Source organism: Ferrovum sp. PN-J185, from assembly GCF_001581925.1.
Taxonomy (GTDB): Bacteria; Pseudomonadota; Gammaproteobacteria; order Burkholderiales; family Ferrovaceae; genus PN-J185.
Genome location: NZ_LQZA01000001.1, coordinates 115,343 through 173,013, shown reverse-complemented (window position 1 = coordinate 173,013; position 57,671 = coordinate 115,343). Strand labels below are relative to the sequence as shown.

Sequence of the window (57,671 nt, the reverse complement as noted above, 5' to 3'; positions counted from 1 at the left end):
AAACTAACACGATTAAATAGAGAGTTTATGTCTCTTGCGACATCACATCATACATTGATTGAATTATTACGTCGCCTCACAGAGCAACAAGCACACACCACTATCACTATTCTGAACAAGATTTATCAACGCTTAGTACAGAGTATCCATATCAATGGCCAAGCTATTGTCAATGAGAGTCAAGCCCAATTAGCAATTCAACAATTAAATCACTTAGAAAACAATCTAGCTGAATCTACTCACTCAAACCATCAATCACCCTCACTAAACTCACCAGAGTTATCTACTGGTTTAGTGTTAATACGTCGCCTGCTATCTGAAATCAAACTCTATTTAACCACTTACTCAGCATTAAGTAACAACCAACCATCATTTGACCCTCCACCATTAGGCATTCATTTTGAACCGCTTAGCGCTCTATTGGGAGGGATACGTGGTGCATTGGTATTGGTGATTATGGCCAGTGTATGGTTATTAAGTGCCTGGCCATCAGGCATTGAAGCAATCACTATGGCTGTGGTTGCAACCACCTTATTTGCAACGAGCCCTGCCCCCTCAAAAACGGTTAAACAATTTGTTATTGGGGGATTTATTGGTGCTCTATTGGGATACTGGGTTAATTTTAATTTACTCGTTGAAGCCAATGACTTTACTACTCTCATCATCGCTATTTTGCCAGGTATAGTAATAGCTAGCGCATTCACAGCCAAACCAGATAAAGCTGTGATTGGTGCTGGTATGTTTATTATTTATTTAAGCCATTTGGGTTTTAGCAAAACATATCAAGATAATCAGCTGGCTTTTTTTAACGATGTCATCGCTGATTTTATAGGCCTGTTCTGTTCAGCTATCATGTATCAGCTGATGGATTTACAAAGTAATAGTTGGCTACAAAAAAGAACCATTCGTTCCTTACAACAATTGGTGGTAGATGCTTGCCTCACCACACAGACGTTACGTCGTGAAAAATTTGAACTCGCAGCAAGAGAGTTAATTTATCGCTCTGGTAGCACTCATAAAGTGAGCGAAAAAACAGATCAACAGGTTATCACTTGGTTTTTTATTTGTCTGGAAATGGGGTACTTAATTATTAATATCCAGAAAGAAATAATCACTCTCAATAACACGATATTACATAATCTATTCAATTCGATGAGTCAAACACTGGCACAACTTTTTAAGCAATGTGAAGAATCATCCTTTCAAGAATGTATAACAAGTCTTGATAAACTACTTACCTATTTAGATCACGAAGAAGGTTCTAAGTATTACTCTATTAACAGTGAGCTTAGGTTATTAAAAGAAGCCCTTATTGATAATCAACGCTTCTTTGTATTACAAGGGGAATCATCATGATCAATCAGGATATGATTATTTTTGGCGCACAACTCCCCACACTGGTTCCTGTTTTTGTTGTCACCTTAGTCGTCATGTGGCTACTCGATAAACAATTTGTAAACCGAGAGATCTACAATAGAGTATGGCATCCTGCTTTATTTAGAACCTCTCTGTTCATTGTAATTTTTACATTAATGGCACTACTCATCTACTAGTCTATGAAAAACGTTATTCAACAATACAGTAAATATCTAATTACACTTTTTTTTGTGATTTGCGCAGCATTTCTTACTCGAGCTCTATGGGTTCATTATATGGATGCCCCTTGGACTCGTGATGGTCGTGTGCGAGCAGATATTGTGAATATTGCGCCTGATGTCAATGGATTGGTAACACACGTTCATGTTAAAGATAATCAACATGTGAAGCGTGGCGAGCTGTTGTTTGAAATTGATTCTGAGCACTATCACAACACAGTGTTAGAAGCTGAGGCCATTGCCGCAGAAAGAAAAACCGATCTATTACTAAAACAATCACAAGCCAGCCGCCGTCAATTGGTTGATAACAAAGTGGTGTCAGGTGAAGAGAAAGAAATTGCGCAGCTTGCCCTCCACATCGCGCAGTCTCGTTACCAAGCTGCCGTAGCAGAGCTACAGCAAGCGCAACTCAATTTAGAACGAACTCAAGTACGCTCACCCGTAGATGGATGGATTACTAACTTATTACTTCGTCCAGGTGACTTTGCTCATATTGGGAACCCTGCAATGGCCGTCATTGATGAGCATTCATTTTGGGTATACGGGTATTTTGAGGAAAACAAAGTTCATCGTATTGCCTTAGGTGACTCTGCCCTAATCACTTTATTAGGCTCTAACCAACAACTAACAGGGCAAGTTGACAGTATTGCCCATGGTATCGATGATCGTGACAATCCCACTGGATCAAGACTATTAGCAAATGTTAACCCAAGCTTTAATTGGGTAAGATTAGCGCAGCGTATCCCTGTGCGTATTCATCTTGACCCTCCTCCCAATAATATTCATCTTGTTGCAGGGATGACTTGTACCGTGACAATCCGTAAATAAGAAAATACACAAATCATCAAGGAAGACTGCAAGGCTTGGTTGTGTTGTGATAGTATTAAATAATTAGCGCTTATCATCATTGCATTTAACTTATTAAAATCCTTATGGTTCAAAGTACTTCGCCTGTTATAGAAACACCGTTAACTCAACATCCTTTGCGTATCATGTTAAGTAGTGCATTACGTCAGAATACCGTTCTGCATTCTTTAAATGATGAGCAACTGAATGAATTAGAGACGCTACTCGTTATTTCTGAAGTCAAGAAAGAAGACCTTCTCTTAGCTCAAGGTTCCGTTGAAATGGAGCAGTACTTTATTCTTGAGGGGCTACTAAAACGGGTAGTCTCTAACCCAGAGGGTAAAGAAATGATTTTGCGCTTTGCAGGAGAAAAGGATATTGAAACAAGTTACGCAGCATGGCGTCTTGACACCCCTGCACCTTACAGCATCCGTGCTGTGACCAAAGTTCGTGTCGCTAAATGTCCACTTCCTCAATGGGCACAATTCATGAATAAGTACCCTGAACTAAAACATGATTTTGAGTATGAGGTGATGCGTCTCATGAGTGAGATTATGGCCCACACCATCACGCTTCATCTACTGGACGCCACAGGTAGAATGAAGCGTTTTCAGAGAAAGCATCCTGAGCTCTCCAACCTTATTCCTAAAAAAGATTTGGCGTTACACTTAAACATTTCTCCAGAAACCTTAAGTCGTCTACTGCACCAAGACTAGTACTACTTATTTTTTAGCGTGGCTGTTGGGTTCAATTTGGCAATGCGCCCACTTTCTGTACCCGCAGCCTCATCAATAATGGCATTAATTAAAGTAGGCCGTTTAGATTGAATAGCCTGTTTCATGGCCTGCATTAATTGCTCTGGTGTAGTGACATAATACCCCGCGCCGCCAAAGGCCTCCATCAACTTTTCATAGCGAGCATCTTTGACAAAAACAGTAGGGGCCACATCCTCTCCGCCACTCTGATTCACGTCAGTTCCTCGATACACGCCATTATTATTGAGTACCACAACGCATACTGGTAGGTGATAACGACAAATAGTCTCAATCTCCATACCACTAAAACCAAACGCACTGTCTCCCTCTACGGCGATCACTTGCTGGCCTGTTTCTATGGCTGCTGCCACAGAAAAACCCATTCCCACTCCCATCACACCCCATGTCCCCACATCCAATCTTTTTCTCGGTTGGTACATGTTGACAATGGATCGAGTGAAATCTAAGGCATTGGCTCCTTCGTTGACTAATATTGCCTCAGGGTTATCTTGAATCACATCACGAACCACTCTTAATGCACTATGAAAACTCATCGGTGAAGGATTGTTAGCAAGAGCCTCTGCCATTTTCTGGCTATTTTTATTTTTCTTATCTTGTATTGCTTTCAACCAAGCAAGAGACGGTTTGGGCCAGGAGGCGTCAATAAACTTTTGTAATCCATTGACACAGGAATGAATATCGCCAACCAATGGCGCATTAATGGCAACATTACTGTCCATTTCTGTGGCCGCAATATCTATTTGAATAAATTGTTGTCCTCCCCATTGCTTGGCTGAACTCCCCCCCCAGGTTTTTCCTTTGCCATGTGCCAACAGCCAATTCAAACGCGCCCCTATTAGCAGCACCACATCGGCTTGTGGTAATACATAAGAGCGCGCTGCTTGAGCTGATTGCGGATGATCATCAGGTAACAACCCCTTTGCCATTGACATGGGCAAATAGGGAATACCTGTACTCTCAATCAATTGTTTTATGGCTTGATCACAGCGCGCATAAGCTGCTCCCTTACCTAAAATAATGAGTGGTTTTTGTGCCGTTTTTAATAATTCAATAGCACGCTCTAACGCCTCTTGATCAGGATGCTGCTTGGGTGCTGGATCCACCACCTTAACCAAAGAGCGTTGCCCCCATGCTTTATCGATGGTTTGCACAAATAACTTACCTGGCAAATCCAAATACACACCACCAGGGCGACCAGATACTGCCGCTCTAATGGCTCGCGCGATACCAATACCAATGTCCTCGACATGTAAGACCCGAAAAGCAGCTTTGCATAATGGTTTGGCAATAGCCAATTGATCCATCTCTTCATAATCCCCCTGCTGTAAATCCACCACCTCACGCTCAGAGGATCCTGAGATTAGAATCATTGGAAAACAGTTAGTAGTAGCATTAGCAAGTGCCGTTAAACCGTTCAAAAAACCGGGAGCAGAAACAGTCAAACAGACTCCCGGCTTTGCATTAAGATAGCCTGCTATCGCTGCTGCATTCCCTGCGTGTTGTTCGTGACGAAATGAAATAACGCGCATACCTTGCCCTTGAGCAAGACGCGCGAGATCAGTGATTGGAATCCCTGGCACTCCATAAATCGTATGAATATCGTTGAGTTGTAAGGCTTTAATAACCAGATGAAAGCCATCAATGAGTTCTTCTTCTGTGGCTTCATGAGATCCATTAATATTGCTTACGCTAGCAGCTTGAGCATTAGACATGATGGCTTTCTCTCTGACAATAAACACTAAAATAATGATTCATGATTAGTATTATTGATTGAGAGATGATTGCCATTGATTAAAGTCAATTTTTTACAGCTATCAAATAGAGCAATTGATTTTGATCAAGAATTCAATAAAGTACCTAAAGTAATTTGATAACTTTGCACAAATTCGCTTGCATTCATTTTTTTAGCGTCTTGATGTTTTAACTTAAACACTTCAATTTGCCCTCCTTGTGCAGTAACGCTAAAACTCTCCTCAGTAATTTGACTCACCTCACCAATTTTTCCTTGTACTTGACCAAAGGTCCTAAAAACATGTTTTTTTACATCAAATAATTGAATTTTTTTACCAGATAATGTTGTCCAGGCTCCTGGTGCAGGATTACAGCCGCGTATCAAGTTATAAATATCATTTACATGATTATGCCAGTTGATACGCGCCTCTTCACTACGACACCATCCTTCATAACTGGCTTGGTTTTCATCTTGCACCACTTCACGATGCAGGCCTTTTACAACAAGATCTGCTGCATCAAGCATCGCTTGTACACCCAGAGGAAAAAGATGATTGAAATACACTGAACCCAATGTATCATCCTCTTGAATAGCAACGCGTTGTTGTAAGATGATAGGCCCTTCATCTAAACCATCGGTTGGCCTAAAAATGGTTAGTCCCGTTTCTTTTTCTCCACGAATAATGGGCCAATTAATTGAGCTCGGCCCTCGATACTTAGGTAATAAAGAGGGATGATATTGAATCGTACCGTATCGTGGTATGTTAACAAAATCCTGAGGAGCAAATTGTAGAACGTAGGCCATAATACCAATGTCTGGTCGTAATTGACGCATCGCTTCATGCGCCTCAGGGCTTTTTAGAGAAGAGAACTGATAGGTTGTTATCTGTTTTTCTTGTGCGGCAACTCTCAGGGGGTCGGCTTTTGCACCGTCTTTTTCAGGGGCACAAAATACTGCCAATACGTCATCACCACGAGCTAAAAAAGCATCTAGTACCGCTTTACCAAAGTCTTGCTGACCGATGATAACAAGCCTCATAAAGGTCTCCTCACTGTGATTATGATTATTTAAAAAACAGATTAAAGTGAGGGAGACCTGTCGTCATTGACACATATCAATTAACGATAATTAACTTAATTAAGTTATTCTTTTTCTTGATTGGCATCATGAATAAAGCGGGTACGAATTGGCGATAAAATAAATCGTGCTGACAACCCTGCCAAGATAGAGATGATTGCGGATAACATAAATACGCGATGCCAATTGCCACCTGCGGATAACACTGAGGCGATGGGAACAATGAGAGAGGCCGTGCCTTTAGCCGTGTAGAGTGTGCCCGCATTTGCAGCAGCGTGTTTAATACCAAAGGTATCAGCACAGGTTGCTGGAAAAATAGAAAAAATCTCCCCCCAAAATAAAAACACCATGGGAGCAAACACCATAAACCACACAGGATCATGTCCAAATTGCATTAAGCCCAGTAAAGCCAATCCTTCACCGACAAACACTAACATCATGGTGTTTTCTCGACCAATACGGTCTGATATGAACCCACATAGTGGTCTGGTAAAACCATTACATAAGTTATCAATAGCTAAGGTCATGGTTAACAAGGGCAAGGTATTACCAAGCCAGGTCGTAACAGGTAATTTAGCAATACCATAATCCTTCGCGATCGGTCCAATTTGTGCTGTGGCCATTAATCCACCAGCAGCGACTGCCACAAACAAAATATAAATCACCCAAAAAACAGGGGTTTTAATCATTTGGGCAGAAGTAAAATCTTTTTTAACTGATACGATACGAGTTGGGATAATAATGCCTTGCGGTGCATGTGGGCGAATCATGAACAAAGACAAGATAAAAATAATAACGCCTTGTGCTACCCCAAAAAACTGAAAGGTATATTCATAACCCGCGGTTTGTATCATATTCGCAATAGGAATAACGGTGAGCGCAGCCCCAGCGCCAAAGCCTGCAGCAGTTAATCCTGCTGCAAGACCTCTCTTATCGGGAAACCATTTCAATGCATTACCCACTGCCGTACCATACACACACCCTGCTCCTACACCAGAGACCACTGCTGCGATGTATAGCATAGTTAAATTATCAGCATGGGCATTCATCACCCAGCCAAGAGCTGCAAGAATAGCGCCCAAGGCAATGACAGGGCGTGGGCCAAAGCGATCCACAAGCCAACCCTCAACAGGTACTAACCAGGTTTCTACCAAAACGAAAATAGAAAACGAAATCTGAATAGCAGCTTTACCCCAATGGTATTTAGTATTAATGGGATTAACAAACAAAGTCCAACCATATTGCAAATTGGCAATCATGGCCATACAAATAATGCCAAAAAATAACTGCATCCAACGATTATAAAACGCACTCTCTCCAGTGTTACTGGCAACAGACTGGTAATTCGTCATACCCCAATTTCTCCTCTAAGACGTTCTTATAGTTATTATTAGGTGTAGATCGTTAATAGAATGATTATTGCTTTTATTTAAAATAGCATGACTTTTTACAAAAAAGAAATCCTTAATCTAGATCAAGGATAAAGAGAGGAAAATAATTGATAAGAACGAAAAGAGAAAAAGACCGAGGACAAAAGAGGGAGAAGGGATCCCCGGCCTTGTTAAAACATTAACCGTGATAGGCGCCTAATTCCTCATCCATGAAAGTCAAAGCACGTTTCATGATGGGTTTTAATTCACCATCACCATTGGCTTTTATATAATCAAAAAATGATTTTTGCATGCGCTTTTCCCAAAAACGCTTAAGATGACTTGCTGCGTCACGAGCGGCTTGCTCCTGATCTGGCATTGCTGAAAAAAAATCGCCAATGGCATTGGCCATCTTAATCAAATGTTGTGGATTCATCATGACTACTTCACTCCTTATTGCTCTATCACACGCTCAGGGTGTGTGTATATAACTTGTGATTGACTACGGGTAAAACCCATTAACGTTAATTTGTATTCATCAGCCATACGAATCGCTAGCGCGGTAGGCCCTGATACAGCAACCAAAATCCCCACCCCCATCTGAATGGTTTTTTGAACCATTTCATAACTGGCACGACTGGTAACAAGTACAGCCCCATTCTCAAAATCGTAAGCATGTGAAGCCATGGCACCGTAAAGCTTATCTAGTGCATTATGACGACCCACGTCTTCTCGAGCTAACATGATTTGACCACGCGCGTTCACCCAAAATGCCGCGTGAGTTGCACCGGTAATCTGTTGTAAGGCTGAAAATGTTTCATCTCCTCAAGAGCTCTGTGTAAATGCTCAAGAGATAAAGTAAAACCACTCTTCACTTCAGACATGGGTTTAAATACTTGGGCAATGCGCTCCGTGCCACATAAACCACAACCCGTTCTACCGGCTAAGTTTTGGCGACGCCCATCAAGAATAGCAAAACGCTTTTCATCAATAGTTACTGCTACACGAATACCAGCATCAAGCTCTTCAATAACAATTGATTTTATTTGGTCAGCACTTTTAACTATACCTTCTGTAAGAGAAAACCCCACCGCAAAATCCTCAAGATCCTGCGGTGTTGCAAGCATCACCACAAAAGGCACACCATTGTATTCAATACCAATGGGTGTCTCTTGAGCTACGGTATCATCGGTTTTATCAACCGATGTACCACGCAAGCGTATTACTTCTACCGGTTCGGTAGTATGCGTTTGCTCAAGAAGTGGTGACAGGTTATCCATTACTTAACGCCCACTAAACTGTCTGCAATTTTACGTTCACGCAATAAACGTAGTTGATTATCGTTAAACTCTTTGTACTGTTGCTGCCATTCTGAAGGCTGTTTTACCTTCATCACTTGCACGGCGGTCACTTTATACTCTGGACAGTTAGTTGCCCAGTCAGAGTTATCGGTTGTAATCACATTAGCCCCTGATTCAGGGAAGTGGAATGTGGTATATATAACACCAGGTTGCATTCTTTCCGATACAAGAGCGCGCAGTACAGTCTCACCTGAGCGTGAGGCAATACCTACCCAATCACCTGAACTAATACCACGTTCTTTCGCATCATCTGGATGAATCTCTAAGCGGTCTTCATCATGGAAATGAACGTTTTCGGTACGTCTTGTTTGAGCGCCAACATTGTACTGAGACAAGATACGGCCCGTGGTTAAAATCAAGGGGAAACGTTTAGTAACACGCTCCTCAGTTGGTACATACTGACTAATAATGAAACGACCCTTGCCACGCACAAAGTGATCAACGTGCATAAGCGGTGTACCTTCAGGATGCTCATCATTGCAAGGCCACTGTAGACTACCAAGCTTATCTAATTTCTCGTAATTCACACCGGCAAAGGTAGGGGTTAAACGAGCAATCTCAGCCATGATTTCACCAGGATGACTGTAATTCATTTCGTAGCCCAACGCTTTGGCAAGGGCAACAGTTACTTGCCAGTCAGCCATACCTGCTTTGGGTTCCATCACTTGACGTACGCGAGAAATACGACGCTCAGCGTTAGTGAAAGTACCATCTTTTTCTAAGAAGCTTGAACCAGGTAAGAACACATGGGCGTATTTGGCTGTTTCGTTCAAGAAAATATCCTGAACTACCACACATTCCATGGCTTCTAAGGCGGCTGTAACATGCTGGGTATCAGGATCTGATTGAACAATATCCTCACCTTGGCAATATAGTCCTTTGAAAGACCCCTCAAGAGCTGCATCAAACATATTAGGAATACGTAAACCAGGATCTCCTCTTAAGGAAACACCCCAGTCTTGTTCAAATAGACCACGTGTTTTACTATCAGAAACGTGACGATAACCTGGGAACTCGTGTGGGAATGAACCCATGTCGCAAGAGCCTTGAACATTGTTTTGACCGCGAAGTGGGTTAACACCTACTCCTTCACGACCAATATTACCTGTGGCCATAGCAAGGTTGGCAATACCAATCACAGCGGTTGAACCTTGAGCGTGCTCTGTGACACCAAGACCGTAATAAATGGCAGCGTTACCGCCAGTTGCGTAGAGTCTTGCAGCCTCACGTACTAATTGAGCCGGTACACCAGTTGTGAGTTCTAACGCTTCAGGACTGTTTTCTTCTTTAGTAACCCAATCACGCCATAAATTAAATGACTCTAAATCACAGCGCTCATTAACAAAGTCTTCTTTAACTAGTCCTTCGGTTACAATCACATGAGCAAGGGCAGAAACCATAGCCACGTTAGTACCAGGTCTTAGTTGCAAATGATAGTCAGCTTTAATGTGAGCGGTACTGACCAACTCAATAGCGCGTGGATCAATAACAATAAGTTTTGCGCCTTCACGTAAGCGTTTTTTCATACGTGAACCAAATACAGGATGAGCATCAGTTGGGTTAGCACCCATTACTAATACAACGTCTGACTGTTCAATGGATTTAAAGGTTTGTGTACCAGCAGAGGTACCATAAGTTTGTCCTAAACCAAAACCCGTTGGCGAGTGACATACCCTAGCGCAGGTATCAACGTTGTTATTGTGAAATACTGCTCTTACTAATTTCTGGACTAAATAGGTTTCTTCATTGGTACAACGTGATGAGGTAATACCACCAATTGAATCAACACCGTATTTGTCTTGAATGCCACGTAATTTTTTAGCAGCAAAATTAATTGCCTCATCGAAGCTCACTTCTTGCCATGGATCAGTAATATTTTCACGAACCATAGGTTTTAACATACGATCTTTGTGAGTTGCATAACCCCAGGCAAAACGACCCTTGATACAAGCGTGACCCTCATTGGCTTTACCCTCTTTCCAAGGAGTCATACGTACAACTTCTGATCCTTTCATATCAGCTTTAAAGCCACACCCAACGCCACAGTAAGCGCAGGTGGTAATTACGCTATGTTCTGGCTGACCTTGAGCAACAATGCTTTTCTCTACCAATGTAGCTGTTGGGCAGGCATCAACACAGGCGCCACAGGATACACATTCTGAATCCATAAATGATTGGCTTTCACCTGGAGACACGCGTGAGTTAAATCCTCTACCAGAGATGGTTAGAGCAAAGGTACCTTGAGTTTCCTCACACGCACGTACGCAACGATTACAGACGATACATTTTGAAGGATCGTATTGGAAATAAGGATTCGATGTATCTTTGTCGGAATGAATATGGTTTTTACCTTCATAGCCATAGCGAACTTCACGTAATCCCACTGCACCAGACATATCCTGTAGTTCGCAATCTCCATTGCTGGCACAGGTTAAACAATCAAGAGGGTGATCCGAAATATAAAGCTCCATCACACCACGACGCAAATCAGCAAGCTTAGGTGACTGAGTACGTACTACCATGCCACTTTCCGCTGGAGTAGTACAAGAGGCGGGGAAGCCACGACGCCCTTCAATCTCAACCAAACACAAACGACAGGAACCAAAGGGTTCAAGACTGTCTGTGGCACATAGCTTAGGAATTTGCGTACCTAACTCAACAGCAGCACGCATAATCGATGTGCCTTTCGCTACGGTGACCGGAAACCCATCAATAGTCAAAGTAACTTGTTCTGTAGAACTTACCTCTGGGGTGCCATAATCAATATCATGTACTGAAACTGTATCCATCATTCCTCCAACTTAAGCTGCGTGCTGTTCGGTTTTGGTTATATTAAAATCCTCTGGGAAATGATCCAGAGCAGACAATACTGGGTAGGGAGTCATCCCACCCATGGCACAGAGCGAACCATTGAGCATGGTGTCGCATAAATCTCTTAATAAGGCAGTTTGCGCCACGGCCTGTTGTGGTTGTGACTGAATTTTAGCAATCACTTCAACACCACGCGTAGAACCAATACGGCAAGGTGTGCATTTACCACATGACTCTAAGGCACAGAACTCCATGGCATATTTTGCTTGCTCAGCCATATCAACCGTGTCGTCAAAGACAACAACGCCACCGTGACCTAATACTGCTCCTTTTTGTGCAAGCGCTTCATAATCCATGGGAATATCTAATTTATCTGCCGGAATATAAGCACCTAAAGGACCACCGATTTGTACTGCCTTAATGGGACGTTGGGTAAATGTACCGCCACCATATACTTCAATTAATTCTCTAGCAGTCACTCCAAAGGCTTTTTCCACTAAACCGCCACGAGCGATATTGCCTGCCAATTGGAAAGGCAATGTACCGCGTGAGCGTCCCATACCAAAATCAGCATAAGCCTTCGCCCCTTGGGCTAATACATAAGGTACCGCAGCCATAGTCAATACGTTATTGATAACGGTTGGACGACCAAACAACCCTTCAAGCGCTGGAAGTGGTGGTTTTGCGCGCACAATACCGCGTTTACCTTCCAAACTCTCCAACAGTGCGGTTTCTTCACCACACACGTATGAACCGGCTGCTTTACGAATTTCAATATCAAAGGTAAAAGATGAACCTAAGATGTTATGACCTAAATAGTTAGCCTCACGAGAAAGACGAACTGCTTCATTCATGGTATCAACAGCATGGGGGTACTCTGAACGAATGTATACATAACCCTTCGTTGCTCCTACAGCGATACCTGCAATAATCATCCCCTCAATCAACATATAGGGATCATCTTCCATAACCATACGATCGGCGAAGGTACCTGAATCACCCTCATCAGCATTAATAACGATGTATTTTTGATCTGCCTGAGCTTGCATGACAGTACGCCATTTAATCCCCGCAGGAAAACCAGCGCCACCGCGGCCACGTAAACCTGAATCTAATACCTCTTGAACAATATCAGCTGGTTGTAGTGAGATCGCTTTTTTCAAGCCTTGCCAGCCATCGTGCTTTTCATAGTCTTGGAGTGATAATGGTTCAGTGATACCAATACGTGCAAAGGTAAGTCTTTCTTGGTTTTTGAGGTATTCAATTTCCTCGGTCACACCTTGATAAAGCTCATGTGTTCCAGCGTTTAAAAAGTCAGCAGCAAATAAATCAGCCACCTGCTCAACGCTCACTGGACCATAAGCATGGCGTATACCATCAACTTCTACCTCTACCAAAGGCTCCAACCAAAATAGGCCTCTTGACCCATTACGCTTAATATTAATTTCAACACCAGCCTCTTTGGCAAGACGAGCAATTTCTTGCGCTACTTCTTCTGCTCCTGCAGCCAATGCAGCTGAATCACAGGGAATAAAAACGGTATGTTTCATGCGTTCTCCTTAGCGTCTTTTATCCACTTTTGTAGCTTCTCACTGGTAACGTGAGCTTTGAGTTGACCATTAATTTCAATAGCAGGCCCTGTGGCACATAAACCCAAACAATAAGCGTGCTCAATGTGCCAATCATGATCACCAGCTAACATGGCTGTAGCGTCTTTAGTTAAAGAACGACAGCCTCTAGCTTGGCAGGCTTCAGCCTGACATATGGCAACAGTATGCTTAGCAGGAGCAGTTTGTTTGAAATGATGGTAATAAGTAATAACACCATGAATCTCAGCGCGCGATAAGTTAAGAATGGGTGAGAGTTCTGATGCTGTTTGATTTGGAATGAATCCTATTGTGTCCTGAATATGATGCAGGATAGGTAGTAATGCGCCCGGCACATCGCGGTAGCGTTCTGCCGCTTGGCGTATAACAGATTCATGATGAAACTCAACTGTATCCAAGGATTCCTCCTTTAATAATTTGTTAGTTGTTGCACTTAATTGCAAATAGTTCTTGACACTCTGTGCAACAATCCCGTAATGTTTTCCTAGGTTATCCCCATTAACACAAGAAGTCAATCGAATTAAAAGAAAAACTTATAGCGACTATAATTGCAATTTATTTCACTTAAATAAGAGACTAATTACTCTAAGGGGAGTATCACTTTGAAAATCAATATCCTGCCTGAGTTCCATTTATTTGATCCTACCGAGGGAGAAAATTTCCCTCTATCAAGAACTCTCAAATTATTAAGAGCCATTGAAGAGCAACATAATATGAAAGAGGCGAGCCAATTAATCGGTTTATCTTATCGTCATGCTTGGAATCTCATTGAGCAAGCCCAAGCAATTTTTGGCGGCGCCATCCTTGAAAGCGTACCAGGACGCGGGTCAAGATTAACTGAGCTGGGTAAAAAACTGGTATGGGCAGATAAACTCACCGAAGCGAGGCTCGGTCCTCTCTTAGAGAGTATCAGCTCAGAAATCAGTGAAGACATTGAGGCCCTAACACGTCGTACAAGACGGGTATTACGTTTATTTGCAAGTCACGGCTTCGCTGTAGCCCTGCTCAATGAATTTCTCAATCAACGCCATATTGAACTGGATTTTAATTATCGTGGCAGCAAAGAATCTATTGATGCATTTAACCGCCAAATTTGTGACATTGCAGGTTTTCACGTCCCATTAGGTGAACTTGAGCAACCTTATCTTAAGCTCATTAACGCTAATTTTCCTGAAGATATACGTTTTATTGAGTTAGCCAAACGTCATCAAGGCCTTATTGTTGCTAAAAACAACCCTAAGAATATTCATACTATTAATGATCTTGTTAGACCAGATATTATGTTTGTTAACCGCCAACCAAGTGCGGGAACGAGAGTTATTCTTGATATGTTGTTAAAAAAACACAATCTATCTATCAACGCCATCAGGGGGTATGGCAACACCGAGTATACCCATGCCGCCATTGGTGCTTACATTGCAAGCGGGAAAGCAGATGTTGGCTTAGGTGTGGAGACGGCAGCCAAGCTCTTTGATCTTGATTTTATTCCCTTGTTTACTGAACGTTATTTTTACGTATGTAATGAATCGCTATTAAATGACAACCGTTTTATTCCCATCTTATCTATTTTGCATGATGCGGAGTTTCTCAAAGCCATGGATCAGTTAAACGGTTACAGCGCTAAAGACACAGGACGCATTACGAATTTTCACGATACATTCACCTATGACAACCATTAAATATGACATCACTCAGTCTTTGGATCGTATTAGCAAGGAAGACTGGCAAACTATTACAGAGAATAATCCCACTCTTAATTATGATTTTCTGAAAGCCATGCACGACAGCGGCAGCGTGCACGCTAAGACAGGTTGGGGCATGTTATATTTAACCGCTTGGGATAATCAGCATTGCGTGGGAGCTATCCCCTGTTACTTAAAGGGACACTCTTATGGCGAATATGTATTTGATTGGGCGTGGGCTGAGGCTTACGAACAACTAGGTCAACCCTACTATCCTAAATTATTAGTAGCCATCCCCTTCACGCCTGTTATGGGTCCTCGCATTCTATCTCAAGATGAGAGCATTCGTGAACAACTGGTGGTTCGTTTACTTGAACTCGAAGAAGACTCTCAGCTCTCATCCATCCATTGCCTATTCCCCAACGAAAGAGATGGCGAACTACTGTCTCGATCAGGTTTTCTTGCGCGAGAGGGAGTGCAATTTCATTGGCAGAACAATAATTATGAAAGCTTTGATGAGTTTCTAGGATCAATGAATCATGACAAACGAAAAAAAATTAAACAAGAAAGAAAGAAAATTCAAGATCAAGGTATTACTTTTTCTTGGTTAACAGGTTCTAACATTACTAGCGAGCACTGGTACTTTTTTGAACAGTGTTATCAAAACACCTATCAACAACATGGTTCTACCCCCTATTTAAACCACCGTTTTTTCGAGCATTTTTTAGCAACTGGGCTCATTCATTGTTGCTTAATCGTGGCGTATCACAACAACCAAATGATTGCCTGCGCACTGAATTTATTTAATCAAGAACGGGCTTATGGGCGCTATTGGGGTGCTGTGACATATATCCCTGGTCTACACTTTGAAACCTGCTATTACCAAAGCATTGCCTTTTGTATTCAACAAAAAATAGCCGTTTTTGAGGGTGGGGCACAAGGCGAACACAAGCTAGCGCGTGGCCTGTCTCCCATAAGAACACGCTCTTTTCATCATTTACGAGACCAACGCTTTGCACAAGCCGTGGAAGATTTTCTCCAACGGGAGGGGCGTCATATTGAACATTACCACTCCGAACTCAATGAACACGCCCCGTTTAAAAAAGTAAATGATTAAGTTGCACGTTGCCCGAATAAGATTTTCTTGGCCTCTTCAGTGACTGTAGGTGTTGTATTAACTTCCTTTGCTCTGTCATAGGCTTTAATCGTTGCAGGGCGTTGTGCGATGCTTTCAAACCATCTTTTTAAATGAGGGAACTCGTTAATGTCTTGCTGTTGTCTCTCATAGGGCACAATCCAAGGATAAATGGCCATATCGGCAATTGAGTAGTCATTACCGGCCACAAATTGGCGATCTGCCAAACGTTTATTCAATACCCCATAAAGACGATTGGTCTCGTTGATGTAGCGTGTCATCGCATAGGGTATTTTCTCAGGAGCATATTGAACAAAATGATGATTCTGTCCAGCCATAGGGCCTAACCCTGCCATCTGCCAAAATAACCATTGCAATACTTCGGTTCGCTGACGTATTTCTTTTGAAAGGAAATAACCTGTTTTTTCTGCGAGATAGAGAAGGATTGCACCGGACTCAAAAATAGAAATGGCTTGCCCTCCCCCTTGTGGATCATGGTCTACTAATGCGGGGATGCGATTGTTGGGGGCGATTTTCAAGAAATCAGGTTGAAATTGATCACCTATACTTATGTTAATTGGAATTAAACGATAATTTAACCCTGTTTCTTCCAAAAATAGGGTGACTTTATGTCCATTCGGCGTAGTCCAATAATAAAGATCGTAACTCATTCATTCCTCAACATTTTTATTTAAAAAAGAGATGCTGTAGCTATTCTATCAAATACTCAATACAAAATTATTCTTGAGTCAGTCTAAAAACTCGGGTAGTCTGTTCAGTTAATTTAACCTTGGAGCACAAAATGAATCATTTTGGACTGGCCCAAGAGGCTCTAGATCAATTATTCGTTAAGGCACGAACAGCACATGCTTTCAAGAGAGAACCTGTACCAGAGGGTATTCTTGAAAAATTGGTTAACTTAACTCAATGGGCACCTACCGCCTTCAATTCTTGCCCGGCACGTTATGTGTTTTTAACAACAGACGAGGCGCGCTCAAAACTCATACCGGCTCTGTCACCGGGTAACGTTGCTCAAGTGCAATCAGCCCCTGTAACCGTGATATTGGCTTATGACACTCACTTTTTTGAGCATTTGCCTGAATTATTTCCAGCTTATGATGCCAAATCACTATATGACAAGAACACTATTCTTGCCGACCAAGTTGCTTTCCGTAATAGCAGTCTGCAAGGAGCCTATTTTATGCTTGCAGCCAGGGCTCTAGGTTTAGACGTTGGCCCCATGTCAGGATTTAATGCTGACGTTGTTAATGGCACTTTTTTCCCGGACGGCCGTCTTAAAGCTAACTTTTTAATAAATTTGGGTATTGCTGATCATTCAGCAACCCATCCACGTGGCCCAAGGCTCTCATTTAGCCAAGTGTCACAAATTTTGTAATCGCTGTTTGTTAAAAAACTTGTAAAAAATTTAGGAGGTAGAAGATGAATTGGAGCGCCCTAGATAGAGCAAGGACTATCGCAGGTCCAAAATTTAATCGTTGGCTGGTGCCCCCGGCTGCTTTAGCCATTCACCTCTGTATTGGCATGTCTTATGGTTTCTCCGTATTTTGGAAACCAATGGTCAATCTATTGCCCAATGCAGATGCACTAGCATGTAAAAACTTAAGTACGTGGGATATGTTATTTACCACAACCTGTAACTGGACCATCCCTATGGTCACACCCATTTTTGAGTTATTTATTGCAGTATTGGGTATTGCTGCTTTTATTTGGGGTGGCTGGTTAGAACATGCAGGCCCACGTAAGGCTGGTTTTATTGCTGCTATAACCTGGGGTGGTGGTCTTGTATTAGGCGGAATTGGTGTCATTTACCATCAACTATGGCTACTGTGGTTAAGCGGTATTGTCGGTGGCGTTGGCCAAGGTTTAGGCTATATCAGCCCTGTATCTACCTTGATCAAATGGTTCCCTGACCGTCGCGGCTTGGCTACCGGTTTTGCTATTATGGGCTACGGTGGTGGAGCCATGGTTGGCGCACCCTTAGCTGTGGCTTTAATGAAACATTATGGCGCAACACCTGGCATTAACAGCGTAGGAGTGACGTTAATCACCATGGGTGCTCTTTACTTTGTGGTTATGTCATTAGGTGCTTTTGGTTTTAGAATTGCCCCAACCGGCTGGAAGCCTCTTGGCTGGACACCAAAAGATGACGGTGGTAAAAAATACATGATTACCCAAAACCATGTTCACTTAGATAAAGCATGGAAAACCCCACAATTTTGGTTAGTATGGGGTGTATTATGCTTAAATGTGACCGCAGGTATTGGTGTTATTGCTATGGCAAGCCCAATGTTGCAAGATGTGTTTGGTCCCCATTTATTAGGATTAGATATTTCTTTTGACGCGGTAACCCCTGCACAAAAAGCCGCTATTGCAGCCTCTGCAGCAGGCTTAGTTGGACTGATTAGTTTGTTTAATAGCTTAGGTCGCTTATTCTGGGCATCCATGTCAGACTTCTTAGGTCGTAAATCAACTTATGCTGTATTCTTTATTTTAGGTATCGCATTATATATTGCTATGCCTTCAATGGGACATCATGGCAGCGCTGGACTATTTATTGTTGCTGTATGTGTAATCTTGTCCATGTATGGTGGTGGTTTCTCTACTGTTCCAGCTTATCTGGCTGATTTATTTGGTACACAGATGGTTGGCGCCATTCACGGCCGTTTACTCACCGCCTGGTCAGTGGCTGGTGTTGTAGGTCCTTCATTGATTGCTTCTGTCCGTCAGGCACAGATTGATGCAGGAGTACCACATAACCTAGTATATGATCGTACACTCTACATCCTTGCTTTACTGTTGTTAGGCGGTATGGTTTGTAACTTATTAGTTCGTCCTGTTGATCCTAAATATCACATGACTGAAGAAGAGTTAAAAGCTGAACGCTCTAAAGCGCATGAGCAAACTGTTGGTAAAGTGGCAGTGGAAGATACAGCCAGAGGCTCATTAGGTTTTGGTGGTATCCTAGCTTGGGCTGCAGTTGGTATTCCTTTCTTGATCGGTGTATCTATTGCGATTCAAAAAGCAGCTAAGTTATTCTAAGTAACAAGTTGTTCATATATAAACCCGGCAAGCACATTGACTTGTCGGGTTTTTTTATTGGTATGTATTCTCTCAAAATATACTATTAAGCTTCTGTAAGCTCTTTTCAATAGCTTCCAAGTCTTTTTCTGATAGCTTGGAAAATACTTGAGACAAATAATCTAAATGTGGTTGAAAGGTCTCTTGGAAAGTTTTTTCTCCCAAGGCCGTTAACTTAATCAAGGTGCTACGTTTGTCTTTGGGATTATCAACCCGCACAATCATCGCCTTTGCCTCTAGTCGATCTAATACTCCAGTAAGCGTGCCTTTTACCATGAGTGTTTTATCACCGATTTCACCACAAGTCATACCCTGTGTATTGCCTAATGTGGCAATCACATCAAACTGACCCGTGGTTAGTCCTAAGCTTTTGATATGGTGCGATGAGAAGTTATCAAAGGCTTGATACGTTCTGACAAGAGCGCGTAATGTAGGTAAAAAATTAGTCATAGCAAAAAAGTATATTTTTAGTTAAAATAGTACGAACACGTACATTATAAGGAGTTTATCATGCCCTATGCAATTGAAGTTAAAGCCGGACAAGAATATTGGTTTTGTACCTGCGGTAAAAGCGGCACAGGTTTATGTAACGGTGCTCACAAAGTGACAGACCGTACACCTTATCATTATGTCGCAGACAACGATGAAACGCTATATATCTGCGGTTGTGGCGAAAGCTTTGATAGCCCATTTTGTGATGGTACACACAAAACTTTATAATTGTTTTATTAACTAGGATAGCCTTTGTATGAGAATCTTACATACCATGCTGCGCGTTGGTAACTTAGAGCGTTCAATTCAGTTTTATTGCGACGTGTTAGAAATGCATGTATTACGTCGTAAAGACTATCCTGAAGGACGCTTTACCCTAGCCTTTGTAGGCTACCAACCCGAATCACATGGTGCTGTTATTGAACTCACCTATAACTGGGACACATCTTCATATGACATTGGTAACGGTTATGGCCATATTGCCGTAGAAGTTGATAACGCTAAGAAAGCCTGTGATATGGCTCGCGAACGCGGCGGCAAAGTCACGCGCGAAGCAGGTCCCATGAAACATGGCACCACAGTGATTGCTTTTGTAGAGGATCCTGATGGCTACAAAATTGAGTTTATTGAGAAGCAACCACGTTACAGCGACTGAGCGCAGACATAGGCGCTAGACCAAGCCCATTGAAAATTATGTCCACCTAAATGCCCGGTGACATCCACACATTCACCAATAAAATAACATTGCGGAATTACGGTGGATGCCATGGTGCGGCTGTCCATTAAATTGGTATCAACCCCGCCTAACATTACCTCAGCTTTATTCCAGCCAAGGGTTTTATCTGGATGAAAGACATAGTTTAAGACACTATTTTTTAAACGCTCTTTTTCCGTACGATTTAACTCTGCAAAACGACGTTGCTCTAAAGCGGTTACTTGAGCAATATGTTTAGCTAAACGCTGTGGCAAAAAAAGTGTGAGAATATTTTCAACTAATTTACCCCCCGCTGAGTTATCCATCTCTTGCCATTGACTGGATGACAAAAAAGCCACGCTAACACTCTCACCTTCTCGCCAATAACTACTGGCCTGAAGTATGGCGGGACCAGACAATCCGCGATGCGTAAATAGTAAATCCTCATCAAAGTGGGCCTGTCCATAATGCTCACCTTTATTGCCAGAGTGAATCACAACGGGAACACTTAAACCAGATAACTGAGTGAACGAACTCTCCTCTTTCTCAGTCAGAGATAAAGGAACCAATGCCGGGCGCGGTAAGATAACTGAATGATCTCGTTGTTGGGCAAATTGCAGTGCTTTATCACTGGCACCAATTTTAGGTACAGGTAACCCCCCTGTCGCCCAAACCAGAGTGAGACTGTTGACAACGCCTTGATTGGTATAAATATGCCATACCTTATCGATTAATTGACAATCATGGACCGTCACTGGGAAGCGAATGGTGACAGAGGTTTGCTGACAAAGTTGTAATAACATATTGATAACATCTTGGGCCGATCGATCACAGAACAATTGACCTCGATGTTTTTCATGATAAGCAATATGATTATGTTGTAACCAACCTTCAAAATCTGAAGGCCGATAACGTGCAAGCGCACTTTTAACAAAATGAGGATTACGCGATAAAAAATGCTGTGCACTGGAATAACGGTTAGTGAAATTACAAAATCCACCACCACTTATGCGAATTTTTTCACCAATTTTTTTAGCGTGATCCAGCACCAATATCTTTTTTTGGCGCAGTCCCGCTTGTCCCGCACAAAACAATCCTGCGGCACCCGCACCAATGACTACTGCATCCCACAGGGTATTGCTATCGTCCACTCATCCACTCCTCGTAAACGAGATAGAATAAGCTATGAACGCACCAACTGAAACACTTTTTTTGTCCCATGAGACCCCCTTTGTTGGTCTCGCACACCCTTTTATCGAACAAGTTAATACCAAACCATTACCACAACCCTACTGGATTGATTGGAATAACACGCTCGCCCAGTCTCTTAATTTACCTATTGAACGCTCAAAACCATGGCTTGATATATGCTCAGGGTTAGTTGATAAAGCCTGGTGTAGTGTTTACTCTGGCCATCAGTTTGGCGTTTGGGCAGGACAACTGGGTGATGGTAGAGCCCATTTATTAGGCTCGATAAACACCATTGATAAGCATTACGAGGTACAACTCAAAGGGGCTGGCGTGACCCCTTTTTCACGCATGGCAGATGGACGAGCGGTGCTACGCTCAAGTATCCGTGAATATTTAGCCAGTGAAGCCATGGCGGCATTACATATTCCCACCACTCGTGCGCTGGCTTTGGTGGGGTCTAATTTGCCAGTGAGACGAGAGACAATAGAAACCGCGGCTGTTGTGACTCGAGTGTCTCCTTCTTTTGTTCGCTTTGGCCATATCGAGCATTATGCTCATCGTAACCAACTACCCCAGCTAATAACCTTATTAGACTTTATTATTAATCAGTATTACCCTCAATTATTAGAAAGTGATACACCCTATATTGATTTATTTGAACTTATTGTCAGTCATACAGCGCGACTCATGGCGCAGTGGCAGGCGGTGGGGTTTTGTCATGGAGTAATGAATACAGACAATATGTCAGTACTAGGGATCACCTTAGACTACGGCCCTTATGGGTTTCTTGACCATTTTGATTGGCAACATATTTGCAACCATACCGATCAACAAGGTCGCTACTCCTACGCCAATCAACCTCATGCAGGTTACTGGAATTGTGCGGCTTTAGCCTCTGCATTCTGGCCGTTGATTAATGATGAAGCCCTCCTCTCAGAGAGACTGGAGCGCTTTCATGAACGTTATGAATGGAGCTACTTACAATTATTCAGAAAAAAATTAGGCTTCAAAAAACAAGAGGAAAGTGATGCAGCACTCATAAAAGACTTACTGGATATGTTGCATCACCATCAAGTGGACTTCACACTTTTTTTCCGTCAATTATGTGAGTTAAGCCTCACCAATTCATCTCAAGATGAATTGATTTTTGCACCACTTGAGCGATCGCTGTCTTTATTTAATTCATGGTTGTCACGTTACCGCCAACGTTTAATGCTCGAACACTCCGAAGACCGTGAACGTCAGAGTGACATGCGCCGCACTAATCCACGTTTTATTTTACGTAATTATTTAGCACAAGAGGCCATCAAACTGGCTGAAGAAGGTGATTTTAGTATGGTGCGGCAACTAAAAACTGTACTAGATAAACCCTTTGATGAGCAGCCCACTCATCAGCATTGGGCGCAACTCCCACCACAATGGGCAAAAGAGATTTCCGTTAGCTGCTCTTCATAACATCATGAATAAAAACATACCCACCCACCACACAAAACACTACCGCTTCTATGATCTCATCATGGCGGCGTTTGTCTGTATTTTACTATGCTCTAATTTAATTGGTGCTGCCAAACAAACCTATATTACTTTACCTGTGATAGGAACTCTAACTGTGGGAGCGGGAGTATTATTCTTTCCTATCTCCTATTTTTTTGGTGATATTCTCACCGAAGTGTACGGCTATGCACGTGATCGACGGGTGGTATGGGCAGGGTTTGTAGCCCTACTGTTTGCCTCAATAATGGCCTTTATTGTTGTCCATTTACCCGCCGCTCACAATGAATTTATGGCTACCTTTCAAGGGCAATTAGAAGGCGTTTTTGATAATGCATGGCGAATTGCAGTGGCCTCTGTAATTGCCTATTGGTGTGGTAGCTTCTCCAACAGTATTGTTCTTGCCAAAATGAAGGTGGCGACTAACGGTAAATGGTTGTGGATGAGAACAATCGGTTCCACTGCCGTAGGAGAATTAATTGACTCCCTCCTCTTCTATGGCATGGCTTTTTACGGCATTTGGGCGACCCATGATCTAGTACAAATTGCCTTACTAGAATATGGACTCAAAACCCTATGGGAAATTCTTGCTACTCCGTTAACTTATTGGTTAGTTAATAAACTCAAAAAAGCAGAGCATGAAGACTTTTATGACCGTGATACTGAATTCACCCCTTTTTCTTTGGATGTATGACCATGCCAGAATTACCTGAAGTTGAGGTAACGCGCTTATCTTTGCTACCGTATCTCATTAATTATAAAGTTGACAAGGCGACAATCCTTACTCCCAAACTGCGTTATCCTATCGATTCACAATTAAGTAAAAAAATCTGTGGCGCTACTATTACAGCGATTAATCGGCGCTCCAAATACTTAATTATTAGTACCACCCAAGGTAGTCTGATGGTTCATCTGGGCATGACGGGAACACTAACTATCAAACCACGTAATGCCCCTTTGACTAAACATGATCACGCCTCCTTTAGTATTGGGGACTATAGTCTAATTTATAATGATCCCCGTCGTTTTGGTGCTCTGATTTGGGCTGACCCTCATGATGAGTCTTGTTTTCTGCCTTTTTTTAAAAAACTAGGTATTGAACCCTTTGATCCATTATTTAATGGTCACTATTTATGGCAACACGCTCATACCAGAGTACAGGCAATTAAACCGTTACTATTAGGTGGTGAGATTGTTGTTGGGGTGGGCAATATTTATGCAAGTGAAGCCTTATTTAAGGCAGGAATACTACCTCAACGCAGTGCTAAGCGTATTTCCAAACAACGCTACCAAACCCTAGCAGAAAGCATTCTAAACACCCTTCATCATGCTATAGAGTTAGGAGGAAGTACGTTAAAAGACTTTCAGCATGGCACAGAAAAAAATGGTTATTTCCAAATTCATCATCAAGTATATGATCGTGAACATCAACCCTGCTATCGCTGCCAGATACCGATCAAACGTATCCGGCAAGGACAACGCTCAACTTTCTTTTGTCCACACTGCCAACGATAGATTTAAATAAGGCTCGCTAACTATGACTCAATTACTACCTTTGACTGATCAAGATATCGCTCAAGCATTATCACAGACACTCAACAATTGGAGTTATGTGTCTCAGCGCCTAATACGTAAATGGCACACGAAAAACTGGTTAGAGTCGATGGCCGTAGTCAATCAAATTAGTATTATTGCTGAAAAAGAACAGCATCACCCCAATCTCACTATTAAATATAGTGAAGTCATCGTTGAACTCTACACACATGATATTAATGCAATCACGAGGCTTGATGTGATACTTGCCGATGCTATTGAAAAAGATATTCAGGGAATAATTAATTAGTCACTATTAACAATAAATAGAAGCGATGGTTTTAGGATAGATATCGTTTAACTCGTCATTACTGGCAACACTAAAACCCAAGTCCCGAATTAATCCGTCTTTTATACCATATACCCAGGCATGAACATTGAGCTCTTGGCCACTACTCCAAGCATCCTGCACCATGGTTGTTTGACACACATTAAGCGCTTGTTCAATGGCGTTAAACTCACATAACTTATCATAGCGGTCATGTTCGCAGCTGACAGAGTCAATTAGTTGACGATGTTTATCATGTACATCACGCACATGACGTAGCCAATTATCAGCAATACCAATACGATTACCATGCAAAGCAGCATGTACCCCAGAACAACCATAATGCCCTACCACAATAATATGTTTTACTTTTAAGACATCAACTGCAAACTGGATTACTGATAAAGAATTTAAATCTGTATGCACAACCACATTAGCAACATTACGATGAACAAAGACTTCCCCTGGTTCAAGTCCAGTGATTTGATTTGCGGGCACCCTAGAGTCAGAGCAACCAATCCATAAATATTCAGGGGCTTGCTGAGTTGCGAGATGGCTAAAAAAGTGAGGATTGTGTGACAACACCTCGTCTACCCACGCGCGATTATTTTGAAATAATTGTATTAATGATTTACTCATGAGGTGAATTTTAACACGTCCCATCATTATGATGGACTTAACACCTCTTAAAGATAACTAACTAGGCACCAGTATATTGCCATAGATAAGCTGCGACCAAGGCACGCCATGGTGTGAACTGTGATAACCAAGCCTCTGCCTGTTTGTCAGTAATATCATCTGGATGTTGCCAGAGTATTTGCAAAGCGCGACGCAAAGCAATATCTCCATGTAGTGAGCCATCAAGATAACCATATCCACGTAATAACCCGTAATTAACAGTCCAATGTCCAATCCCTTTAATAGCGAGTAATCGCTGACTCAGATCATACATGTGATGTTCGTTATTACCGTCCAATTCATCTAAGTCTTGATCTAATGCAAAGTCACATAAACGGTGTAAAGTTTCTGCTTTAGCCTTGGGGAAACCAATAGCCAATAAATCTTCTAAAGTAACTTGCGATAATCTCTTTGCATCAGGATAGCAATACAAACCTGATTCAGTTGTCACTGAGCAAACCTTAATCATACGATGTCGAAGTTGCACTGCAGCTTTAACACTAATTTGTTGTGATACCACAGCCCAACTTAATGCCTCAAACACAGTGGGCGTGAGTGCAAATCTTAAATGTGTTCCAGTATCAAACAAAGGCTGTAATTCTTCATGTTGTCCCCACTGATCACGAAATAAGTCGATGGGCTGAGTCAAACCACACATACGTTGAATACAGCGTGAAAAAAAGCCATTCCAATCATATTGCGGTGGATCATTACAATAAATAACCGCATGAACTAAATCATCAGAAAAATTAAGTTGAATTTCCACAGGAGAGTGTTGCCAAAGTATGGCTTTACGTAATGTGGAACCGGTCACCTCTTCAGATAAAGCGCTCCTATCTCTCTCGTGATAGGGGAGAATATCACTTATCCTGTAATGTTCAGGCAAGGGGAGAGTGAACTCTCCCCTAATAGATGACTGATTCAATATTAAAGACCTAAATCAGACAATCCAGGATGGTCATCCGGGCGACGACCTAACGGCCAATGAAATAAACGATCCGACTCTTTAATAGGCAAATCATTGATACTGGCAAAGCGGCGCTGCATTAAACCAAATTCGTTAAATTCCCAGTTTTCATTACCGTAGCTTCGGTACCATTGGCCAGAATCATCACGCCATTCATAGGCAAAACGTACAGCAATTCGATTGTCGGTATAAGCCCATAATTCTTTAATCAGACGGTAATCAATTTCACGAGCCCATTTACGGCTTAAAAAACCATGGACTTCCACTCTTCCTTTGGGAAACTCAGCACGGTTACGCCATAAAGTGTTTTCTGTATACACTTGAACCACACGATCAGGATCACGGCTGTTCCAAGCATCCTCAGCCATTCTTACCTTTTGTTTAGCAGTTTCCTCAGTAAAAGGAGGAACAGGGGGTTTTATGTCAGACATATTAGTTACTCACAAAGAGAATTAAAGACAAGTATCACAAATATAAAATCACGAGAAAATACTTATATATTAAATTGTATTAAACAAAGATGTCTAGATAAAAGACAAGAAAGGCAAATGGTAAAAAGAAATGATTTAGCAAAAAAACGCCAAACCAGTCAAACTGAAATTAAGTAAAGGTTATTGGTTAAATTTAATGTAAATCGTTTTGAGAGAATCTTCATTAATCGAAAATTCTTTTACAGCATTAACAATACTTTCACCAACAATCTCATCACGATGATTATCAACGTATGAGGCAGCAGACTTACCATCAGGAATAATCATAATACCTCTCTTGTGCAAAGATAACTGATAAGTGTCTTTTACACCATTATGAAGATAGGTAAAGTTAATATGTTTAACTTCAGTACCTGCGTCATGATAAACCTTATTAACATTTTGAATAACTTGTAACTTAACATCTTCATTACCAATATTAATATTGTAACCATGATCAACAAAGGGTTTGATACGTGGTTTAAGAATAATAAGCTGAGCCTTAGGAACAACCCTGACCTACCCCCATTTATAGTCTCAGTGTCGATCTAGTAAAATTCTGTTAAACATCCTTCTTTTCCTGTAATACTGACCCTGTTTGCTTTGACCTAAATGCTGCCGCAAACTCTGCTGGCGTTTGATAGTTCAGAGCACTATGTGGTCTATGCTCGTTGTAATCTTTTCGCCAAGCATTAATAAGTACTCTCGCTTCTTTTAAACTCATGAACCAATGCTCATTCAAGCATTCATCCCTGAATTTACCGTTAAAACTTTCTATATAGGCATTTTGGGTAGGTTTCCCAGGTTGTATTAAACGTAACTCTACCCCATGCCTATAAGCCCATTGATCTAGTGCTTTACCTGTGAATTCCGGCCCTTGATCCGTTCGAATGGCTTTAGGAGCACCTCTAAAGTAAATAGCTTGATCCAGTATACGGGTCACCTGTTGTCCCGATATACCGTGTTCAAGAGCAATATCAATGGACTCTTTAGTAAAATCATCCATAATGGTCAATGCTTTAACCCTTCTTCCGCTGGCTAGGGCATCTGATACAAAATCCATGGACCATACCTCATTAGGGCTAATGGTTAAGAACAAGCTCTGCTTTTGTACCATCACGCCATGTCTCTTACGTCTACGTTTAACAGCCAACCCTGCTTACTGATAAAGACGGAATACCTTTTTATGGTTGGCTTCTACTCCTTCACGTCTTAATAAGGCATGAATACGTCTATAACCAAATCGACGTCTCTCTTGGGCAAGATCAACAATACGTTGCTGTAGTTCCTGATTCTTTGTCCCACTTACAGGCTGGTAATGAAGAACAGTTCTTGATATACCCACAAGATAACAGGCACGTCGCTCAGAAATAGCCGTAGTCTGGCACATAAGCTTTACAGCCTCGCGTTTGTCTTGTGGGCTTAGTACTTTCGTCCAAGAGCCACTTTTAAAGCTTCAGCGTCCAGTATAGCCTCAGCCAACAGTTTCTTTAATTTACTGTTCTCAGACTCTAAATCCCGCAGCTTTTTAGCATCCGGTATTGTCATTCCTCCAAACTTGGCACGCCAAGTATAAAAAGAACAATCGCTAAAACCATGTCGACGGCATAGCTCTTTTACAGGAATGCCAGCTTCTGCTTCCTTCAAAAACCCAATAATCTGTTCCTCTGTAAATCGCTTCTTCAAGTCCATTCTCCTTGGCTGGAAGTCACTGATACTTGGTTAGCGTTAATTTGGCTACCGCTATTCAAGAGTACTTGAGCAGCTTGAATGGAGACATTCAATAAGGTGCCGTTGATGATACCGTTATTAATAAAACTACCATCAGCGATTAAGTTTAAGGTGGAGAGTGATCCTGAGGTTTTTTGAATAGTGACACCACTATCAATAATTAAATTACCTGCTCCTGTGGTGCATACTCCAACACTGGAGCAACCAGTTGAGTTCACTGCTAAGGTCACACTACCGGTGTTTAATGCTTGGGAGATGACTGCAGCGCTGCTAGCATCAATGGTTAAGTTATAGGGATCTAATACCCAAGTACCGTTGGTGCCCTGATTACTTTGTGCTGAAACATTAATATTGGCAGTCTGCCCTAAGATCATAGTACCGTGAGAGCTGGTTTCAACCACTCCACCGTTACCGCCCTTCACTCCCCCTTGGCTGTTAATGGTGCCATTAACAGTAGTGGTATGTTGTGACATGACATAAACAGAACCACCATTGCCTTGGGTGGTGGATGAGGTGTCGATGGTGGAGCCAGTATTTAAGGTTACCGTGTTACCGGTAATACTGACTTGTCCGCCATTGCTACTGCCCTGAGCTAAGGTAGTGGATTGATTATTTAAGTTAACATTATCGCCATCAATAACGATACGTCCACCCACTTGATTAAGGGCCAAGTTACTGACTGAGACTTTACCGCCCTGGTTAATTACTCCTCCCACCAATTGGTTAGCAGCACGGGCGGAGAGGATAATGAGTCCTCCAGGAGCAATCACAGCATTCTTGTTCTCAACCAATGCGCTAATGCTACTTGAGGTAGCGGTAATAGAAGCTAAATGATTACCTGAATTAAAGTTAAGGGTAATCACATCTCCTGAGGCAAGAACAGCAGTCCCCATTTGAGCGATGATAATGCCACTGTTTCTAACTGAAGGAGCAAGGAGTGCCACATAACGTCCTAAACCTGCAGTGATGTTACCTTCATTAACCACAGAGCCTGAGGCATTACCACGAGTGTAGGTGGCTTTACCATTCATGTAGTCACTGTTACTTATATTATTAGTAGTAGCAACCAAAGCACCTACATTCACACTAGAGGAAGGACTGAAGTAAACCCCTTCAGGGTTCACTAATACCACTTCGCCGTTGGATTTGATTTGACCAAAGATTTGACTAACATTATTAATTTTCAATAACTTTAGATGCTTAAAACGTAGCTTTTACAGCAACAATCCATAATTAATAATTGAGTCACATCATCGGCTTTAAAACAATCGTTTCCATACCGAGATAACTTAACTCTCTTATTAAAAACCAAATAACAAAAGTTTTATTAACTCAAATTACATAGTTATGCAACGAATTGTATTGATCTATAAGTACTAATGGGTCAACAGAGGTTTTGGGCTCTACATTAGGCTCTACATCATTAACGGGGGACAGCGGTATTCATTAAAATTGTTTTTGCGAAGAAACTTTTTTAATGGAGGTAATACCGATGTCCCAGATAGATTCTATCCTAGGTATTGATGGTCTTGAAGTTCTTAGAGTAGATAGAGGATCCGCTATTCATGTTTGGGCTAAGCCTAAGCGCAGAATGGACTGTATCCACTGCCAATATAGACCTATTCGAATCAAAGCCACCCATGAGCGTACACTCAAGCATACCCGCCAAGGGAATCAGTTAATGGTACTGCATTTAAGCGTACCCAAATACCATTGCTTGAACTGTAATCATTACTTTAGACACCCCTTTAAGGGGATACGTCCACGCCATAGGGCAACCGAATGCTTCCGTCTCGAGATCTTTGAAGCTCACGATGGAGGTATCAGCCAACATAAACTGTCTCTCACCCATCATATTAGTAGCGCCACCGTAGAGCGCTGGTATCACCATCACCTTAATAAGCGCATATCAGAACTCTCAGGACGATCCTGCCCAATCGTTCTTGGTATTGATGAGCACTTTTTTAGTCGTAAACAAGGCTATGCCACAACCCTAGTAGACTTGAGAAACCATAAGGTATTTGATGTGGTTCTGGGGCGCTCTGAGCCTAGTCTACGGCGCTATTTAAACCGTTTACCAGGACGAGATCGTGTGCAGTTCGTCGTCATGGATCTATCAGAGACTTATCGACAGATTGTTCATCACTATTTCCCTAACGCTAAGATCATTTCTGATCGATTCCATGTTATTAGATTGGTGAATCACCACTTCCTCAAACTATGGCAACAAACCGATCCGGTGGGCAGAAAGAACCGAGGATTACTCAGTCTAATGCGTCGACATCGTTGGCGATTGAGTGAAGAACAGAAGCATAACTTAGGCATTTACTTGGATCAGTACCCAATATTACGATCTCTATACTTTGCCAAGCAGCGATTAAACTCATTACTACTGAGTAGACACCTGCGTAGATACCAGGCTAAAAAGAAGATCAAGAGGCTGACAAGATTAATCCAGCAGCTCTCTCACAGTCCAGCCAAGTCTTTAGCTCAAACCCTGCAATCTTGGCTAGAGCCGATTGTTAGAATGTGGCGCTTCTCTAAATCAAATGGTATTACAGAGGGATTCCATACTAAAATGGAAATGATGTCACGACGAGCGTTTGGATTCAGAAACTTTGAAAACTACAGACTAAGAGTACTAACGCACTGCGGTTGGAATGGAATATTTAATAGAGTTTAATGAATACTCATCCCCCGTTAATTGGGTACAGCCTACATTATTAACGGACTTGAATGAATACCCATCCCCTGTTAATTGGGTACAGCCGGTACATCCCAGCCTGGAAAGTTAAATAAATGTAAATTTTTTCTTTAAATTAATGGCGGAAGCGGTGAGATTCGAACTCACGGTGGGGTATCAGCCCACGCTTGTTTTCAAGACAAGTGCCTTAAACCGCTCGGCCACGCTTCCTTACTTATGAAGATTTTCTAAGTTAAGCTCAACTTAAGGCAACGATTTTACACTAATTTTATTAAATTGAGTTCAACTATTGAAATTTAAGGGAATCATCCCCACTTGAAACTTGAGAGCATCTGACGTAGTCTTATACTATAACAATATAAATTTCGCTGGTTTAACTATTACTGCAAGGAGTTTTATTATGGCAGGTCCCTACAACACTTATACCCAATCAGGGCAATTAGACTCGGTAACCCATCGTGTGTTAAGAAACACTTACTGGTTACTTGGTTTATCCATGATCCCCACGGCCATTGGTGCGTTAGTTGGCATTAATATGAGTTTCGCCTTTATGATGGCCTCCCCAATACTCTCTAGCCTACTATTCTTAGGTGTCGTGTATGGATTGTTTTTTGCTATTGAAGCTAATAAATACAGCTCAACAGGTGTGTATTTACTCTTACTTCTAACCTTCGTCTTAGGGGTTATGTTAGGACCATTACTTCAGTTTGTCCTTCATTTCCGTAACGGTGGGCAACTCATCACGATGGCTGCAGGTGGAACAGCAGTGGTATTTTTTAGCCTTGCTGGATTAGCAGGAACCACACGTCGCAACTTCAGCGGCTTAGCCAACTTCCTTATTATTGGCTCTATCGTGTTAATGGTAGCTGTGATTGCCAATATTTTCTTGCAACTACCCATGATGCAATTGGTATTATGTGCTGCTTTTATTCTTTTCTCATCACTCATGATTTTATTTAATGTTAGTCAAATCGTGCATGGTGGAGAAACCAACTACATTACTGCTACTTTAAGCTTGTATATCAACATTTATAATATTTTCACGAGCTTACTGCAGTTACTCGGTATCTTTGGTGGCGAACGCGATTAAGCTAATTCAAAAATAGCCACTGATTCAACATGGGCGGTATGGGGGAACATATTTACTACCCCAGCCGCCCTTAATTTATAGCCTTGGTGATGTACCATGATTTGCGCATCACGCGCCAGGGTTGACGGATTACACGATACATACACCACACGTTGCGGACGAGAGCGTCCCAATGACTTCACTACCTCCACCGCCCCATCACGCGGAGGATCAATCAGTAACTTATCCATCCTACCTAGTTCAGAGAAACTGTCTTCAGTGACTGTAAATAAATTCATCGCCTTAAACTCTACTGAGTCTCTTAAGCCATTGAACTCAGCGTTTTGATAGGCTCTTTCAATTAAAGCAGGGTTACCCTCAACACCAAGAACACTGGCCCCTGCTCTTGCAATGGGTAAAGTAAAGTTGCCCAGCCCACAAAATAAATCCACAATTCTCTCGCCTGCTCGAGGGTCAAGAAAGCTCAACGCTCTTGATACCAAAGAGCGATTTACTTGAGGATTGACTTGAGTAAATTCGGTGGGAGCAAAGGGCATGGTCACTGCAAAATCAGGTAAGCTGTAAGTTAATCTTGGAAACTCAAGTGGGTAAAATGGTGTAGCACTATCAGGCCCCTTGGTTTGAAACCAGATCACCATTTGATGAGTATCAGCAAACGCTTTAATGAGCTCTTCGTCATGAGCGCTTGGTGTTTCTAAAATTCTGAATACTAAAATAGAAACCTGTTCACCCACCGCCAGTTCCACCTGCGGCAATCTATCACGAATCGATAATTGCTGAATTAACTCGCGTAGAGGATCAATTAAAAAGCCAATATGCTTAGGCAGAATATGACACTCATGCATATCTGCCACAAAGCTTGAGGACTTTTCATGAAAGCCCACTAATACTCCACCTTTTTTTTCCACATAACGCACTGATAATCGCGCTCTATATCGATAGCCCCACTCCGGCCCATAAATAGCAGGCAGTATGGTGTCACTTTTTACTTTACCAATACGCTCAAGATTATCTTCTAAAATACGCTGTTTAAAAGCCACCTGAGCATCCGCATGAGCATGCTGCATATTGCAGCCGCCACATACCCCAAAATGAGGACAGCGCGGCTTTGTACGCGTGGGACTAGGAGACAAAACACTATCAATTTGCGCTAAATCAAAAGCAGGTTTTTCTTTGGTAATAATAGCTTTAACCCGTTCATTAGGCAAAGCCCCATCAATAAACACCACTTTGCCATCAAGACGGGCAATACCCATGGCTTCATGATCCACCGACTCCACTTGTAGGGTTTTAATGCGGCGCTGTAAAGAGAGTTTGTCTGACATGAATTAATGGGGTCCTAGATCAATAATAAGAGGCGACACACTTGCCTGGCGGCGCGTGTCAAAAAAATGCTTCAGTGTTACTTCAACGGTTCTAAAAGCCAAATCTTGCCAAGGGATTTCATGCTCATGAAATAGTCTGACTTCGCTACTTTCTGAAGTAACAAAAAAACGATCACTTACCATCGGGGCGTTAAATATGCAGTGTACTTGATTAATGTTAGCAATACTAATGACACTAATTAATTCACCCACTTCTACTTGTGCCCCACACTCTTCCTCAGTCTCGCGTTTGGCACCTTGGCGTAAACTTTCGCCATTTTCCATAAAACCTGCAGGCATAGTCCAAAATCCTAAGCGTGGTTCAATGGCTCTACGACAGAGTAGAACCTGATCATGCCAGTGGGTGACACATCCCACCACAACCTTAGGGTTTTGATAATGAATATCACCACAGGATTGGCAGACGTGACGCTCTCTCTGATCACCCTCAGGAATTGTAATAGTGACTTCAGCGCCACAGGAAGAACAAAATTTCATAGTATGGATTACTCGTAAACAGTGCTAGAATGAAGTAAGTTATCATTTTAAACTATGCGCAGACTTTTTTTTATTGTTCTCTTGTCTTTTTGTGTCTCTCAGTCCTTTGCCGAAGTGACGGTTGTTCTCAATTCTGGCGATGGCTCAATTAGTCTTGTGGATCGCCATACCTATCAACCCATAAAACATTTTTATGTAGGCAAAGAGCCGCATCATTTAATGAGCACTCCCGATAACAGTGCCTTAATTGTGGCCGATGCGGTCAGTAATGATTTGGTATTTCTCAACCCCACAACAGGCGAAATTGAAAAGCGTATTTCCCGCATTAGTGACCCTTATCAAATAGGCTTTAGCCCTGATAAAAAATGGTTCGTTTCAAATTCATTACGTCTTGATCGCGTAGATATTTATCGTGCTGATGATTTCTCTCTAATTGCTCGCATTCCCTTGTCTTCCATGCCAAGCCATCTGGCTTTTAACCAACAAAGCACCATGGTATTTATTACCCTTCAAGGCAGCAATCAACTTGCTGCCATTGATTTAGCCACACAAAAAGTAGCCTGGATTATACCTGTAGGCAATACTCCCGCAGGGATCATCATGACCCCTGACAACCAACATTTATTAGTGGGAGTCATGGGGGATAATGGGGTGGCTGTGGTGGATTGGCGTAAAGCGCAAATTGTTAAACATATCCCAACGGGTGTGGGAGCGCACAATTTCATGCCCTTGGGAGATCATCGACATGTGTTAATTTCTAATCGAGGGGGGGATACTATCTCCTTAATAGATACAAACACACTAACTGTGGATCACACCTTCCCCATCCCAGGTGGACCAGATGACATGGAAATTTCGCAGGATATGAAAGAATTATGGGTGACCTGCCGCTGGGTTAAAGAAGTACGGGTGGTAGATTTGACCAATTATCATATTACCCATGTGATTCCAGTGGGACGCTCACCTCACGGTTTGTTTTTTATGAGTCATGCGCCACGACAATGAGAAGGCTTCTTGCTATATTGTGTTTACTTAGCACAATCAACGCTATGGCTGAAGAGACTTGCACCAATCCAGTCTATTTAACGCTCGATAGCGGCAACATGGTGAGCGCTGAAAAAATCGCTGGTATCCTTCAGCGCCATCATGTGTTAGCCACTTTTTTTGTTACCAATAAACCCACTTACAGGGGAGACCATACCCTTGATGACAGTTGGCGTGATTATTGGTTAGCGCGCGTTAAAGAAGGACATCAATTTGCTAGTCATACATGGCGTCACTGGTATTTCAGACGCGATCTCAATGATGGAACCGTGCTTTATGTCAGTCCCACGGGCAGCCAAGAGCATTTAACAGAACCAGCGCTCTGTCAGGAGCTGTCTCGTATTAATGAGCGTTTTTATACTCTCACCCACCACTCCATGAGTCATCTATGGCGCGCACCAGGTGGGCATGTTACTGAACGCACCAATCAATTTGCACAACGCTGTGGTTACTCACAAGCGGTAGGTTGGTCTGCAGCTGGGTTTTTAGGTGATGAACTGTCCTCAGAGCGCTATCCCAATCGTGTATTATTAAAGCGTGCATTAACCCATATTCATGCTGGCGACATACTGATGATGCATTTAGGTATTCAATCGCGTCATGATCCATTTGTGAATGTATTAGAACCCCTGATTGTTGGCTTACAACAAAAGGGCTTATGTTTTAAACCACTGCCTACACCATAATGACTGACTTGTTAACCCCACTTCAAGCTTTTCTCTTTGAGCATTGGGTTGAGCCCTTGTTTCAATATATGGGACTACAAGCTTATGTGGAGAGTGCTTACGATGCCATTTATTTATTACTGTTAGGGGTCATTGAAATACTCATATTAGTCGTTGTATTTCGTCCTTTAGAAGCATTGAAACCTGTAGAAAATTGGCCGGATCGTCGTTCTGTAGCCATTGATATTCTCTATACCCTACTTCATCGCTTGGGCTTTATTCCTTTAGCGCTCTTTTTTATACTCTGGCCCATTACCTATAGCCTTGATCGAAACTTAAGGCTTCATGGCTTTATCCCTTTATCGCTTGAAGAATGGTTTCCTATTCTCTATAGCAATATGTGGTTAAGCTTTGTGGTCTATTTACTGATTATTGACTTTATGGGTTATTGGATTCACCGCTTACAACATCGCCTAGAGTGGTGGTGGGCATTACATGGACTCCATCATAGCCAACGTCAAATGAGCTATTGGACGGATGATCGTAATCATCTACTCGATGATATATTAACCGCGGCTATTTTCTCACTCTTGGCTCTATTAATTGGCGTGGCGCCTAATCAGCTCGTTATTCCTCTGATGCTCACTCGCATCCTGCAAAGCTTTGCGCACAGCAATGTGGCCATTGATTTTGGTTATATTGGCGAGAGACTATTAGTAAGCCCCCGTTTTCATCGCATTCATCATAGCATTGGTATTGGTAGTGAAAGCGGCAATCAAAGCTGTAACTTTGCCGTACTCTTTCCTATCTGGGATATCCTTTTTGGTACAGCACGTTTTAATGAACCGCTTCATGGCACAGGCATTGAAGATCAGCTAACCGGTCGCTCCTATGGTGAGGGGTTTTGGGCGCAGCAATGGTTGGGGCTGCAACGCCTGGCACGCACCATGAAAGGACTAAAAGCCTGATTCATCCCTCTTGAAATTATCAACTCACACCCCATTTATAGTAAAAATTATTATTTTTTAGTATTTAAAGGGTACGCACTATGAGTGATAAACAATCAATGCAGTTTCAAGCCGAAGTAAAACAATTACTTCATCTCATGATCCATTCTCTTTATAGCAATAAAGAGATTTTTTTACGTGAATTGATTTCCAATGCCTCCGATGCCTGCGATAAGCTGCGTTTTGAAGCCATTAAAACTCCTGAACTCTGGGAAGGGGATACGGAACTTAAAGTCCGTATCGAGATTGATAAAGAGGCTCGTACCTTAACCTTAATTGATAACGGTATTGGTATGAGTCGCGATGAAGTCATTAATAATATTGGTACCATTGCCCACTCTGGCACCAAGTCATTTCTCAATCAATTAACTGGCGATGAAGCCAAAGACGCGCAATTAATCGGTCAATTTGGGGTGGGTTTTTACTCTGCTTTTATCGTTGCTGAGCGAGTCACTTTGACCACGCGCCGTGCTGGATTAAATCACAATGAAGCCATTCTTTGGGAGTCACATGGTGATGGCAACTTTACTTTAGAGACTATCGATAAGGCAGAACGGGGCACCACCATCGTCCTGCACTTGAAAGAAGGGGAAGACAGCTTCCTTGAACCATGGCAAATTAAGAGTTTAGTGCGTCGTTATTCTGACCATATTCAGCTTCCTATTGTCATGAAAGGTGAGACAGAAGAGGAAACATTAAATCAAGCCAACGCCTTGTGGGCTAGAGCTCGCCAAGAGATCACAGACGAGCAATATAAAGAGTTTTACAAACATGTCTCCCATGACTTTGAAGAGCCTCTAGCTTGGACCCATGCTAAGGTTGAAGGCAAACAAGAATATACCCAGTTACTTTATATTCCCTCTCACCCGCCCTTTGATTTATACGATCGTGAACAGCGTCACGGTATTAAATTATATGTACGCCGTGTATTCATCATGGAAGAGGCTGAGAAACTGCTCCCTCATTATCTGCGTTTTGTACGCGGGGTCATTGATTCAGCGGATTTACCACTTAACGTCTCGCGCGAGATTCTACAAGAATCTAAAGATATTGATGCCATTCGTTTAGGTTCCACCAAAAAAATCTTATCGCTCTTGGAGGATATTGCCAAAGACAATGAAGAGCGCTATCAACAGTTTTGGAACTCCTTTGGTCAAGTTTTCAAAGAAGGCGCTGCTGAAGAGCATGCGAATCGTGATAAGTGGGCTAAGTTATTGCGCTTCTCCAGCACCCACCTTGATGATGCCAAACAAACTGTCTCGTTAGATAGCTACATTTCACGCATGAAGCCTGAACAAAAGGCCATTTACTACGTCACGGCTGACAGCTGGACTGCGGCTAAAAATAGCCCTCATTTAGAAATCTTTAAACGCCATGGCATTGAAGTACTGTTATTAAGTGACCGTGTGGATGAGTGGGTAGTCAGTCACTTACATGAGTTTGAAGGAAAAACATTACAGTCAGTGGCTAAGGGTGATTTAGATTTAAGCGAATTAGGAGTGGATACCCCTAAAATTGAAACCGCTGACAATGAAAAACTCAAACCACTGATTGAGTCCATAAAAAATGCCTTGGGTGAAAAAGTCAAAGAAGTGCGAATCAGTCATCGTTTAACTGAATCACCGGCATGCCTGGTGATGGAAGAGGGGGCGATTTCAGGACATTTGGAGCGTTTATTAAAAGCGGCAGGGCAAGAGGTGCCTCAATCCAAACCGATTCTCGAGATCAACCCTGAGCACCGTCTCATTACTCGCTTACAGCTTGAGAATAACGAAATGAAAGTAAAAGAATGGAGTTTACTGTTATTTGAACAATCTCTCATTGCTGAAGGGGGTGTGTTGGAGGACCCTGCTGGGTTTGTTAAACGTCTCAATGAGCTGATGCTCTAAGTGTCACTACTACTGATTTGTTTGAGGGATAACGTTATGCACGCATCCCCTCAAACACATCTTTTAATACCAAAAAAACCTATTTATCAAAAATATTGAATGCAAAACACGATCAGGCAACGATCCGGAAGTCCGTTCCCTTAGCAATTGGACGGACGTGCCTGTTCTCTCGTTTCATCTCAACCAAGCCGTAGTTGGACATTGTCTTTAATGTTCACGAAAGATTGCCTGGTTTGTGCTCAGTGATATCAGCTAAAGAGGAAAAAGTATGGCTGTATCACATTTAAGTTGGCGTTTGCTTAAACCTGTATCAGTTTTAAAGTGGTGTTAATCAATACCCTTACAGGATAGTAATTAAGCGTTTAAAAAACTAAATTAAATGCTGGCCAAACGCCTTTAACCATAATAACCCAGCAACGGTTTTTGCGTCATTGATACGCCCTTCTGCCACCCATTTAAACGCTTCTTCTAGAGGAAGTGCTAAGGTTTCTAGAAACTCCTCTTCATCGCGATCATGAGCTTCAAAGGTGAGACCACGGGCCAAGAAAAATTCTATTTTTTCGGTGGAGTAAGCAATACACAAATGCAATGTGGTGAGGTGTTGCCAATGCGCTGCTCGATAACCTGTCTCTTCCAATAACTCGCGTTGAGCTGCCACGAGAGTGGGTTCATGAGGTTCTAATTTACCTGCTGGAATCTCAATGTAATGACGTTGGTTGGGATAACGATATTGGTATTCAAGTAACACACTACCATCATCTAAGAGTGGAATAATAGCAGCAGCACCGCTATGCACAATGTACTCACGAACGGCCTCCCCACCATTGGGCAAAGAGACGGTGTCGCGTCTCACGTCCAACAAACGACCTTTGAAGAGTTGTTCAGTGGTTAATTGCGACTCGGTAAAATCAGGAAAGCCATCAAGAATATCTTTCATATGGCTTATCTAAAAGAGTGTGCAATGGAATTAAAACAAAGATCAATCAAGGACTGCGGAACAATCCCTAAAATAAAAATAACCAGCCCGTTCAATCCAATCAAGATTAAGTGATCAGGTTCGGTTACTAATTTCTCCTCACCCACAGGGTCATCCATATACATGAGCTTAATAATACGCAGGTAATAGAATGCACCAATTAACGAGAAAATCACCGCATACACCACAAGCCAAGTATATCCAGCATCAAGCACTGCACTTAATACGGATAATTTAGCAAAAAAGCCCACTGATGGCGGAATTCCTGCCATGGATACCATAACCAATAACATCATAAAAGCAATCCAAGGACTACGATTATTTAATCCCTTAAAATCATCCAAGCGATCACCCTCAAAACCATGGCGTGAAAGCAATAGCACAATACCAAAGGCGGCCACAGAAATGATCACGTAAGAGGCCACATAAAACATTGAGGCGGCATAACCTGCGTTATTCGCTGAGAGTATGCCAAGAATTAAGTACCCCATATGGGAAATAGTTGAGTATGCCAACATTCTTTTGATATTGGTCTGTGCTATCGCCACAATATTACCAAGACCAATGGATAACACTGCCATGATCACAAGCATGGGTTGCCAATCATTAACAAGCGCGCCTAAGGCACCCACTAACAAGCGAATAATAAAAGCAAAAGCCGCAATTTTAGGGACTGAGGCCACAAACAAAGTCACTGAAGTAGGAGAGCCTTCGTACACATCGGGAAGCCACATATGAAAGGGCACTGCCCCTAATTTAAACCCTAAACCAGCAACCACAAATACCAAACCAAACACCAATATGGCAGGATCAATGGTATTTGCAGCAATGGCGTTGGCTACTTCTGGAATGAGTAATGAACCCGTAGCACCATAGAGCATTGATAAGCCATAGAGTAACAAGCCTGACGCCAGTGCCGAGAGTACAAAGTATTTCATGGCGGCTTCAGTGGCTTTTTTAGAGTCACGTTGAAGAGCAATCAATGCGCATTGTGCTAGCGCTAACATCTCAAGACCTAAATAAAGTACCAAGAAATGATTAGCCGAAATCATTACCATAATGCCTAACAAGGCAAATAACATTAGTACAAAAAACTCACCTTTAAAGAGACCTCGATCCTGTGAGTAGAGGCGAGAGTAGGCAAAGACAAAACCCATGGTAATCACAGAAAATATATTTAGAGTGCGTGCCATGGCATCACTAATAAATAAGCCGTTAAAGGCTGTCATGATCTGGCCGTTTTCTCCCATCAATACACTAAAGCCTGTAGCAATTAATGCGAGTTGAGCAAGCACATAGGTATAAAAGCGGTTCTCGTCATTGATCCATAAATCGAGCAGCAACAAAAGACTGAGCGAGATCAAGAGTACTATCTCGGGAAGCGCTGGGGCGATACTTGAAAAGGCAAAGTTCATTGATGCTCCATTAATACTTAATTGCTGATGATTGCTGAATCAATTGATTCACTGATGTATGAATAGTACTGGTAATCAGTTGCGGATATAAACCCATAGCAAAAATTAATACCACAATGATGGCCAAGAAAAATTTCTCGCGACCAGTCACATCCTCTAACTGCGCCACCTCGCTATTCACCACTTCTCCAAAAATAACGCGCTTATACATCCACAGAATGTAGGCCGCACCAAAAACCAGGTTGGCGGCAGCAAGAACCGCATACCAAAAGTTAACCTTAATTGCACCCAAGATAACGGTGAACTCACCCACAAAACCACTGGTGCCAGGTAAGCCTGCACTGGCCATAGCAAAGAGCATTAAAAAGGCAGCAAAAACGGGCATCTTATTGGCCACACCACCATAAGCGCCAATATCTCTTGTGTGCATACGATCATATAAAACGCCAATACAGAGGAACATGGCAATGGATACAAACGCATGAGAAATCATTTGTAAGATACTGCCCTCAATACCCAAGGTATTAAACATAAAAATACCCAAGGTCACAAAACCCATGTGCGACACTGAGGAGTAGGCAATCAGTTTTTTCATGTCCTTTTGGATCAATGCCACCAACGCCACATATAACACAGCAATTAATGACAAGGTAATCATTAAACCTGACAAGGTATGAGAGGCATCAGGAGTGATCGGTAGGCTAAAGCGCAAAAAGCCATAAGCCCCAGTTTTTAGGGTAATTGCCGCCAAAATCACTGAGCCACCAGTAGGTGCCTCAACGTGAGCATCGGGTAACCAGGTATGGAAAGGCCACATGGCGGCTTTCACAGCGAAGGAGGCAAAAAAGGCCAAGAAAATTAAAATTTGTACAGGCAGAGCGAGTGACAGCGCTTGGAATTTGAGAATATCAAAACTGCGTCCGGCTTCAAAATAAAGATAAATAAAAGCAGCCAACATGAGTAATGAACCCATGAGTGTATATAAAAAGAACTTAATCGATGCATAAACACGTTGCGGACCACCCCACATACCGATAATCAAGAACATAGGAATTAAGGTGGCTTCAAAGAAAACATAAAACAACACAGCATCCAATGACTCAAAAATACCATTAATGAGTCCAGAGGAAATCAAAAAGGCTGCCATATATTGTGCTAAGTGTGTGCGAATAACCACCCACCCTGCAATCACCACGAGAATCGTAACAAAACTATTGAGTAATACAAACCACAAAGAAATACCATCAATGCCCAAATAATAATTGATGTTGTAGGCTTTAATCCAAGGCACCATTTCCACAAATTGCATTCCTGTGGCCGTGGATGAGAACTGAGCATACAGAGGAAGAGTAACAAGAAAACTTAATACAGCCCCCAATAACGACAAGCTTAAGGTCAGGCGACGCACCTCGTGCTCAGTAAGCGCCACAAGACAGCCCATGATAATGGGTAACCAGATACTAAATGACAAATAGGCATGAAAATTCATATCAACAGTTCACCCTTACCCTCTTATAAACCATAAACTCATGAGCACAAATACACCAAAAATCATGATAAACGCATAGTGATAAATGTAACCTGACTGCAAATGACGCAAACGATCAGCAAAGCGGCTAATGGTGCGAGCCGTTCCCATTACCATGGTGCCATCAATGAGTGTCACATCACCATAGCGCCATAATTTTTTCCCCAAAGAAATGGTGCCACGTGACAGTACGCGATCGTTAAACCAATCAAAATAATAATTGTTACTAAGTAGCGTGTAGATTAGCCCAGATTGCGCTTTAATTTTTTCTGGAATGCGTGGCATAAATAGATAAAACACTGCAGCCAACACAATACCCGCTACTGCTAACCATAGAGGTAGCGCCATCAAACCGTTCACCATAAACCCGTTGGGATTGGTAAATTCTTCACGAATGTGATGGAGCACAGAATGCTGTGGATCAATGACTATTGAGGTACCAAAATAATCTCCCATAATCATGGGACCAATTAACATATAGCCCGCCAAGAGCGAGGGTATTGCCAACAAAATCAATGGCAGAGTAATGACTAGAGGCGATTCATGTAAATGCTCTTTGGTGTGATGATCCATACGCTCTTTGCCATGAAAGGTCATAAAAAACATACGGAAAGTATAAAATGCTGTCACAAATACGCCAGCAGTCACAGCAAATTGTGCATAGCCTGCCCCATATAAATGCGAACCACTCACCGCATCAATAATCAGATCCTTTGAGAAAAACCCAGCGAAGGGCGGAATACCACATAAAGCCAAGGAACCTATTAACGCCGTAATATAAGTAATGGGCAAGTACTTTCTCAAACCACCCATATGACGCATATCCTGTTCATGATGCATGGCATGAATCACTGAGCCTGCAGCTAAAAACAGCAACGCTTTAAAGAAAGCATGGGTCCCTAAGTGGAAAATCGCCACCGGGTAAGCTGAGGCCCCCAAGGCCACGGTCATATACCCCAACTGCGATAAGGTTGAATAAGCCACTACGCGCTTAATGTCGTATTGAATAACCCCTAAGAAAGCCATAAAGAGTGCCGTTGAGGCGCCAATGACTAAAATCACAGAACGTGCCGTATCCGACACTTCAAAAAGTGGCGACATTCTAGATACCATAAAGATACCCGCTGTGACCATGGTGGCCGCATGAATTAAAGCAGAAATAGGGGTAGGACCTTCCATTGAATCAGGTAACCAGACATGTAAGGGCATTTGTGCTGATTTACCCATGGCACCGATAAACAGAAGAATACAAATAACACTCATCAAAGACCAGCTGTGGCCACTTATCAGAGTAATCTGCTGATGCATTAACTGCGGGACCATTGAAAACACCGTGGCGTAATCTAGGCTATGGAAATTAGCTAAGATCAAACCGATACCAAGCAGAAAACCAAAGTCACCCACGCGATTAACGAGAAAGGCTTTTAAATTAGCAAATACTGCGCTTGAGCGTTGAAACCAAAAACCAATTAATAAGTAAGAGACCAATCCCACTGCTTCCCAACCAAAGAACAGTTGCAGAAAGTTGTTCGACATCACAAGCATCAACATGGCGAAGGTGAACAGTGAAATATAGCTAAAAAAACGCTGGTACCCTGGGTCATCATGCATATAGCCCACTGTATAAATATGGACCATTAAAGAGACAAATGTGACCACCAGCATCATGGTGACCGTCAAGGGATCAATTAAAAATCCCACATGAAAAGACAGATCCCCTGCTGTCATCCAGGTATATAAGTTGCCGTTAAAAAGATGTCCAGCAAACACATCTTGAGCAATAGCCAGAGAGGCAATAAAAGAAATTAATACGCCAACAATGGTCACCGTGTGACTGATTGTTTTACCCAATGTTTTGCCCAACAGTCCCGCAAGTAGTGCCCCCACAAGAGGCGCCATTGGAACGATGAGATAAAGCGATGTCATGCTCACAGCTTATTCCTTGAGTTGGTTAATATCATCAACGTTAATAGTGCGCATATTTCTAAAGAGCACCACTAAAATAGCCAGTCCAATAGCAGATTCCGCTGCTGCTACCGTTAAAATAAAAAATACAAATATCTGGCCTGCCGTGTCATTTAAATAATGAGAAAACGCAATAAAATTAAGATTAACCGCAAGCAGCATCAATTCAATACACATCAATAGAATAATGACATTTTTACGGTTTAAAAAAATACCGACGATACTAATCGCAAAGAGTACCGCAGCTAACATTAAATAATCAGTTAAGTTTAAAGTCACAGGTCTTTCTCCGCCGGCATCTTAATAATTTTGACACGCTGCGATGCCTTCACACTCACCTGGAATGCAGGATCCACATAACGCGAATCTTTACGACGACGATGGGTAAGCGCAATGGCCGCCACGATCGCTAACAACAATATGGCCGCAGCCAATTCGAAGGGGTAAACATATTGGTTATAAAGCAGCATCCCCAACTCTTGGGTGTTACTCATACCCGAACTATTGCTGACACTCGACATATTGGCAAACTGTTTGCTACTCACCACGAGCACCATTTCCACCACCATCAGTAACGCAACCCCAGCTCCTAGTGGTAAGTGTTTCCAAAACCCTTCGCGCAGACGATCAAGATCAATGTTGAGCATCATCACCACAAAGAGGAACAGCACCATCACCGCCCCCACATAGACCAACACCAGAGTAATGGCTAAGAATTCAGCTTCCAACATCATCCATAATGCTGAACCGGTAAAAAAAGACAATACTAAAAATAAGGCAGCATGCACTGGGTTTCTTGCAGTAATCACACCTAATGCACTAATTACCAAAATCACAGCAAATACTGTAAACAACATGACAGCAGAGGTCATCACTTTTCTATTCCTTTAACGATAGGGAGCGTCTTGCGCGCGATCTTGGGCGATTTGTGCCTCGTAACGATCACCAATAGCCAAGAGTTTTTCTTTAGTCATTAATAAATCACCACGCTCTTCACCGTGGTATTCAAAAATTCGTGTTTCAACGATGGAATCAACGGGACAAGATTCCTCACAAAAACCACAGAAAATACACTTGGTTAAATCAATATCATAACGCGTAGTGCGGCGCGATCCGTCTGCACGTACCTCAGACTCAATGGTAATAGCCATCGCAGGACAGACGGCTTCACATAATTTACAGGCAATACAACGTTCTTCCCCATTAGGATAGCGACGTAGTGCATGAAGCCCACGAAAGCGAGGGGATTGCGGTGTTTTTTCCTCTGGATACTGAACAGTGATTTTACGAGCAAAAAAATGCTTACCCGTCACGCCCATACCCTTAATGAGCTCACCTAACATTAAACTTTTAACAAACTCTGTAATGGCACCCATTGTCAACTCCTATCCATGGAACCAAATGTTAAGTATAGGCAGCGACCGAAATGGCGCTTGCATGAGCACCCCAACGACAACGAGCCATACTAACGTTAATGGAATAAACACTTTCCAACCCAGTCGCATAATCTGATCATAACGATAACGAGGGAAAGTAGCTCTAAACCACAAGAATAAAAACAGCACAAAAGCCATCTTAGCGAATAACCACAAAATACTATTAGGAATAAATGAAACAGGAGACAACCATCCCCCCATAAACATGATGGAGGTGAGCGCAGCAATTAAAATCATGTTGGCATATTCTGCCAAGAAGAAAATAGCAAAGGCCATTCCAGAATATTCCACATGAAAACCTGCCACAATTTCACTCTCACCCTCAGCCACGTCAAAAGGAGCACGGTTAGTCTCTGCGGTGCCTGAGATGATATAAATAATAAACATGGGTAGTAATGGTACCCAGTTCCATTGCAGTATCCCGTAAGGTCCCTGTTGAGCACGCACAATGTCAGTTAAGTTAAGACTGTGTGACATCATCAATACGGTCACTAAAGCAAAACCCATGGCAATTTCATAGGATACAATTTGCGCTGCGGAGCGTAGCGCTCCTAAAAAAGCATATTTTGAATTAGATGCCCATCCTGCAATCACCACGCCATATACCCCTACCGAGGTGATAGCCATAACATAAAGTAAACCAGCATTAACATTAGCTAACACCAGGTCAGGGCCAAAAGGGACTACAGCCCAAGCAGCCAACGCTGGCATGATGGCTAATACAGGGGCAAAGACAAATAAGAATTTATTGGCTCCCGTTGGCACAACAATTTCTTTCATCAACAATTTGATGGCATCAGCAATAGGTTGCAATAATCCTTTTGGCCCCACACGATTAGGACCAATACGAATTTGCATATAACCAATTACTTTACGCTCAGCTAAGGTTAGATAGGCCACAGCACCTAATAAAGGCAGGACAATCACAACAATCTTTAACAGTGTCCACACCAAAGGCCAGAGAGGACCGAAGAAATCAATAACAGCTTGCATTAGCTTACGGCCTCCACGGTAATCGTTAACTGATTCACATCTAACTCTTTAGTCTCGTCAATACCACTGGGTAGCCATAACACATGATCAGCCAATTGATTATTAATTCGTACACTCAATTGGGCTTGTCCTGATCCTTGGCTAATACGAACCTGTTGTCCTTCAGTTACTTTGAGCTTATTAGCAGTGTTAGTAGACAGTGCTACATAACGACATTGTCCTAAGGTGCTGTCTTGTAGTGGAGCTGAGCGACGTGTTAAGGCATCAATTTGATACGGTGGTACCTCACTTAAGCGCTCTAACACATTCAACGAAGCACGCATTTTAAGTGCTGGCAAATAGTGTCTGTGATTGTTCAATTTCTGTTTAATCACATCAGCCCAATTTAATTCACCCTCTTTATACACCTCTTCCAAGGTGTCATATTGATAACCCGGTAAATCAAATAAATTGGCTAACACACGTAACACTTTCCACAAGGGGCGACTTTCCCCTTTGGTGTGGATAGCCGCTTTCACTGTTTGTACCTGCCCTGCCATATTGACAAAGGTTCCTGGCGTCTCAGTGAAGGGCGCAATCGGTAAAATAACATCAGCCCACTCAGGCAAATTACCTTTGAACGCATGCATGGCAACAACAAAATCAGCAGCCTGTAACGCCTTTAATGCACGATGTGATTCAAGCGCATCTACCTCTGGCTCAAGACCTAACACCATCAGTGCATGGCGTGGCTGCTCCATCATCTGTTGTGCATTTAAACCCTGATAAGCATGTGCTCCAAGACTACCTTGATAAGGCACCACTCCCACAGCATGAGCTGCAACGGCATTCGCCCCTTGTGGCAAATAACTGAGTGTACTACCTGTAATGCGACACAACTCTTGGGCAAGACTCCATAGCGTGGCATAATCTGCGTGCTGTTCTGCAAGCTGACCTAACACCACTGCTTTTTTACCCTCACCAATCAAACTGTGAGCGATAGACTGAGCTTCTTCGCTGACCACCCCACCCATCATGGCTTGGCAATTGGCGTTTACTGTCTGCCCTGTGAGGCTTGCTGCAGCTTGTAATACCTGAGCCAATAAAGATGGCATGACACTTGGCGTACCCACCAACTGCTGACCAGTTGGCATAGCTAAATCATCAGTGAAAGAGTTTATTAAATGAACCACCCCACCGGCTTTGACGGCGTGACGTAAACGTACGGCAAGCAAAGGAAACTCGGAACGGATTCTTGAACCTATTAATAAAGTGGTATTGAGTTGTGACCACTGTTCAATTGGCATGCCAAGCCATGGCACGCTGACATCAGCATGGTCCATAGAAAAGTCGCGCTGACGGAAACGGTGATCAATATTAGAAGAACCCAAATCACGCATTAATTTTTGCGCCAACCACAATTCTTCTAAAGATAACTGCGGGCTCGCCCACAGCCCCAATGAGTTAGCTCCATGTGCACTTTTAATTTTATCAAAGGCATCAACCACCACTTGCAGCGCTTCAGCCCATTCTGCTTCGCGCCACTCACCTTCCTCTTTAATCATGGGTTTTAATAAGCGATCACTGCTGTTCACCGCTTCAAAACCAAAGCGATCACGATCGGATAACCAACACTCATTAATCGCATCATTTTTACCAGGTAATACACGCACCACTTCTTTTTTAAGCTTTACTTGAACAACTAATTGACTACCCATGGCATCATGAGGACTGACGCTGGGGGAGCGTTGCAACTCCCAGGTACGGGCGCGATAACGAAATGGTTTAGAGGTCAATGCACCAACGGGACACAAATCAATGACATTACCAGAAATTTCAGAATTCACGGTACGGTCAACAAACGCTAACACCTCAGAGCGCTCACCTCTACCCCCCACACCGAGCTCCATAATACCGGCTATTTCCTGACCAAAACGTACACAGCGGGTACATAAGATACAACGGGTCATATCCGTTTGAATGAGCGGTCCTAGATTTTTATTACTCACCACACGTTTTTCTTCTTTAAAACGTGAAGCACTAGGGCCATAGCCCACACTAATATCTTGTAATTTACATTCCCCACCCTGATCACAAATGGGGCAATCTAGAGGATGGTTAATTAATAAAAACTCCATCACTGCTTTTTGCGCATTAATGGCAAATTCAGAATGGGTAAATACTTTCATTCCTTCAGTGGCAGGGGTTGCGCAAGCGGGAAGGGGTTTAGGCGCTTTCTCAACTTGCACAAGACACATGCGGCAATTGGCCGCAATAGAGAGTTTTCTGTGATAACAAAAGTGTGGAATTTTTATACCAAGCTTTCTGGCCGCATCCATTACGGTTCGCCCACTCTCCACTTGGGTTGTTTGTCCATCTATCTCAACAGTAACCAAAGCCATGTTTACGCCGCCTTCTCAGAAACGTGATCAGCACCCACAAGGCAGCGCTTGTGTGTGACGTGGTATTCAAACTCATCACGATAATGGGTAATAAATGCACGTACAGGCATCGCTGCCGCATCACCCAGAGCACAAATAGTTCGTCCTTGAATGTTATTACATAGCGATAACAGCAAATCGAGATCCTCACCACGCCCTTCACCTTTTTCAATACGGTGAACAACACGGTACAACCATCCTGTGCCCTCGCGACAGGGAGTACATTGACCACAGGATTCTTCGTGATAAAAATAAGATAATCTCTCTAATGCACGCACCATACAGGTGGTCTCATCCATGACAATCACAGCCCCTGAGCCCAACATTGAACCTGCCTTGGCTATGGAGTCATAATCCATGTCTGTTTCCATCATAATTTGTCCTGGAATAACCGGCATAGAGGAACCACCTGGAATCACAGCTTTAATCTTACGTCCCCCTCTCATGCCGCCAGCCATATCCAGTAGCTTTGCAAAAGGAGTACCAAGCGGTACTTCATAATTACCAGGACGATTCACGTGCCCTGAGACTGAGAAAATTTTTGTACCACCATTGTTAGGGCGACCCATAGCTAAAAAAGCCTCGCCCCCTTCACGAATAATCCAGGGGACATTAGCAAAGGTTTCTGTGTTATTGATGGTTGTTGGTCGACCATATAAACCGTAGGTGGCCGGGAAAGGTGGTTTGTAGCGAGGTTGTCCTTTTTTTCCTTCTAACGACTCTAATAAAGCTGTTTCTTCACCGCAAATATAAGCCCCATAACCATGGTGGTTAAATAATTCAAAAGAAAAATCACTACCTAAAATATTGTTACCTAAGAACCCAGCTGCTCTAGCTTCAGCAATGGCTTCTTCACAACGCTCGTAGACCGACCAAATCTCGCCATGGATATAGTTATAACCACGCGTTGCCCGCATTGCAAAACCAGCAATAATCATTCCTTCAATAACGGCGTGCGGGTTATAGCGCAAAATATCACGGTCTTTAAATGTACCAGGCTCACCTTCATCGGAATTACATACCACATAGCGCTCGCCACTGACTTCTTTGGGCATAAAGGTCCATTTGGTGCCGGTTGGGAAACCTGCCCCACCACGACCTCGTAACCCTGATTTTTTCACTTCATCAATAACGGCCTCAGGACTCATACCACTGAGTACTTTTTTCAGTGCCTCATAGCCACCACGCTTTACATAATCATGTAAATGCCAAGTGTGCTCTCTGTCGTCACCGAGTTGCCCTAATATCGCACCGGTCATGACTTTAACTCCTTCAACAATTCGTCTAACTTTTCTTCTGTAACAAAGGAACGCATATCGTGGTTATTCACCAACAATACTGGGGCATCACCGCACGCCCCAAAACATTGCCCTTCCTTAAGACTAAACATACCGTCCTCAGTGACTTCATTAAAATCAATACCCAACCGTTCTTTTAATTTTTTACAAATGGCGTCAGCACCAGATAGAGCACAGGGTAAATTGGTACATAAAGTCAATTTGTACTTACCCATGGGCTTGGTGTTATACATTTCATAGAAGGTTGCCACTTCATACACAGCAACGGAGGGCATACCCAAATACTGCGCCACACTATCCATGACGTCATTAGATAACCAACCATGCTGTTCTTGAGCAATACGTAGCGCAGACATCACAGCAGACTGTTTTTGATCCGCTGGATACTTACGAATCTCGTGATCAATTTTCTCGAGGGATTCTTTGGATAATAAGCTCAACGGTCAATCTCCCCAAATACAATATCTTGTGTACCAATGATAGCTACCAAATCAGCAATCATGTGCCCTCTTGTCATCTCATCCAAACCAGACAAGTGCGCATAACCCGGTGCACGAATCTTTAACCGATAGGGTTTATTTGCCCCATCTGAAATCATGTAAATAGAAAACTCACCCTTGGGTGCTTCCACACTAGCTAAGGCTTCACCTGCAGGAATATGCATGCCCTCAGTAAAGAGTTTGAAATGGTGAATTAACTCTTCCATGTTGGTTTTCATATCAGTACGTGTAGGTGGCGCCACTTTATGATTGTCTGTAATAACTGGTCCTGGGTTATTACGAAGCCACGTAATACACTGTTTGATGATTCGATTAGACTGACGCATTTCTTCAATACGCACTAAATAGCGATCATAACAATCACCATTTACGCCTATGGGAATATCAAAATCTAAATCCGCGTATACTTCATAGGGTTGCTTTTTACGTAAATCCCAAGCGATACCTGAGCCTCTTATCATGGGACCTGTAAAACCCATACTTAAAGCGCGCTCGGGGCTGACCACCCCAATACCCACAGTCCTTTGCTTCCAAATACGGTTATCAGTTAACAGCGTTTCATACTCATCCACAAGAGCTGGAAAACGAACAGTAAAATCCTCAATGAAATCCAGCATAGAGCCTTGCCGTCCAGCATTTAAAGAACGAGCCTTGGCATCACTGCGTCCACCTTTGTTGGCCAAATGCTGCGGCATACGATCAGGAAGATCACGGTATACCCCACCAGGGCGATAGTAGGCAGCATGCATCCTGGCACCTGAGACTGCCTCATAGCAATCCATCAAGTCCTCACGCTCACGAAACGCATATAAAAAAACTGTCATGGCGCCCACGTCCAGTGCATGCGCTCCCAACCACAACAGGTGGTTAAGAATACGAGTGATCTCATCAAACATAACTCGTATGTATTGCGCACGAACTGGCACGTCAATTTGCAATAATTTCTCTAAGGCCATGACATAACCATGCTCATTACACATCATCGATACATAATCGAGTCGATCCATGTAAGGCACAGTTTGCAAGTAAGTACGGGTTTCTGCTAACTTTTCTGTGGCACGATGCAATAAGCCAATGTGTGGATCAGCACGCTCAATCACTTCACCATCAAGCTCTAATACAAGACGTAATACGCCGTGTGCCGCAGGGTGTTGCGGACCAAAATTCATGGTGTAATTTCTAATCTCAGCCATGGTGTTCTGTATCCCCATAATTTTCTGGACGAGTAATACGTGGCACCACTTCACGAGGTACCAATGTAAGCGGTTGGTATACCACGCGTTTTTGGTGTTCGTCGTAACGCATTTCTACATAGCCTGATATCGGAAAATCTTTTCTGAATGGATGCCCCACAAAGCCGTAATCAGTGAGCAAACGACGTAAATCAGGATGTCCTTCAAAAATAATGCCAAACAAATCAAAGGCCTCACGCTCCATCCAATTAGCCGATGACCAAATGGATTCCACAGACGACAAAACAGGCAGACTGTCGTCCTCGGCAAACACACGAACGCGTAGACGTTGGTTGTTTTTCACAGACAGTAAATGACTAACCACAGCAAAGCGCGGTCCGCTTTCACGGTCTTGATAGGTCATGTAATCAACACCGCACAAATCAATCAACTGCTCAAAATGAAACTCATCTCGCAGAGCTTGAGCAACGCTAAACCAAGCTTCTGCCTTAACTTCAATAGTTAATTCACGCAAACGAATAACCGCGTGATCAATGGCATCACCAAAGCGCTCATTGAATGCTGCTTGCAACTGTTCTAAACGTTCATTCATCATAAGTTAGGCTGCACGCGCAATAGTTGTAGTACGACGGATTTTTTGTTGTAACTGAATAACACCATAGAGCAACGCTTCAGCTGTGGGGGGGCAACCAGGTACATAGACATCCACAGGAACAATACGGTCACAGCCGCGCACAACGGAATATGAGTAATGGTAATAACCACCGCCATTGGCGCAGGATCCCATAGAGAGCACCCAGCGTGGCTCTGCCATCTGATCATAGACTTTACGTAAAGCAGGTGCCATTTTATTACACAGAGTCCCCGCAACAATCATTAAGTCAGACTGTCGTGGGCTAGGTCTAAACACCACACCAAAACGATCCAAGTCATAGCGCGAAGCACCAGCATGCATCATTTCCACAGCACAACAGGCCAAGCCAAACGTCATTGGCCATAAGGAACCAGTACGAGTCCAATTGATAATGGTATCAAGGCTGGTTGTCACAAAGCCTTCTTTTAATACCCCTTCTAGAGCCATAACACTACGCCTCCTAATTTACTGAACGTTTATTCCCACTCCAGGGCGCCTTTCACCCACTCGTAGACAAAACCAACTACTAAAATGAGTAGGAATATCATCATTGCGATAAAACCAAACCAACCAATATCCTTGACGACAATGGCCCAAGGAAATAGAAAAGCGATTTCTAAATCAAATAAGATAAACAAGATAGCAACGAGATAATAGCGAACGTCAAAACGCATACGCGCATCTTCGAAGGCCTCAAACCCGCACTCATACGGAGAATTTTTTGCTTCGTCAGGACGACTAGGGGCCAACAGCCTACCTAAAAAGGGAGGCAATACGCCGATTACGAGGCCTACTAAAATAAACAACAACACAGGCAAATAATTTTGCACCATCACCTACATTAACTCCTCGTAATGGTGCCGATGAGCAGACTCGAACTGCTACGGCTTTCGCCACCGCCCCCTCAAGACGGCGTGTCTACCAATTTCACCACATCGGCATTATTTTTATCATTCCATACGTTTTGCGTATGATTTAGTTAACCTTATTTCGGAATTTCAGAGGATTTAGAGTCCGAAACTGACGGCGCAACAGGTGCCACTTTTGGCGCCACCGGCTGCGTTATCGTGGTTTGCTGCATGACACTGGTCGCTCCTGAGCTATGCCCCGAGAACCACGTTAACAACAAACTTGTTGCAAAAAAAATGGCTGCTAGAATAGCTGTTGAGCGGCTTAAGAAGTTACCAGCACCTGAGGCACCAAATAACCCACCTGCTGAACCACTACCGAAAGCGGCACCTAAATCAGCACCTTTACCGTGCTGAATCAATACTAAACCAATGACGCCGACTGCCGCTAAAACATGGACAACCCAGACTAATGTATGCAACATAACCTTTTCCTATTACCCTGCAGCACTCACGGCTGCAGCTTGAATAATCGCCATAAAATCCTCTGCCACGAGAGACGCTCCACCTACTAATGCACCATCAACATCTGGCAAGGACATTAATTCTAACGCGTTCGCGGGTTTCACGCTACCACCATAGAGAATATTTAATGCAGAAGCTGCCACCCAATCCACTGCCGCCACTCTCTGACGTAAGGCCTGGTGCACTTCTTGGACCTGTTCTATGGTAGCGCTTTTTCCTGTGCCAATTGCCCATATAGGCTCATAAGCCAATACTAAGCGTTGAATATGGTCAACATCCAAAGCATTTAAAACTGCATCAATTTGACGATATAATACCGATAAGGTTTCACCTTTTTCACGCTCCCCTAAACTTTCGCCAATACAGACAATTGGTCTTAAGCCATTTTCGATGCATACCTTGGCCTTCAGAGCAACCACTTGATCGGTTTCTTGATGGCGTTGACGTCGTTCGGAATGACCAACAATAACGAAATGGCAACCAAAATCAAGTAACATAGATGCCGATACTTCCCCTGTAAAGGCTCCTGCTTTACTCTCAACACTAACATCTTGAGCACCCCACAGGATTGTACTGGTATGTAACTGTTGTTGCGTTTGACTAAGATAGGGAAAAGGCGGAATGACAGCGGTTTGTAGCTGATTAAATTGAAGCTGGCGTTGGACTAGGGTTTTTAGTAGCGCTTCGTTTTCTTTTAGGGAACCATTCATTTTCCAATTCCCAGCCACCAGCTTCTTGCGCATACTCTCCCCTTTATGCCAATAATTTATCCAAACTTTCCGGTAATGTAATCTTCTGTCGCTTTTTGATTGGGTTTTGTAAATATTTTATCGGTCTCATCAAACTCAATGAGCTCGCCCAAGTACATATAAGCTGTGTAATCGGACACCCGTGCAGCCTGCTGCATATTGTGTGTCACAATCACTACAGTGTAATCTGTTTTGAGGTCATCTAGCAATTCTTCAATATGAGCTGTTGATATGGGGTCCAACGCTGAGGTGGGTTCATCAAGCAAAATCACCTCAGGTTTAATGGCAATACAACGGGCAATACATAAACGCTGTTGCTGTCCACCGGATAATCCATAACCACTTTGGTGGAGTTTATCTTTTACTTCTTTCCATAACGCAGCCTTAGTCAAAGCCCATTCAATACGCTCATCCATTTCAGCCTTGGATAATCTCTCGTAGAGTTTTACGCCAAAAGCAATATTGTCATAAATGGACATGGGAAAGGGGGTTGGTTTTTGAAACACCATACCCACACGAGCACGCAACAAAGTAGGATCACTACGGCTATTTAATACATTTTTTCCATCAAGCAAAATTTCGCCTGTGGCACGATTTTGTGGATATAACTCATGTAAACGATTAAAGGTTCTCAATAGAGTTGATTTACCGCAACCAGAGGGCCCGATAAACGCGGTCACTTTATTGGATTGAATGTCCATAGAGACATTCTTTATGGCATGAAATTTACCATAATAGAAATTAAGATTTCTCACAGAAATACGTAATTTCGAACCCATATGCTGTTCAGTCATCATGACACCTATTTAAAAACTATCCATTATTCTTTTGACGGAAAAAAACACGCGCCAAAACGTTTAATAATAACACGCTGAATGTAATCAAAATCGCCCCACCCCAAGCTAGGCGATGCCAATCCTCATAGGGACTCATGGCAAACTGAAATATAACCACAGGTAAGTTAGCCATGGGCTCATTCATATTTAACGAGAAAAACTGGTTATTAAGTGCCGTAAAAAGAAGCGGCGCAGTCTCTCCACTAATACGAGCGACCGCTAACAATACCCCTGTCGCAATCCCGGCTCTGGCAGCCCGATAAGATACCATAGTGATCATCTTCCATTTAGGGGCACCCAAAGCAATCGCGGCTTCTCGTAGACTATCGGGCACTAATTTCAACATGTCATCAGTGGTTCTAACCACCACAGGAATAACTATTAGAGACAGCGCAAGTCCACCAGCATAACCTGAGAAATGGCCTGTTTTGGCAACATAAACTGAGTAAACAAATAAACCAAGAACGATAGATGGGGCACTCAATAAAATATCATTAATAAAGCGCGTTGCAGAGGATAACCAATTGTTGCGACCATACTCAGATAAATAGGTACCAGCAAGTATGCCAATGGGAGTGCCCACTACAGTACCCAAACCTGCCATAAGAAGACTACCCACTATGGCATTAAATAGTCCACCATCACTTCCTGGAGGCGGGGTGGACGCTGCAAACATCTGCCAATTTATAGCATCAATTCCCTTCACAAAAAGAGTGGCTAAAATCCAAAATAACCAAAATAAGCCAAAGGCCATACCAAAGGCTGAGCCAATCATATTAAAGTTATTGATATAGCGTCGGCGACGATAAATTGCTCTTGATTCTCTACTTAAATGTTTTTGCATATTAGCTCTTTGTCCCTTCTAAACGGTTCATGCGCAACAGCATCCATTTAGCCAGTGCTAACACCAAGGTGGTGATGAAAAACAAAATCAATCCTAACTCGATTAACGAGGAAGTATAAAGCGTCCCCACTGCCTCCTGAAATTCATTAGCAAGCGATGAAGCAATACTGTTACCAGGGGCCAAGAGAGAGGTCTGTAAACGCTGGGCATTACCAATCACAAAGGTCACCGCCATGGTCTCACCAAGAGCACGCCCTAAGCCTAGCATCACACCACCAACCACCCCTGCACGGGTATAAGGAAGAACTACACGCCACACGACTTCCCACGTGGTTGAGCCTAATCCATAAGCAGATTCTTTTAACACAATAGGAACCAACTCAAACACATCGCGCATCACCGCGGTAATAAAAGGAATAATCATAATGGCCAGAATAATTCCTGCTGCCAGCATACCAATACCCATGGGCGGACCAGAGAATAAAAACGATAAGCCAGGGATATGACCAATGGTTTCTTTTAAAAAGGGTTGAGCTGTTTTCTGGAAAATGGGGGCAAATACAAATAAACCCCACATACCGTAA

Annotated in this window: 57 protein-coding genes, 2 tRNA genes and 2 pseudogenes (2 of these 61 running past the window's edge); 20 read left to right on the top strand and 41 right to left on the bottom strand. The window is 42.7% G+C overall.

The features are described 5' to 3' along the window. The 4 genes from FV185_RS00895 to FV185_RS00880 form a co-directional block, all read left to right on the top strand. A protein-coding gene (locus tag FV185_RS00895; protein WP_067492674.1) for an FUSC family protein crosses the window boundary here: on the top strand, nucleotides 1-1,356 show its 3' portion. 717 nt of this gene lie to the left of the window's left edge; 1,356 of the gene's 2,073 nt are visible here — the last part of the coding sequence; its start codon lies beyond the left edge, outside the window; its stop codon occupies nucleotides 1,354-1,356. Beyond that, nucleotides 1,353-1,553, top strand: a complete 201-nt coding sequence (locus FV185_RS00890) for a DUF1656 domain-containing protein (protein ID WP_067492671.1) — start codon at nucleotides 1,353-1,355, stop codon at nucleotides 1,551-1,553. The genes FV185_RS00895 and FV185_RS00890 overlap by 4 nt, the downstream gene beginning before the upstream one ends. Before the next feature lie 3 nt (nucleotides 1,554-1,556). Then, entirely contained in the window at nucleotides 1,557-2,423 is an 867-nt protein-coding gene (locus tag FV185_RS00885) for an efflux RND transporter periplasmic adaptor subunit (protein WP_067492669.1), read from the top strand. A 104-nt stretch (nucleotides 2,424-2,527) separates the two neighbouring features. Further along, nucleotides 2,528-3,157 carry a Crp/Fnr family transcriptional regulator gene (locus FV185_RS00880; RefSeq protein ID WP_067492667.1) on the top strand — a complete coding sequence of 210 codons (630 nt, stop codon included), beginning with the start codon at nucleotides 2,528-2,530 and terminating at the stop codon, nucleotides 3,155-3,157. Nucleotides 3,158-3,159: 2 nt separating this feature from the next. On the opposite strand, the gene oxc is transcribed toward FV185_RS00880, so the two are convergent. From oxc to FV185_RS00840, 8 genes and pseudogenes are all read right to left on the bottom strand, one after another. Then, entirely contained in the window at nucleotides 3,160-4,929 is a 1,770-nt protein-coding gene (gene oxc, locus FV185_RS00875) for an oxalyl-CoA decarboxylase (protein ID WP_067492665.1), read from the bottom strand. 125 nt (nucleotides 4,930-5,054) lie between these two features. Further along, a complete protein-coding gene (locus tag FV185_RS00870) occupies nucleotides 5,055-5,987 on the bottom strand; it encodes a methionyl-tRNA formyltransferase (protein ID WP_067492663.1) in 933 nt (310 codons plus the stop codon). Between the two features lie 104 nt (nucleotides 5,988-6,091). Continuing rightward, nucleotides 6,092-7,378 carry an oxalate/formate MFS antiporter gene (gene oxlT / locus FV185_RS00865; protein ID WP_067492661.1) on the bottom strand — a complete coding sequence of 429 codons (1,287 nt, stop codon included), beginning with the start codon at nucleotides 7,376-7,378 and terminating at the stop codon, nucleotides 6,092-6,094. 217 nt (nucleotides 7,379-7,595) lie between these two features. Further along, entirely contained in the window at nucleotides 7,596-7,835 is a 240-nt protein-coding gene (locus tag FV185_RS00860; RefSeq protein WP_197457696.1) for a formate dehydrogenase subunit delta, read from the bottom strand. Nucleotides 7,836-7,849: 14 nt separating this feature from the next. After that, a pseudogene (gene fdhD / locus FV185_RS09740) lies at nucleotides 7,850-8,523 on the bottom strand (formate dehydrogenase accessory sulfurtransferase FdhD). A 152-nt stretch (nucleotides 8,524-8,675) separates the two neighbouring features. Further along, nucleotides 8,676-11,549 carry a formate dehydrogenase subunit alpha gene (fdhF, locus tag FV185_RS00850; RefSeq protein ID WP_067492659.1) on the bottom strand — a complete coding sequence of 958 codons (2,874 nt, stop codon included), beginning with the start codon at nucleotides 11,547-11,549 and terminating at the stop codon, nucleotides 8,676-8,678. 9 nt (nucleotides 11,550-11,558) lie between these two features. Further along, nucleotides 11,559-13,118 (bottom strand): formate dehydrogenase beta subunit, encoded by a 1,560-nt coding sequence (locus FV185_RS00845; protein ID WP_067492657.1) that lies wholly within the window; start codon nucleotides 13,116-13,118, stop codon nucleotides 11,559-11,561. Continuing rightward, nucleotides 13,115-13,573: an NAD(P)H-dependent oxidoreductase subunit E gene (locus FV185_RS00840; RefSeq protein WP_067492655.1), complete on the bottom strand. Its 459-nt coding sequence runs from the start codon at nucleotides 13,571-13,573 to the stop codon at nucleotides 13,115-13,117. The genes FV185_RS00845 and FV185_RS00840 overlap by 4 nt, the downstream gene beginning before the upstream one ends. A gap of 204 nt (nucleotides 13,574-13,777) precedes the next feature. On the opposite strand from FV185_RS00840, the gene FV185_RS00835 reads away from it, so the two are divergent. Next, nucleotides 13,778-14,854, top strand: coding sequence for a substrate-binding domain-containing protein (locus tag FV185_RS00835; protein WP_067492653.1), 1,077 nt, complete (start codon nucleotides 13,778-13,780; stop codon nucleotides 14,852-14,854). Then, nucleotides 14,841-15,974, top strand: a complete 1,134-nt coding sequence (locus FV185_RS00830; protein ID WP_067492651.1) for a GNAT family N-acetyltransferase — start codon at nucleotides 14,841-14,843, stop codon at nucleotides 15,972-15,974. Before FV185_RS00835 ends, FV185_RS00830 begins: the two co-directional genes overlap by 14 nt. Here FV185_RS00830 and FV185_RS00825 read toward each other — a convergent pair. Further along, nucleotides 15,971-16,663, bottom strand: a complete 693-nt coding sequence (locus FV185_RS00825) for a glutathione binding-like protein (RefSeq protein ID WP_067492650.1) — start codon at nucleotides 16,661-16,663, stop codon at nucleotides 15,971-15,973. The two genes, FV185_RS00830 and FV185_RS00825, sit on opposite strands and share 4 nt — an antisense overlap. 131 nt (nucleotides 16,664-16,794) lie before the next feature. Here FV185_RS00825 and FV185_RS00820 point away from each other — a divergent pair, with 131 nt between their 5' ends. Together FV185_RS00820 and FV185_RS00815 are read left to right on the top strand one after the other, a co-directional pair. Beyond that, a complete protein-coding gene (locus tag FV185_RS00820) occupies nucleotides 16,795-17,388 on the top strand; it encodes a malonic semialdehyde reductase (RefSeq protein WP_067492649.1) in 594 nt (197 codons plus the stop codon). A gap of 44 nt (nucleotides 17,389-17,432) precedes the next feature. Continuing rightward, on the top strand, nucleotides 17,433-19,052 hold the full coding sequence (locus tag FV185_RS00815) for an OFA family MFS transporter (RefSeq protein ID WP_067492647.1): 1,620 nt from the start codon (nucleotides 17,433-17,435) through the stop codon (nucleotides 19,050-19,052). Nucleotides 19,053-19,124: 72 nt separating this feature from the next. Here FV185_RS00815 and FV185_RS00810 read toward each other — a convergent pair whose 3' ends face one another. Then, nucleotides 19,125-19,541, bottom strand: a complete 417-nt coding sequence (locus tag FV185_RS00810; protein WP_067492645.1) for a MarR family winged helix-turn-helix transcriptional regulator — start codon at nucleotides 19,539-19,541, stop codon at nucleotides 19,125-19,127. Nucleotides 19,542-19,601: 60 nt separating this feature from the next. On the opposite strand from FV185_RS00810, the gene FV185_RS00805 reads away from it, so the two are divergent. Both FV185_RS00805 and gloA read left to right on the top strand, forming a co-directional pair. Further along, entirely contained in the window at nucleotides 19,602-19,811 is a 210-nt protein-coding gene (locus FV185_RS00805) for a CDGSH iron-sulfur domain-containing protein (protein WP_067492644.1), read from the top strand. Between the two features lie 28 nt (nucleotides 19,812-19,839). Continuing rightward, nucleotides 19,840-20,238, top strand: a complete 399-nt coding sequence (gloA, locus tag FV185_RS00800; protein ID WP_067492643.1) for a lactoylglutathione lyase — start codon at nucleotides 19,840-19,842, stop codon at nucleotides 20,236-20,238. Here the strand turns inward: gloA and FV185_RS00795 are convergent. Continuing rightward, entirely contained in the window at nucleotides 20,226-21,428 is a 1,203-nt protein-coding gene (locus FV185_RS00795; RefSeq protein ID WP_067492641.1) for an NAD(P)/FAD-dependent oxidoreductase, read from the bottom strand. The genes gloA and FV185_RS00795 overlap by 13 nt on opposite strands. 34 nt (nucleotides 21,429-21,462) lie before the next feature. On the opposite strand from FV185_RS00795, the gene FV185_RS00790 reads away from it, so the two are divergent. Genes FV185_RS00790 through FV185_RS00775 form a run of 4 tightly spaced genes read left to right on the top strand, consistent with a single transcriptional unit; the run spans nucleotide 21,463 to nucleotide 24,802 of the window. Beyond that, the gene (locus FV185_RS00790) at nucleotides 21,463-22,923 is read left to right on the top strand and encodes a protein adenylyltransferase SelO (RefSeq protein WP_067492638.1); all 1,461 of its coding nucleotides are present in this window, start codon (nucleotides 21,463-21,465) and stop codon (nucleotides 22,921-22,923) included. Between the two features lie 4 nt (nucleotides 22,924-22,927). Next, nucleotides 22,928-23,653: a queuosine precursor transporter gene (locus tag FV185_RS00785; RefSeq protein WP_067492635.1), complete on the top strand. Its 726-nt coding sequence runs from the start codon at nucleotides 22,928-22,930 to the stop codon at nucleotides 23,651-23,653. Nucleotides 23,654-23,655: 2 nt separating this feature from the next. Then, the gene (gene mutM / locus FV185_RS00780) at nucleotides 23,656-24,474 is read left to right on the top strand and encodes a bifunctional DNA-formamidopyrimidine glycosylase/DNA-(apurinic or apyrimidinic site) lyase (RefSeq protein ID WP_067492633.1); all 819 of its coding nucleotides are present in this window, start codon (nucleotides 23,656-23,658) and stop codon (nucleotides 24,472-24,474) included. A gap of 22 nt (nucleotides 24,475-24,496) precedes the next feature. Continuing rightward, nucleotides 24,497-24,802, top strand: coding sequence for a 4a-hydroxytetrahydrobiopterin dehydratase (locus tag FV185_RS00775; protein ID WP_067492631.1), 306 nt, complete (start codon nucleotides 24,497-24,499; stop codon nucleotides 24,800-24,802). A 6-nt stretch (nucleotides 24,803-24,808) separates the two neighbouring features. Here FV185_RS00775 and can read toward each other — a convergent pair whose 3' ends face one another. From can to FV185_RS00745, 6 genes and pseudogenes are all read right to left on the bottom strand, one after another. Further along, nucleotides 24,809-25,459, bottom strand: a complete 651-nt coding sequence (gene can / locus FV185_RS00770; protein WP_067494138.1) for a carbonate dehydratase — start codon at nucleotides 25,457-25,459, stop codon at nucleotides 24,809-24,811. Nucleotides 25,460-25,520: 61 nt separating this feature from the next. Continuing rightward, nucleotides 25,521-26,423, bottom strand: coding sequence for a DNA-3-methyladenine glycosylase family protein (locus FV185_RS00765; RefSeq protein ID WP_156474140.1), 903 nt, complete (start codon nucleotides 26,421-26,423; stop codon nucleotides 25,521-25,523). A 2-nt stretch (nucleotides 26,424-26,425) separates the two neighbouring features. Continuing rightward, on the bottom strand, nucleotides 26,426-26,896 hold the full coding sequence (locus FV185_RS00760; protein WP_067492629.1) for a nuclear transport factor 2 family protein: 471 nt from the start codon (nucleotides 26,894-26,896) through the stop codon (nucleotides 26,426-26,428). A gap of 180 nt (nucleotides 26,897-27,076) precedes the next feature. Further along, nucleotides 27,077-27,223 (bottom strand): hypothetical protein, encoded by a 147-nt coding sequence (locus tag FV185_RS09500; protein ID WP_156474139.1) that lies wholly within the window; start codon nucleotides 27,221-27,223, stop codon nucleotides 27,077-27,079. Between the two features lie 274 nt (nucleotides 27,224-27,497). Next, a pseudogene (locus FV185_RS09495) lies at nucleotides 27,498-28,621 on the bottom strand (IS3 family transposase). Next, complete coding sequence (locus FV185_RS00745) at nucleotides 28,618-29,853, bottom strand: two-partner secretion domain-containing protein (RefSeq protein ID WP_067492626.1); 1,236 nt, start codon at nucleotides 29,851-29,853, stop codon at nucleotides 28,618-28,620. The pseudogene FV185_RS09495 and the gene FV185_RS00745 overlap by 4 nt, the downstream one beginning before the upstream one ends. Before the next feature lie 305 nt (nucleotides 29,854-30,158). Between FV185_RS00745 and FV185_RS00740 the strand changes: the two genes are divergently transcribed. Next, entirely contained in the window at nucleotides 30,159-31,349 is a 1,191-nt protein-coding gene (locus tag FV185_RS00740) for an ISL3 family transposase (RefSeq protein ID WP_067494132.1), read from the top strand. A 140-nt stretch (nucleotides 31,350-31,489) separates the two neighbouring features. Here FV185_RS00740 and FV185_RS00735 read toward each other — a convergent pair. Continuing rightward, nucleotides 31,490-31,580: transfer RNA gene (locus tag FV185_RS00735), tRNA-Ser, on the bottom strand. A gap of 190 nt (nucleotides 31,581-31,770) precedes the next feature. Here FV185_RS00735 and FV185_RS00730 point away from each other — a divergent pair. Next, nucleotides 31,771-32,460, top strand: a complete 690-nt coding sequence (locus FV185_RS00730) for a Bax inhibitor-1/YccA family protein (protein WP_067492624.1) — start codon at nucleotides 31,771-31,773, stop codon at nucleotides 32,458-32,460. Here FV185_RS00730 and rlmD read toward each other — a convergent pair. Both rlmD and FV185_RS00720 read right to left on the bottom strand, forming a co-directional pair. Beyond that, nucleotides 32,457-33,785, bottom strand: a complete 1,329-nt coding sequence (gene rlmD, locus FV185_RS00725) for a 23S rRNA (uracil(1939)-C(5))-methyltransferase RlmD (RefSeq protein WP_067492622.1) — start codon at nucleotides 33,783-33,785, stop codon at nucleotides 32,457-32,459. The genes FV185_RS00730 and rlmD overlap by 4 nt on opposite strands. A gap of 3 nt (nucleotides 33,786-33,788) precedes the next feature. Next, nucleotides 33,789-34,322, bottom strand: a complete 534-nt coding sequence (locus FV185_RS00720; protein ID WP_067492621.1) for an NUDIX hydrolase — start codon at nucleotides 34,320-34,322, stop codon at nucleotides 33,789-33,791. A 54-nt stretch (nucleotides 34,323-34,376) separates the two neighbouring features. Between FV185_RS00720 and FV185_RS00715 the strand changes: the two genes are divergently transcribed. The 4 genes from FV185_RS00715 to htpG all read left to right on the top strand — a co-directional run bounded on the left by FV185_RS00715 (nucleotide 34,377) and on the right by htpG (nucleotide 38,927). Next, nucleotides 34,377-35,327 (top strand): YncE family protein, encoded by a 951-nt coding sequence (locus FV185_RS00715; protein ID WP_067492616.1) that lies wholly within the window; start codon nucleotides 34,377-34,379, stop codon nucleotides 35,325-35,327. After that, on the top strand, nucleotides 35,324-36,052 hold the full coding sequence (locus FV185_RS00710; protein WP_067492614.1) for a polysaccharide deacetylase family protein: 729 nt from the start codon (nucleotides 35,324-35,326) through the stop codon (nucleotides 36,050-36,052). The genes FV185_RS00715 and FV185_RS00710 overlap by 4 nt, the downstream gene beginning before the upstream one ends. Then, complete coding sequence (locus FV185_RS00705; RefSeq protein WP_067492613.1) at nucleotides 36,052-36,999, top strand: sterol desaturase family protein; 948 nt, start codon at nucleotides 36,052-36,054, stop codon at nucleotides 36,997-36,999. Before FV185_RS00710 ends, FV185_RS00705 begins: the two co-directional genes overlap by 1 nt. An 80-nt stretch (nucleotides 37,000-37,079) precedes the next feature. Beyond that, nucleotides 37,080-38,927 (top strand): molecular chaperone HtpG, encoded by a 1,848-nt coding sequence (gene htpG, locus FV185_RS00700; RefSeq protein WP_067492612.1) that lies wholly within the window; start codon nucleotides 37,080-37,082, stop codon nucleotides 38,925-38,927. Nucleotides 38,928-39,297: 370 nt separating this feature from the next. On the opposite strand, the gene FV185_RS00695 is transcribed toward htpG, so the two are convergent. The 21 genes from FV185_RS00695 to pstC form a co-directional block, all read right to left on the bottom strand. Next, on the bottom strand, nucleotides 39,298-39,864 hold the full coding sequence (locus FV185_RS00695) for an NUDIX domain-containing protein (RefSeq protein WP_067492611.1): 567 nt from the start codon (nucleotides 39,862-39,864) through the stop codon (nucleotides 39,298-39,300). A gap of 5 nt (nucleotides 39,865-39,869) precedes the next feature. After that, on the bottom strand, nucleotides 39,870-41,318 hold the full coding sequence (nuoN, locus tag FV185_RS00690) for an NADH-quinone oxidoreductase subunit NuoN (protein ID WP_067492610.1): 1,449 nt from the start codon (nucleotides 41,316-41,318) through the stop codon (nucleotides 39,870-39,872). Between the two features lie 10 nt (nucleotides 41,319-41,328). Further along, nucleotides 41,329-42,807, bottom strand: coding sequence for an NADH-quinone oxidoreductase subunit M (locus FV185_RS00685; protein WP_067492609.1), 1,479 nt, complete (start codon nucleotides 42,805-42,807; stop codon nucleotides 41,329-41,331). A gap of 15 nt (nucleotides 42,808-42,822) precedes the next feature. Then, entirely contained in the window at nucleotides 42,823-44,772 is a 1,950-nt protein-coding gene (nuoL, locus tag FV185_RS00680; RefSeq protein ID WP_067492608.1) for an NADH-quinone oxidoreductase subunit L, read from the bottom strand. A gap of 9 nt (nucleotides 44,773-44,781) precedes the next feature. Next, on the bottom strand, nucleotides 44,782-45,090 hold the full coding sequence (gene nuoK, locus FV185_RS00675; protein WP_067492606.1) for an NADH-quinone oxidoreductase subunit NuoK: 309 nt from the start codon (nucleotides 45,088-45,090) through the stop codon (nucleotides 44,782-44,784). Then, entirely contained in the window at nucleotides 45,087-45,683 is a 597-nt protein-coding gene (locus tag FV185_RS00670; protein WP_067492604.1) for an NADH-quinone oxidoreductase subunit J, read from the bottom strand. The genes nuoK and FV185_RS00670 overlap by 4 nt, the downstream gene beginning before the upstream one ends. Nucleotides 45,684-45,698: 15 nt before the next feature. Then, on the bottom strand, nucleotides 45,699-46,187 hold the full coding sequence (nuoI, locus tag FV185_RS00665) for an NADH-quinone oxidoreductase subunit NuoI (protein ID WP_067492602.1): 489 nt from the start codon (nucleotides 46,185-46,187) through the stop codon (nucleotides 45,699-45,701). 9 nt (nucleotides 46,188-46,196) lie between these two features. Beyond that, a complete protein-coding gene (gene nuoH / locus FV185_RS00660) occupies nucleotides 46,197-47,240 on the bottom strand; it encodes an NADH-quinone oxidoreductase subunit NuoH (protein WP_067492600.1) in 1,044 nt (347 codons plus the stop codon). Next, the gene (gene nuoG / locus FV185_RS00655; protein WP_082786964.1) at nucleotides 47,240-49,621 is read right to left on the bottom strand and encodes an NADH-quinone oxidoreductase subunit NuoG; all 2,382 of its coding nucleotides are present in this window, start codon (nucleotides 49,619-49,621) and stop codon (nucleotides 47,240-47,242) included. The genes nuoH and nuoG overlap by 1 nt, the downstream gene beginning before the upstream one ends. A gap of 2 nt (nucleotides 49,622-49,623) precedes the next feature. Next, complete coding sequence (gene nuoF, locus FV185_RS00650; RefSeq protein WP_067492598.1) at nucleotides 49,624-50,919, bottom strand: NADH-quinone oxidoreductase subunit NuoF; 1,296 nt, start codon at nucleotides 50,917-50,919, stop codon at nucleotides 49,624-49,626. Further along, nucleotides 50,916-51,398, bottom strand: a complete 483-nt coding sequence (nuoE, locus tag FV185_RS00645) for an NADH-quinone oxidoreductase subunit NuoE (RefSeq protein WP_067492596.1) — start codon at nucleotides 51,396-51,398, stop codon at nucleotides 50,916-50,918. The genes nuoF and nuoE overlap by 4 nt, the downstream gene beginning before the upstream one ends. Beyond that, entirely contained in the window at nucleotides 51,395-52,651 is a 1,257-nt protein-coding gene (locus FV185_RS00640) for an NADH-quinone oxidoreductase subunit D (protein ID WP_067492594.1), read from the bottom strand. The genes nuoE and FV185_RS00640 overlap by 4 nt, the downstream gene beginning before the upstream one ends. Then, complete coding sequence (locus FV185_RS00635) at nucleotides 52,644-53,243, bottom strand: NADH-quinone oxidoreductase subunit C (RefSeq protein ID WP_067492592.1); 600 nt, start codon at nucleotides 53,241-53,243, stop codon at nucleotides 52,644-52,646. The genes FV185_RS00640 and FV185_RS00635 overlap by 8 nt, the downstream gene beginning before the upstream one ends. Before the next feature lie 6 nt (nucleotides 53,244-53,249). Continuing rightward, nucleotides 53,250-53,732 (bottom strand): NuoB/complex I 20 kDa subunit family protein, encoded by a 483-nt coding sequence (locus tag FV185_RS00630; RefSeq protein ID WP_067492590.1) that lies wholly within the window; start codon nucleotides 53,730-53,732, stop codon nucleotides 53,250-53,252. Between the two features lie 29 nt (nucleotides 53,733-53,761). Beyond that, nucleotides 53,762-54,118, bottom strand: a complete 357-nt coding sequence (locus FV185_RS00625) for an NADH-quinone oxidoreductase subunit A (RefSeq protein ID WP_067492588.1) — start codon at nucleotides 54,116-54,118, stop codon at nucleotides 53,762-53,764. Between the two features lie 22 nt (nucleotides 54,119-54,140). After that, nucleotides 54,141-54,225 (bottom strand) — tRNA-Leu (locus FV185_RS00620). Between the two features lie 45 nt (nucleotides 54,226-54,270). Continuing rightward, nucleotides 54,271-54,615 (bottom strand): preprotein translocase subunit SecG, encoded by a 345-nt coding sequence (gene secG / locus FV185_RS00615; protein ID WP_420710394.1) that lies wholly within the window; start codon nucleotides 54,613-54,615, stop codon nucleotides 54,271-54,273. Nucleotides 54,616-54,630: 15 nt separating this feature from the next. Then, complete coding sequence (gene tpiA, locus FV185_RS00610) at nucleotides 54,631-55,401, bottom strand: triose-phosphate isomerase (RefSeq protein WP_067492585.1); 771 nt, start codon at nucleotides 55,399-55,401, stop codon at nucleotides 54,631-54,633. A gap of 23 nt (nucleotides 55,402-55,424) precedes the next feature. Continuing rightward, nucleotides 55,425-56,201, bottom strand: a complete 777-nt coding sequence (gene pstB / locus FV185_RS00605; RefSeq protein ID WP_067492583.1) for a phosphate ABC transporter ATP-binding protein PstB — start codon at nucleotides 56,199-56,201, stop codon at nucleotides 55,425-55,427. A 19-nt stretch (nucleotides 56,202-56,220) separates the two neighbouring features. Further along, nucleotides 56,221-57,087 (bottom strand): phosphate ABC transporter permease PstA, encoded by an 867-nt coding sequence (gene pstA / locus FV185_RS00600; RefSeq protein WP_067492581.1) that lies wholly within the window; start codon nucleotides 57,085-57,087, stop codon nucleotides 56,221-56,223. Nucleotide 57,088: 1 nt separating this feature from the next. After that, on the bottom strand, nucleotides 57,089-57,671 hold the 3' portion of the coding sequence (gene pstC, locus FV185_RS00595; RefSeq protein ID WP_082786963.1) for a phosphate ABC transporter permease subunit PstC. Its footprint extends 401 nt past the window's final position; 583 of the gene's 984 nt are visible here — the last part of the coding sequence; the start codon falls outside the window, past its right edge; its stop codon occupies nucleotides 57,089-57,091.

Coding starts and splice junctions, on each gene's coding strand:
- FV185_RS00890 (WP_067492671.1), top strand. CDS start 1,353: ATGATCAATCAGGATATGATTATTTTTGGCGCACAACTCCCCACACTG.
- FV185_RS00885 (WP_067492669.1), top strand. CDS start 1,557: ATGAAAAACGTTATTCAACAATACAGTAAATATCTAATTACACTTTTT.
- FV185_RS00880 (WP_067492667.1), top strand. CDS start 2,528: ATGGTTCAAAGTACTTCGCCTGTTATAGAAACACCGTTAACTCAACAT.
- oxc (WP_067492665.1), bottom strand. CDS start 4,929: ATGTCTAATGCTCAAGCTGCTAGCGTAAGCAATATTAATGGATCTCAT.
- FV185_RS00870 (WP_067492663.1), bottom strand. CDS start 5,987: ATGAGGCTTGTTATCATCGGTCAGCAAGACTTTGGTAAAGCGGTACTA.
- oxlT (WP_067492661.1), bottom strand. CDS start 7,378: ATGACGAATTACCAGTCTGTTGCCAGTAACACTGGAGAGAGTGCGTTT.
- FV185_RS00860 (WP_197457696.1), bottom strand. CDS start 7,835: ATGATGAATCCACAACATTTGATTAAGATGGCCAATGCCATTGGCGAT.
- fdhF (WP_067492659.1), bottom strand. CDS start 11,549: ATGATGGATACAGTTTCAGTACATGATATTGATTATGGCACCCCAGAG.
- FV185_RS00845 (WP_067492657.1), bottom strand. CDS start 13,118: ATGAAACATACCGTTTTTATTCCCTGTGATTCAGCTGCATTGGCTGCA.
- FV185_RS00830 (WP_067492651.1), top strand. CDS start 14,841: ATGACAACCATTAAATATGACATCACTCAGTCTTTGGATCGTATTAGC.
- FV185_RS00825 (WP_067492650.1), bottom strand. CDS start 16,663: ATGAGTTACGATCTTTATTATTGGACTACGCCGAATGGACATAAAGTC.
- FV185_RS00820 (WP_067492649.1), top strand. CDS start 16,795: ATGAATCATTTTGGACTGGCCCAAGAGGCTCTAGATCAATTATTCGTT.
- FV185_RS00815 (WP_067492647.1), top strand. CDS start 17,433: ATGAATTGGAGCGCCCTAGATAGAGCAAGGACTATCGCAGGTCCAAAA.
- FV185_RS00810 (WP_067492645.1), bottom strand. CDS start 19,541: ATGACTAATTTTTTACCTACATTACGCGCTCTTGTCAGAACGTATCAA.
- FV185_RS00805 (WP_067492644.1), top strand. CDS start 19,602: ATGCCCTATGCAATTGAAGTTAAAGCCGGACAAGAATATTGGTTTTGT.
- gloA (WP_067492643.1), top strand. CDS start 19,840: ATGAGAATCTTACATACCATGCTGCGCGTTGGTAACTTAGAGCGTTCA.
- FV185_RS00790 (WP_067492638.1), top strand. CDS start 21,463: ATGAACGCACCAACTGAAACACTTTTTTTGTCCCATGAGACCCCCTTT.
- FV185_RS00785 (WP_067492635.1), top strand. CDS start 22,928: ATGAATAAAAACATACCCACCCACCACACAAAACACTACCGCTTCTAT.
- mutM (WP_067492633.1), top strand. CDS start 23,656: ATGCCAGAATTACCTGAAGTTGAGGTAACGCGCTTATCTTTGCTACCG.
- FV185_RS00775 (WP_067492631.1), top strand. CDS start 24,497: ATGACTCAATTACTACCTTTGACTGATCAAGATATCGCTCAAGCATTA.
- can (WP_067494138.1), bottom strand. CDS start 25,459: ATGAGTAAATCATTAATACAATTATTTCAAAATAATCGCGCGTGGGTA.
- FV185_RS00760 (WP_067492629.1), bottom strand. CDS start 26,896: ATGTCTGACATAAAACCCCCTGTTCCTCCTTTTACTGAGGAAACTGCT.
- FV185_RS09500 (WP_156474139.1), bottom strand. CDS start 27,223: ATGATTATTCCTGATGGTAAGTCTGCTGCCTCATACGTTGATAATCAT.
- FV185_RS00740 (WP_067494132.1), top strand. CDS start 30,159: ATGTCCCAGATAGATTCTATCCTAGGTATTGATGGTCTTGAAGTTCTT.
- FV185_RS00730 (WP_067492624.1), top strand. CDS start 31,771: ATGGCAGGTCCCTACAACACTTATACCCAATCAGGGCAATTAGACTCG.
- rlmD (WP_067492622.1), bottom strand. CDS start 33,785: ATGTCAGACAAACTCTCTTTACAGCGCCGCATTAAAACCCTACAAGTG.
- FV185_RS00720 (WP_067492621.1), bottom strand. CDS start 34,322: ATGAAATTTTGTTCTTCCTGTGGCGCTGAAGTCACTATTACAATTCCT.
- FV185_RS00715 (WP_067492616.1), top strand. CDS start 34,377: ATGCGCAGACTTTTTTTTATTGTTCTCTTGTCTTTTTGTGTCTCTCAG.
- FV185_RS00710 (WP_067492614.1), top strand. CDS start 35,324: ATGAGAAGGCTTCTTGCTATATTGTGTTTACTTAGCACAATCAACGCT.
- FV185_RS00705 (WP_067492613.1), top strand. CDS start 36,052: ATGACTGACTTGTTAACCCCACTTCAAGCTTTTCTCTTTGAGCATTGG.
- htpG (WP_067492612.1), top strand. CDS start 37,080: ATGAGTGATAAACAATCAATGCAGTTTCAAGCCGAAGTAAAACAATTA.
- FV185_RS00695 (WP_067492611.1), bottom strand. CDS start 39,864: ATGAAAGATATTCTTGATGGCTTTCCTGATTTTACCGAGTCGCAATTA.
- nuoN (WP_067492610.1), bottom strand. CDS start 41,318: ATGAACTTTGCCTTTTCAAGTATCGCCCCAGCGCTTCCCGAGATAGTA.
- FV185_RS00685 (WP_067492609.1), bottom strand. CDS start 42,807: ATGAATTTTCATGCCTATTTGTCATTTAGTATCTGGTTACCCATTATC.
- nuoL (WP_067492608.1), bottom strand. CDS start 44,772: ATGACATCGCTTTATCTCATCGTTCCAATGGCGCCTCTTGTGGGGGCA.
- FV185_RS00670 (WP_067492604.1), bottom strand. CDS start 45,683: ATGACCTCTGCTGTCATGTTGTTTACAGTATTTGCTGTGATTTTGGTA.
- nuoI (WP_067492602.1), bottom strand. CDS start 46,187: ATGGGTGCCATTACAGAGTTTGTTAAAAGTTTAATGTTAGGTGAGCTC.
- nuoH (WP_067492600.1), bottom strand. CDS start 47,240: ATGCAAGCTGTTATTGATTTCTTCGGTCCTCTCTGGCCTTTGGTGTGG.
- nuoG (WP_082786964.1), bottom strand. CDS start 49,621: ATGGCTTTGGTTACTGTTGAGATAGATGGACAAACAACCCAAGTGGAG.
- nuoF (WP_067492598.1), bottom strand. CDS start 50,919: ATGACCGGTGCGATATTAGGGCAACTCGGTGACGACAGAGAGCACACT.
- FV185_RS00640 (WP_067492594.1), bottom strand. CDS start 52,651: ATGGCTGAGATTAGAAATTACACCATGAATTTTGGTCCGCAACACCCT.
- FV185_RS00635 (WP_067492592.1), bottom strand. CDS start 53,243: ATGAATGAACGTTTAGAACAGTTGCAAGCAGCATTCAATGAGCGCTTT.
- FV185_RS00630 (WP_067492590.1), bottom strand. CDS start 53,732: ATGGCTCTAGAAGGGGTATTAAAAGAAGGCTTTGTGACAACCAGCCTT.
- FV185_RS00625 (WP_067492588.1), bottom strand. CDS start 54,118: ATGGTGCAAAATTATTTGCCTGTGTTGTTGTTTATTTTAGTAGGCCTC.
- tpiA (WP_067492585.1), bottom strand. CDS start 55,401: ATGCGCAAGAAGCTGGTGGCTGGGAATTGGAAAATGAATGGTTCCCTA.
- pstB (WP_067492583.1), bottom strand. CDS start 56,201: ATGACTGAACAGCATATGGGTTCGAAATTACGTATTTCTGTGAGAAAT.
- pstA (WP_067492581.1), bottom strand. CDS start 57,087: ATGCAAAAACATTTAAGTAGAGAATCAAGAGCAATTTATCGTCGCCGA.